This is a genomic window from Paenibacillus sp. 01T431 (assembly GCF_056398625.1).
On record NZ_JBFTPT010000001.1, the window covers coordinates 1 to 57,671 of the forward strand.

A 57,671-nucleotide genomic window follows, 5' to 3' on the forward strand; every position below is an offset into this window, starting at 1 on the left:
GGCACAGCAATGTGTGTAGCTGACGAATACTAATCGGTCGAGGGCTTATCCTAAACACGTTTACTGTGACCCATACATCCAGTAGACAGCAGCTAAAAAGGCTTCAGCAAGCCTAATCTTTCGTATCCAGTTTTCAGGGCGCAACTTGCTAATGCGTGCATTAGCAGATGACCCACAAAAGTGGGTTTTCTTTTTTGTCCAGCACCTGATTTTATTTATGGCGGTCGTGGCGAAGTGGTTAACGCATCGGTTTGTGGATCCGACACTCGGGGGTTCAATTCCCCTCGATCGCCCCATTTTTTAATAAGTAGTATGGCATTTTTTGTTGGGGATTAGCCAAGCGGTAAGGCAACGGACTTTGACTCCGTCATTCTCAGGTTCGATCCCTGAATCCCCAGCCATTTAGTTGCGGAAGTGGCTCAGCGGTAGAGCATCGCCTTGCCAAGGCGAGGGTCGCGGGTTCGATTCCCGTCTTCCGCTCCATTTAAGTTGGCGCCATAGCCAAGTGGTAAGGCAGAGCTCTGCAAAAGCTCTACCCCTAGTTCGAGTCTAGGTGGCGCCTCCATTACAATTTTATAAAATGTGCCCTTAGCTCAGCTGGATAGAGCGTTTGACTACGAATCAAAAGGCCAGGAGTTCGAATCTCTTAGGGCACGCCATCTTTACTCAAATGCCGATGTGGCGGAATGGCAGACGCGCGCGACTCAAAATCGTGAGGGAAACCGTGGAGGTTCGAGTCCTCTCATCGGCACCATATTGCATAAACGATAGTTCATTAGATATTTTATCTAATGAGCTTTTTTTGTATTGCTTTAAAACCTCCTTCATAGCATTAGCCGATGCTAGCTTCGAAATGTACTCCAAATGAGAATTAACGTTGGTCGGAGATCATGATATCCGCTGGAGTGCACATCTCACTGAACGGAAACGTATATGAAAAAGTTGTTTTGGGTGAAAAGTAGGTTGCGGTATCGGCAGTAAAAGTAAACATCGCTTAAACGTCAGCAGGATGGATCAGCGATAGTGGTATTAAAACGTCAGTGATGGTAAAATTTGAGGAAAAGCATACAAACATTCATATCGACTTGAAGGAATACAAAGTATCGCAGGAAACGGGAGAAGGCGGCATGAGCATGGAATCCATCTCGCTGGCAGACGTGGAGAAGTACGTTCAGTCGGTAGACGGATTTTCGAAGATTTAGCGATATGAAGGTGCTAATGATCGCCATGGAGGAGTTCAATTGCTTCATGAGCGGGCAGAAATCTGCGGAAGAAGTGAGCAAGCTGATCCAGAACCGGGTGACGACGTATTTGAATGAGTAGATTGATGGGTTTAAAAAATGCTAAAGGTTCAGAATATGCATTAATCTGATAGTGAGTCATACTAAAATCCCTCTATTGAAGAAATGTCCAGGCACCTACTTCGATAAGAGAATTTTAGCTGTGGCTCTTTTTTTTGCTCAGAAGAATGCTTGCCCTTGACGCAATATCATAGTCGTAGGTAAAAATGATCGTAGGGATGATTGCATTTTACAGTTAATATCTGTAAGTTAATACATAACTGAACTTTTCTGTTCTTTAAAATAAATACATAAGGGGGATATGAGGTAATGGACGGTATGTCATCAGGTATTATTTTCGGAATATTTCCAATAGTATTGTTTATTGTGTATGGTGTCGTTGCGCTTATGGGTATTTATTGTCTATATTTACTCATTAAAGTTTTAATAAGAACGATCAAAGCTTTAGATATTCATTTAGATGAAAAAGGCAGACGATTATAATATTCGGCTGAAAGGAAGCCATTCTTGGAGGTGCGTTAGGATGAGCCATTATAATAACAACCCGTTGCTGTTATCCATTCCAGAGAGTTTTGAAAGCAGCCGTCTTCTTATCCGCGCGCCCCAATGGGGGGACGGAGCGAAGCTGAATGAGGCCGTTATAGAAAGTGAAAATGAGCTCAAACCTTGGATGCCATGGGCTCAAGCGATGCCTACGATCGAAGAATCTGAAGTTGTCATCAGGAAGTCTCGGTCCAAGTATATGGATCGTTCAGACCTCATGCTGCTGCTTTTTTTAAAGGATACAGGTCAGTTGATAGGAAGCAGCGGTCTTCATCGCATAAATTGGCAAGCGCGAAAATTTGAAATCGGGTATTGGGCTCGTACAGCTTACAGCGGCCATGGGTATATAACGGAAGCGACGAATGCAATTTCAACATTTGCAATAAATGAGCTAGAAGCCAATCGTATTGAAATACGTTGTGATGCTAGGAATTATCGAAGCGCGCGAGTTGCAGAGCGACTGAGCTTCACCTTAGAAGGCATACTCCGAAATGAAAAATGTGATGTCAACGGTATTCTGCGGGATACGATGGTGTTTGCGAAAGTAAGAGGAAAAGAATTTTGAAGAAAAAGAACAGTACTATATAGGCTTATTTTTCAACCATGAATAGGTATCTGTGATCGTTCGAGGGAAGACAGGACCTTGCTCTTTCGTCAAAAGAGGAGCAGATTCCAACTCTTCTCTAGAACCCATTCCTTTACGGAGCTTGAAAGAGAGTGTAGGATACTTATTATGGAATGTAATAAATGATTATCATCAGATAGGGAGTGTTTACGGGATGGGGAACAAAACCTTCACGCTGAGCGAAGCGAACGAGATGCTGCCGCAGTTGCAAGAGGATTTACGGAAGCTTCAACACATTACGGCGCAATTTGAAGATTTATATATAAGTTATCAGAAAGAGAAGGCTGCTTATGAACAAGTTTTTGCTGCTATTGAAGGCAGTGAGGACCCTTTCTTTGAGAGGGAAAGCCAGCTGGAATTTATGAAGATGGAGGTAGACCTGCTAATTGAAAACTTCTCGCGAAAAGGCGTGCAGTTGAAAATGATTACTCCTGGTTTAATTGACTTTCCAGCGGTGCTCGATAATGAGGATATTCTGATTTGCTGGAAGGAAGGCGAAGCTGAGGTTAGCCATTATCATGGTTTACATGATGGGTTTATGGGCAGAAAACCGTTTCCGCAGGATGAATAGTATTCATATTTAATGACCAGCAGGGATTTATCCTTGACTGGTCTTTTTAGTGTGAAGACAACACGGATTGATTAGAAACATTTTACAATTATTATACGTTATGTAAGTTGGGTGATGAAAATTGGAGATAAGAAGGTGTGAAATGAGAAACTGGAAAACAGCTTTTTCGCGAGGCGTTATGATGGCATGCTGTTCTCTACTATTAATGAGTTCTGTTGTATCTGCATCATTTGATTCACGCACTTCCTATGTGGGAGATAACAAGGAAACGGAGATAGCTGCTCCTATTATTAAACCGCAATGGTCATTGAACTACGAAGGTATAGCAGCAACAGGTGAAGGTAAAGCCTTTTATTTGCTAAAGGGAAAAGTGATAGCTGTTAATATTCAGAATGGGAAAAAACTTTGGGAGTATGGCAGTCAGCTCAAAGCTCCTGTCGTATATAAGGAAGGCCAACTGTACGTCAATTCGAGCGGAGGCCGTGTTCACGCTATTAAGGCGTCCTCAGGCAAGAAAGTATGGGTGGCTTCCGTGAGCGCTAATAACATTCATGATATTATTCCGGATGGCGATCAGCTATTTACCTTTAATGGAGACATTCAAGCTTACAGCATAAAGGATGGGAAATTTCAGTGGCGTGACAATTACAAAGAGCCGCTGCGCAAAAAGATACTGTTTCATGGCGATTTTATAATAGGAGAAAATGAGTTATCGGGTGCTTACACATACTCGCTCCTTCATGCTTTTAATCGCAAGACAGGAAAAAGGGTTTGGGAAGCTGCACATTACAACTTTCCTATTGGTGCAAAGGATGGAACTATAACTGCGCAGAAGCTCGTTAACCTGTTCGAGCCTGCTCCATTAACTACACTTGATAYCCTAGATATCAAGACGGGCAAAGTACTTAACAGCGTACAATATAATCCTTTAAAGATTGACTTAAATAAAGGAGAATCCGGAAATGAAGGAGACGCTTGGATTAACGGGGACAACGTTTTAGTCAATTTCAATTCTGAGGTGTATAGTTACCCTCTAAATGCTGATCCGAGCAAAATAGAGCCCAAGGTGTATAAGCCTGTTGTTTACGCGCCAGGATTCAAATATGCGGCTGGGCCATATGAGGGAAAATTGATTTATACGAATGGCCGCGGGATATATGGGGTTAAATTAATTAATAAGACAACCGTGGATTATAATGCTGGTGTAACAGGCCTCATCGCACGTTTTGATTTAATTGGTAAAGGGATATATGTGGCGCAAACGGATGGAACGATATCAGCTATCCATTTAGATACAGCAGCGCCAATTGTACAATTAAAAACAAATGAAAGAGAGTTTGGAGAGACGCTGCTTGAGAGCGGAATGATTGTGGTTCAGGCAAAAGGCAAGCTGCTCGCATTTAAACAACCTGCCAGCTTGAAATCTAGCGTCAAATAAATAATATGCATTGAAGCAACAACAGCTCAATGTGCGTTAATTACAAAAGAGCCCCGATTACGAAAAATCGGGGCTCTTTGCTTTATCGTAAAATAAACTCAGCAGTTACCGGATTATGGTCGCTGTGTTCAAATGCTGAATCTGTACTTTGCAGCCGAATTTTATCTACGTTTGAAGAAACGAGAAAACCATCAATTATGGCTCTGAAATTAACGCCTTCCGTGTATGCAATATCTAATGTACGTACAGTAGCGATGCTGTCGTCGACCATCCACTTGAAGCCGCTTGGTTTGAAATCCTCAGGAAACTGCTGAAGCCATTCTGGCCATGCCTGTGTCGTTTCGAATCGATCAGGGGCAGTGCCGGGCAGGGCATGGTTCCAATCTCCGCCTACAATAATATAATTGCCCTTGCCATTCTCCTTCTCTAAAAAAGCGGCTAAATAATCCAATTGCTGCTTGCGGATTTTGCCGCCCTCATCAAAGGCAGATAAATGAAGATTGATAACAATAAGCTCTTTGCCGTTATTGACCTCAAATCTGCTTTCTATAAAGGCACGATCCAATTCAAGCTGCTGTATCGGCCAGCTCTCTTTGCCTGGAAGATCGTATCGCTGATTGCTTTTGTTTTTGAATGTTGAGAAGGTTAGAAGGCCGCTCTGAACGGAGCCCATTGGATTAAAAATCGGAACGGGAACCCATGCCACTTTATAGTTATAAGCAAATGCATAGCTGTAATCTTCCAAAGGTTTTGCCAAATAGTCTATTTCATTAATATGGTAGCTTCTTGATGAGCGGGCATCGACTTCCTGAAGCAAATAAAAGTTGGATTGGTTTGTTTTCATAAAGGACGAAATGGAGTCTAGATTGGAAATCGTTTGATTTTTGCTGCTGGAACGTGATTTTTTACCTCCATCCATAAAAAAATCTTGTTTTTTGTCCAAGCCAGCATAGCCGATATTGAAGGTCGTAACTGTAAATGGAACGCCTTGCTCGATGAGTTGTTCTTTATTATTTTCTGACGTAATCTCGATAACTTCTGCGGGTTTATAATCGGATAAAGTAATATACAGTAAAAACCCTCCTGCAATCGCAACTGCGAGTAGGATAAGCGTACCAATTGTTTTTAATATCTTTTTCCCCATATGATCCATCCTTTCATTACGTATTGCGTTACTCACATTTAAGATTATAAGTATGCTATTGGAAATGTACCATGATATGGGTTAGGGAACTAGTTGTTTTTTATTGATGTCTTCTCACTATTCAGGAAAGTGATATTAACGATACTAAATAATGAGACTATAATTAAGCTCATTACAGGTCATATGCGAGCAAGGATGGGGAATGAATGATGAATATCATAGCTTTTAAACACTTCGCTTTTGATGATGATTATGCATTTCGTTCATGGGCCAGCTTTGGAGGACATCGCTTGGATGTTAAGAATCCTGCTCTTGAGATTGATGTCAAATGGCTTGACGATATGGATTTGCTTGTTATATGCGGCGGGCCAATGAGCGTCTATGAAGAGGAGAAATATCCTTGGCTTACGGCAGAGAAGCAGTTCGTACGGCAAGCCATTCAGCTTGGCAAAAAAGTGCTGGGCATCTGCTTTGGTGCTCAAATGATAGCTGAACTGCTGGGAAGCCGAGTATACCGAAATACGCATAAAGAAATAGGCTGGCATTCGATTAACCGTACGCAGGAGCAGCATCCTTGGCTCTGCGGCATGCCTGAGCAATTTGTTTCGTTTCAGTGGCATGGCGATACCTTCGACTTGCCGCAGGACACGCGGCTCCTCGCTTCTTCAGAGGCGTGCAAGGTGCAGGCATTCGCTTATCGCGAGCATGTCATGGGACTGCAATTTCATTTGGAGACGACAGCTGCATGCATGGAATCCATGTTTGCACACTGGTCTTCAGAGCTAGTTCAGGCGCCATACATTCAAACAGCTGAACAGATTCGCAGTCAATTCGCGCGCACTGAGCAGTCTCTAACGCTACTACATGGCATATTGGATCAGATTTCCTTAAAGTGTTAATAGTGGAACCATTTTTGTTGCTCCCTTAGTCCAAAAGTAATATCATAAATGAATAATGAAGCGGCTAGATTATCGGTTAAGGAAAAGGAGATTTCAAGCATGAAGCACAATCGTCTCGGGAAATCAGAGCTCTACATAAGTGAGATCGGCCTTGGCTGCATGTCACTAGGGACAGATAAAGTAAAAGCGACAGCCTTAGTACATGAAGCGATCGAGAAGGGCATTAATTTTCTAGATACGGCTGATCTTTATGATGAGGGTCTTAATGAGGAAATAATCGGCGAGGCAATAAAGGGAAAACGGGCAGATATTGTACTTGCGACGAAGGTCGGCAATCGTTGGGAGAAGGGAAAAGCGGGCTGGTCGTGGGACCCGTCCAAAGCTTATATTAAGTCGGCTGTAAAAGACAGCTTGCGAAGGCTCCAAACGGACTATATCGATTTGTATCAGCTGCATGGAGGTACACTGGATGATCCCATATCGGAGACGATTGAAGCATTTGAGGAGCTTAAGCAAGAGGGACTCATTCGCTATTACGGCATTTCTTCCATTCGTCCAAATGTTATTCGAGAATATGTGGAGCGTTCAAATATCGTCAGTGTGATGAGCCAATATAGTATTTTGGACAGAAGGCCTGAAGAGCAAATATTGCCTTTATTAGAAGAGAAGGGCATTAGTTTAATCGCTCGAGGTCCGGTGGCAAAAGGGATTTTAACCGATAATGGAGCTGCCAAGGCGGATAAGGGTTATTTGGATTATGACAAAGAGGAGCTGTCATCTTTGCGAGACGTTTTGCTAGAGATGCGAGAAGGCTCTCGTGATTTGGCGCATACAGCAATCCGGTATGCTTTGGCCAATCCAGCTGTAGCTGCTGTCATTCCTGGCGCGAGCTCGTTAGAACAGCTGCAGCACAATATCGCGGCAAGTGAAGTTCTTCAGCTATCTCCCGCTGAGCTGGAGACCATCAAGAGGTTAAGTAAAGAAAACCGTTTTGAACAGCACCGTTAGAGAGTAGGAGAGGCTGCCTGATAGGCAGCTTCTTTTTGATTATAAAATAAAAAAGTTTTGATCCATTGATAGATATTTGGCGTAAGTGGCATCTGTCTAGTAAGGGGGATGAATGATGGAGGTTTGGGCGCCCGATTTGCCATCTCTGTTAAGCAGTGGAGCAGGGGCAGAAGCACAAGAGCAGTCGTTAGTTGAACGAACAAGGTCCGGCGATGAGGAAGCTTTCGGGGAGCTGGTGCGTCGTCATCGAGCTAAGGCGCTTGGACTCGCTGGCAGCTTGACGAAGGATGCGTTTATGGTAGAGGACATTGTGCAGGAAGCGCTGATTCGTGCATTTATGCACCTCGGTACGCTTACAGACGCAAGCAGGTTTATTCCTTGGCTGCACCGGATCGTGCGAAATCAAGCCTATATGAAGCTGAGGAGAGGCGGACCCTATAGCAAGGAACGGCCATTCGTTAGCTTCATGAGCCAATCAGGGCTGCCAGCAGAGGCAGGTAAAAGCGGGCAGTTGGTTGATTGGAGCGATATCGATAGCATCCTGTTTCATTTAACAGATCAAGCCATGAATGAGCCGAGTGAAGGACAAAATCCGGAGCATGCTGTCATCCGCCAAGAAACGCTCCAGAGCATTCATACGCTGATCCGATGCTTGAACAAGCGGGAGCGGGACATTTTTGAAGCACGATTTTTTGGCGAGCTGCCGCCGGCTGAGATTGCTGAGCTGTTCGATACGACGACTTCAAACGTATACAATATGCTGTCGAGATCAAGGGTTAAGCTTCAGAAGGAGCGTATTCGCATATCGATTAGTTTATATGTGGAGCAACGGGCGTTGCTCGGTTTGCCCAGAAGGAAAATTCTCACTCCGCCCCCTATGTAGGTTCAGAACGTTTATGACAAATCTTGAATGGAGCTGAAAATAATGACGCTGGATAGGGATTGGTCCAAAACATGGACCTCGGCCGCTGCTGCTATACATGGCGCGGTGAGCTACACGGATAAAAAACATTTTACGCTAACAGATGTGATGGGATTTACCGGTCATGCCTTTCGCATGAATATTGATCCCGTCAGTATTAACGCGGCAGGGCCAACCTCATTCCCAGGTGGATATATATTGAGGAGGAATATAGGAAATCTCGGCTTTACGAGCTGTTTGGCTGATCCTATGCTCCCGTTAACGCCGGATAAAGTAGAGCGAACTATCGCTCTCGTTCAGCAGTCAATCGACCGTGGCATCCCTGCCATTTCATTTGATTTGTTTATACCTGAATTCGGTTTGATCTATGGTTATGATGATGATAAGCAGCTCTTTCATGCAAAAGATGTATCGAAGGACGGCACGATAAGTTATGCCGATTTTGCCGATTCCAAGATTGATTTGTTGTTCGTGACGACGATTAGCGAAAGCCTGCCTCACTCGAAATACGAAATATTGCGCATGGCGTTATCGATGATCGTGGATCATGGGCGAGGCAAGGAATGGACGCATGTGTTCGAGGATAAATTTGTACAGGGCTTAGCGGGTTATGAGGCATGGATTGGTGTGATGGAGCGGCGAAATGCGGATGAGCATGGTCATGCCTATAACATTGCTGTCATTTCTGATGCGCGTGAGTTCGCTGCTCGTTTTTTACGCGAATTGGCATTCCGCTGGGATGGGACAAATGTTGTGGAGAGAACGGTTCGCAAGCATGCGGGTGAAGCAGCGCTGCATTACGAGGTAGTTGCTGAGGCGCTGGGCAAGCTGAGAGAGCTATTCCCCTTCCCAGAAGGCGGCAAGTCGAAGGACCCTGAAACCGCGGATCGTGCAATCGTACTGCTTCGGCAAGCACAGGCGGCGGAGTCGAAGGGATTGGAGCAGTTGGAGCAGCTGTTTCATTTTATGAAGGAATATTATTCGGAGATCTGGGTGAACTGAGTCATCATTGTGTAACGGTTGGGCAAGTGTATGATGAAGGACAATGGGGAAAGTTTTTAAAGATATAAGCAGCGATAGCCTCAAATAAAGCTGCTCAAAAAAGTTTGACAGGGAGAAAGCCTATACCAAGGCTTTCTCTCTGTGCTATTCTTAGGGTGGAAGGTTTGACATTATCAACTGTATGAAATAACATTACAGTATCCTTCTTGAGAGGGAGTTGTGAAAATGAATAGTGAATTTACGGTTGCGGTTCACAGCTTAGTGCTGTTAGCTTATTTGCCTGATCATATGGCGAGCAGCGAGACCATTGCTCGCAACGTTTCGACGAATCCGACACGTATTCGCAAAATTATGAGTTCCTTACGGAAGCATGGCTTTGTGAAGACAAAGGAAGGAATCGGCGGGGGATATATTTTGAATTGTGAGCCGAATGAGGTTACGCTGGCCCAAATATATCGAGCACTATCAGGCGGTACGCTAAAGCCGCATTGGTGTTCAGGAAATCCAGAGGAGGACTGTCTGGTATCCGCGAATATTCAAGTGGTGATGGATCATTTTTTTTACGAGGCAGAGCTTCATTACGTGGCCTATTTGGAGCAAAATACGCTTCAAACTGCTTTGGACAAGATTCGAAAATGTCAGCAGCAGCTTAAAGAAAAGCAGGTTTGATGCTTTTCAATGCTTGCCAGTTTATGCAGGCATCATGTCTGTTTCACGATAGAGCGGTAAATATGGTTGAATACTGTATATTACCGCTCCTGTCATGAAGCTGATGCATTTGCAGCGGCTCTTTTTTACGTGTAAAATGTATCTAATAATAGTACAGTTGATTTGCCAATAATAATATTGATAGAAGCTGCAGCTTCTATTCGTAAAGAAAAGAGTGAATGTCATGTCAGAACAAACGATAAACAATTCAGCTTTTAATATTCCGTTATCCGTTCTTGATGTATCTCCCATTGTAGAAGGCGGCACTGTTGCCGAATCACTTAGCAATACATTAGATCTTGCACAGCATGCGGAAAAATGGGGCTATAACCGTTACTGGCTTGCGGAGCACCACAATGCGCCAAGCATCGCCAGCTCAGCGACATCCATCGTTATTGGCCATGTTGCGGCAGGTACATCCACGATTCGTGTAGGCGCTGGGGGGATTATGCTGCCGAACCATGCACCGCTCGTTATTGCTGAGCAATTCGGTACATTGGAATCGTTGTTTCCAGGCCGTATTGATTTAGGACTTGGCCGCGCTCCTGGAACGGATGGTCTTACAGCAGCTGCCCTTCGTGGAAACAGAAGAAGCAATGGGCATGATTTCCCCGAGCAGCTGGCTGAGCTGCGCGCGTTTCTAGATCCGTCGAGTGCTGAGGTGGGCATGCCAGTGCGAGCGATTCCGGGCGAAGGTCTAGAAATTCCGATTTGGCTGCTGGGCTCGAGCGATTTTAGCGCCTTGCTCGCTGCACAGCTGGGCCTGCCATTTGCTTTTGCAGGACATTTCTCGCCCAATTTCACAGTTCCAGCAATGAATCTTTATCGAAGCAGCTTTAAGCCATCAGCGATTCTCGATAAGCCAAAAGGAATGGTAGCGGTCAATGTCATTGCGGCAGATACGGATGAAGAGGCTGAATATTTAGCGACATCGATGCAGCAGCTGTTCCTATCCTTTATTCGCAACACGCGTGGAGCTTTGCCTGCACCTGTTCGCAATATGGATGACGTCTGGACAGCGCAGGAGAAGATTGCTTTGATGCAGCAACTAGGCTCTTCCATTGTTGGCGGGCCAGAGACGGTACGCACGAAGCTGAAGCAATATATTGAGGCGACGAAGGCGGATGAGATTATGGTCGCCGCACATATTTATGATCACCAAGCTAGATTGCGCTCATATGAAATTATAGCGGGTCTGTAATATACCGAATTAGCTAATAAAATTGAAGCAGAATAGAAAAGAGTGAAGACTTAATAACCAAGTCTTCACTCTCTTTTTTTGCTTTAAATGGGCTGATTTACTCGATAGGCGGATAGTGCCCTTTGCGCAGCTTATTAATGGAATAACCAAAGTCCATTTGAAGATGAGGATAGTCAGGGAAGTTTTTCCAATCCCCTCCCCAAGAGAAGCCAAGGCGCTTGGCGATTTCAACAACTTCCATCCAGTCGGACCGCCCATTTTTATTGCCGTCATACTCCATGTCCCATATGACCTCGCCCTTCTTCGTTCGCAGGGCAAAATCGACAGCGAGGCCGTAATTGTGATAGGAGTGTCCGCCTTGAACTTGCGTAACGACTTTACCCTCCGTTGTGCGTCCTTTTGCATAAATCGCATTTTGCTCCTCGCTTGAACGGAAGCCGTCTGTGACGAGAATGGTGATGCCGGCCTTGCTCGTTTCGGCAATCAGCTCGGTCTGCTTAATGAATACGATCGGATGCAGTGCCGTTACGGGTGGAGCTTCAATAGGATCATTGTTCGGCAAGTATGGATCAAAGGAAAGAATAACTTTCCATAAAAGAGCAGCGGTTAGCGCTAAAATAATAAACAGCAGTATTCGGTTTCGCTTGCGCTTACTTCTTGCTGCCAGGCTCAGCTGAGCCGGTAATGTAGGATGAGAAACTTGATTTCGCTCCAGCATGCTGAATCTCCTTACGTTTTATATCCGCTTATTTTATCATATTGTTTATTTTGACACCCTAGTCTGTGGTAGGGGATTAGGCTTAATTACTATTGATTATGCTTTCTACCAATATTTTAGTAATGAGTTATAGAGTAGATTTTGGTATGCTTCGAGGATTGATCGCATGAGGAGGGTCTTTCGTGAAGCATACTTATACTAGATTTGCTCTAGCAGCATTTACTTTACTATATATCATAACACTTGTTGCTCATCCCATTGCGGCTCAAAGCACGCTGCCTTTTGATGATATATCAAGCAGCTATGCCAAACAGGAAATAATCGATTTGTATAATAAAAAGATTATAACGGGCACATCGGAGCGAAGCTTCTCACCGAAGCAATCGATCTCGAGAGCGGAGTTTGTCACTGTGCTGGATCGGCTGCTCGGGCTTGAGCCTGTACCGACGCCAGTATCGCCATATACTGATGTACCTATGAAGGCTTGGTATTACGGATGGATTCAGGCTGCTGTGCAGCTTGGCTTAGCAGACGGCGTCAGCGCCTCTTTGTTTGCACCTGCGAAGGCAGTTACAAGGCAGGAAGCAGCCGTATTATTAACGAGAGCATTGAAGAAGCTGGATCATAAATCGGCAGTAAAGCTAAGCTTTGGCGATGACAGCCGCATTGCTGCTTGGGCAAGTTCTTCTGTAGCGGCGATGAACGCTCTTGGCCTTATGAAAGGTGACGATAAGGGGAATTTCCGTCCAGGCAATCCGATAAGCAGACAAGAAACCGCAGTAATGATTCATCGGGTGCTGCAAAATGTGAACTGGGCAGCTGAGCTTGCAGCTAAGCCCAAGGAAACGATAAAGCTAGGCTGGCAGTATGGCCAGACGACGCAGCAGTATGAACAAACGGTTTTGAATGCTAATGTAAACACCTTGTCTCCGCGTTGGTATTTTACAGGGGAAGCGGGAGAAATATCGGATAACACGGATCCTTCTCTTGTGACATGGGCGAAGCAGCATAATAAAAAAATATGGGCAATGGTCGGCAATCGCTCGGATCAAGCGGCTACACATAAGCTGCTATCTAGTTCCGCAGCACGCACCAAAGCAATCACGCAGCTGACAGGGTTTGTTACAAAATACAAGCTGGATGGTCTTAATATCGATTTTGAAAATGTAGCCCCGCAGGACCGAGCAGCTCTGACTGCATTCATAACGGAGCTATCTAAAAAAATGAAGCTCTTGAACGTTACGCTCTCGCTAGATGTATCTCCTGACCGTGATACGGACTGGACCGACGCCTTCGATTTTGCTGCACTTGGAAAGCTTGCAGATTATATCGTATTGATGGGCTATGATGAACACTGGGGAGACGGCTCGGAAGCGGGCTCCAACGCTTCTATAGGTTTTGATGAAGCCGCTGTAAATAAGCTTCTTAAATTGGTGCCAAGCCAAAAGGTAATATTGGGCGTGCCCTTTTATAACCGTGATTGGGATTTAAAGAAGGACGGCAGTGTTGAGTCCTCTGCATTTATATCATTTGGTGAGCAGAATGCGCTCATTAGTAAATATGGAATCAGGCCTTTATGGGACGCCAAAATCGGGCAGTACACAGCTGTATATATGAAGAATGGTATACAGCATAAAATATGGGTCGAGGACGGGCGCTCGTTAACCGAAAAATATAAGCTGGCTGTAAAAAGCAAGCTTGCTGGACTAGCTTACTGGTACGTAGGCGGCGAAAGTCCGGATATATGGATAAGTCTAAAAAATGCGGATCGATTTTTGGGTTATTCCTTCTCCTAATAGTTATTTACCAAAACCGCTGAATTGATTCGCAAAAGCAAATGACATGGGCACCCCTCTAATCAAGAGGGGTGCCTTTTTTTAAGGCTGCTGCTAACCTATGAGATGAGGCATTATATGTTATGAATATGCTGTAAAGCAACGAAAACTAGATTCGTATTTTCCGAACTAGCTATTGCGTGGTGGAAATGTGTAAAATATGTTAGGCAGAGCGGTAATTATTGGTTATATGTAGATGAAATGAAGCCGCTAAGATGAGAGGGAGAGGGTCTATTCGTGAAAAAGTTTGCAGCATTATTTCTATCATTAGCTCTACTATTTTCTTTCGTAACGAACATCCAAGCAGAGGCTAAGCCTATTTCAGTTTGGATTGACGGCGAGCAGGTACAGCTTGGCAAGAATCAACCTACGATGGAAAAGGGAACGATTCTTGTTCCTGCGAAGACGGTTCTTCAAAAGCTTGATTTCCAAGTAACTTGGGATCAGAAAAATAAAGTCATTTCAGGCAAGAAGCAAGGACTAACCCTTTTATTCCAAATCGACAACTTAGGGGCAATGGCTAACGAGACGGAAATTGGATTGCTTGCTGCGCCTAAGATCGTTAAAGGAACTGTTTATATTCCTTTGCGTACGGTAAGTGAAGCAGCAGGTTATGAAATTACTTGGAATAAAGAGCAGCGCTCTGTTTCTCTTAAGGAGAATGAGCCAAGTAAAGGTTTCCTTTGGAAAGTAGAAAAGGACGGCAGCACCGTATATTTGCTGGGGTCGATACATATTGCGAACAAAGCGATGTACCCTTTGCGCTCTGAAATTCAAAAAGCTTATGATGCATCCGACTATTTGGTTGTAGAGGCTGATATTTCGAAGATGAATGATGAGAAGGTGCAAAAGCAAGTGCTTGATTTAAGCGTATTGAAGGATAATACAACGCTTAAAGATCATATCTCAGCTGATTCTTACAAGAAGCTTGGCGAGATTTTGAAGGAGAACGGCTTACCGGAAAATACGCTGGATACCTATAAGCCTTGGAGCGTTTCGTCTACTGTGGATTATCTTAGCTCAGCAAAAGAAGGTTATGATTCAGGCATAGGGATTGATGCCCATTTCTTGCAGCAGTCGCTGGAGAACAAGAAGCCAATTCTAGAGCTGGAATCGATCGAATACCAGCTTAATATGTTCAATAATTTTTCAGACAAACTGCAAGAAGAAATGCTGAAAGGTTCTATTGAGAACTATTTTGCAGAAGTATCAGGGATTGAAGATCTTACGAAAATGTGGGTTACCGGAAATGAGGAGCAGCTGCTCGAGCTGACGAAATCAGCTTCGTCGAATGCGGAGCTTAATAAAGCGCTGCTTACTGACCGCAATGCTCCAATGGTTGAGAAAATAACGGGTTACTTGAATGACACGACAAAAAAATCATATTTCGTAGTCGTAGGAGCTGCACATATGCTCGGCGAGAACGGACTCGTTCCACTGCTGGAGAAGAAAGGTTTTACTGTAGTTCGTCAATAACCGCATGTAAGAGAGAAGGCAATCACGCAGTGAGCGTGCTTGCCTTCTTTTTGTTCTTTGTATGATCAGCCGATATGCTGCTGCTGTTTGAGCTTAAGCTCAACAAGCAGCGCGTGCAGCTGCTCTGTCGCTAGGCCATGCAGTACGAGTCGAAAGCCTGCTTTAAGCGTCGTGAGCGGCACCATGGGATGTTTGTTGTTTATAAGCGCCAGTCGGTCGTTGCTGCCGATAATTTTGGAAGCAAGGATGCCAATCGTTTCATCCAGCTGAAGGGAGTTCGTCGCACGCCAGAAGTCATTATCGGTTAGAAACATTTGATAGACAGGGGTGAAGCATTCAATGGCGGTCGTCAAATCCATAAAATTGGTCCAGCGATTAGGCATTTGCTCAATAGGCAGAGGTTCCGATGTGATGGCGTTAAAGTTAAGCCGGTCCTGCTTTGTAACCTCAATTCCTTTGTGACGCATCTCGCGATTAAGATTGATGACGAAGTTGTATAAATTGAGATCGTGAATGAGAAAAAGATCATCTTTTACCGGCTCCAGATTGGTTGGTTTGAGCGGGTTCATCTCGATCTGAACGTCAGGCACATTATCACGAATGAAGCCAAGCACCTCAGAGCCAAGATAGAAGTGGCGCAAAATCATATAATTAGCATCTGGGCTTACGAAGGTTTTCATTCCGAAATGCAGGACGCGGTGCAGCAGCCGGGATGAGGTGAGTGCTTTAGGTACGATTATTTTGTAAACCTGAAGAACAATAATCATTAATCTCGCAAAAGGACGCAGTACGGGCAGCAGAAACTGCCGTGATCTGCTAGAGCAATCCTTGAGGTAAGCAGCCTTGGCCTCCTCATTGAAGGGAATGCTCTGATCCATAAAGATGGCTAAAAACGGATTGGGATCGTTTTTGTCATGCGGCATTTGATGAAAATAATCAGTTTTGCTCATACATTGCCCAGCTCCTCTAATTGCAGCAAGTATAAGCGCGCCGTCGTTTTAGCTGTTTTCACTATTCGTCCTGCAATCTCCGCAGTGAGCATCGGATGCTGGACGACTGCCTCGAGCCTCTCAAAGTGCTTCTCATCAGAGTCGCTATGATAAAGCAGGAACGACACTTCTTCATCGCTAAGCCCAAGCTGATCGCGAATCATTTCGCCCCAGTAGCGCGCCATACGGCATCCAAGTCCCTCTATAATCCACATAGCGCCAATGAGATCAACGGGATTCTCGCGGCTAGCACGCTGGAACAAATAAGCCGACAATGCTTCACTGCCAATATTTTTTTCGCCTGATTGTATGTGTGCTAGGTCCCCGCCGATGGCGACGTAGTTGCGTTCTAGAATTTGAAAGTCACGATGCTCGTCACGCGCATGGGCAATGAACGTCGAACGAAGATCGATATGCTCAATCGCGATATACGAGGCGGCACGAGCAATCCACTGCGAACCGTCAATGACCTGTTGGCGGATGTTTTCCATTAGCAGCTTGTAGTCATGAAGGGTAAATTTGTTGTTGTACAGCTTATGAATAACCGGGACATGAGCCAGCTTTTGCTCAAAATCAATCCAAACCTGTACGAGCTGCCTAACGAGCTGCGCTTGAACGTGGTCTGCTTCGTTATATTCGAGATGAGGTGCCTCAGGCTGCCTCTCTTCAAACAACGGATCTGCGATATGTCGCACATCAGCTGTGTCGCCAACAACCGTCAACAGCATATAGGAGGTTTGGAATCGGCCGCTTTCCGGCACCATGCATAACACCTGCTCACCTGGCTTCAAATGGCCTTCGTTAAGCAGCTCCTCCAGCATGATGTAGATTGAAGCAGCACCGGTGTTGCCCTTCGTATATAAATTCGTAAACCATTTCTCCTCAGGAATGGTGAGTCCGCCAAGCTGCAGCAGCTTAAATATTTCGTCGCGGAAAAAATGAGATGAATAGTGGCATACCATCCAATCGATAGCGCTCGGTTCGATTTTGCCCTCATCTACCAGCTCGAAAAATCGATTAACCCCGACCTTAGGCATTTCATTAACGAGCCGAATATCTTGTTTGAGATTAAGAGCCCCGTCGTCAGCAGCTTCATGAATGGTGGCATAGTCAAGCCAGCTTTGCTGCTCGGCATTATCCTTGTTGGTTCCTGCATACATGCAGACATCGTATAGAGTAGCGTAGGATTTGTTGTCGATCCATTCGATGCGCAGGGATAAACCGCTGGCGGCAGGTTGATGCTGAAGAACCGCTGCACCTGCTCCATCGGACAGCATAAACCGAAGAAAGTCAGTGTCGAAAGGAATGGGATGATCGGCGACACCCTTTTGCGCTTCGAACCTCGTATTTTTGAACACGCGGCTCGGAAATTCACTGGCGCAGGAAATGGCGGTTTGCTGCTCTCCTGACTGCACATGCAGGAATGCGTTTTTCATCGCCTGCATACCGCTGGCGCAAACGCCGTGATGTGTCGCAACCTCCATGACAGGCAGCTTCGTTTCGGCATGCACCATACTTGCGAAGCCGGGAACAAGCAAATCACCTTGGGTCGTACCGACAGCGAGAAATGCGATTTGATCGCTCAGTGCCGCATGGTTGCGGGAGAGCGCATCTTGTATCGCAAGTCCTGCCATTTCTGCATTTGAATATAGGCTCTCTTGTTCTTTGTTTATCGCATAATGCCGAAAGCGTATTTTGTTTTGATCAAGAATGCGCCGCATCGACTTGGAGCTTTTACCGTTTATTTTGCCGAGATAATCCTCGATTTCATCATTACCGATAGGGGAGCCGGGAAGAAATTTACCAATGCTGGTTATATAGACGGGATTCATCAAGCACCTCCAAATAAGAAATATTTATAAGTCTTATGATCGGTTATGCAGCGTTTCAAGCCTAGTACTAACTTTATTTGGTACCGCAATTAAAGTAGGGCTTGAATATATGCATGATCGTCTTATATAATAAACGCATATCAAAACTGATGACTGACGGAGGTAACCCAGCCGATGAAGTAAGTACACGATTCCTGTAAACAACTTGTTTAAGTACAAGCGGCGTTCTCATAGCGAGAACCGGTCAGGGATACGTGCGTCGATTTGGGGACTTATGGATAGTCAATCAGCAGCGATAGATACGAGATGTTTACCCGCTAACTAGCGGTGTGACTCATCGTTATTTTCGTTTACCTGATATTCCCCTGCGTATTCGACCGTGTGCCGCTGGCCACGGTTTTTTATTATGTTTTTTTGAAATGGGGAATGTTCAATGATGCTATTAAAAGTTAAACATGTGAACAAGGAATGGGACGGCAATATCCTGTTCGAGAATATAAATTTTGAAGTCAGAGAAGGCGAAAGGCTGGCTCTGTTTGGACGAAATGGCGTGGGCAAAACGACGCTGCTGCAAGGACTGACTGGCAGAATCTCATTCGATGACGGTGAGGTGCAGCGGCTGCTTCCTCTTGCAGAGTGGGGCTGGCTCGACCAGCAGGCACAGATGAATTCCTCACTCACGCTGCTTGAATTCGTGCATGCAGGCACAGAAGAATTGTTCCGATTAAAACGGTCGATGGTGGAGTTAACAAGGCGAATGCAAGAGGATGCAAATGAGTCGCTGTTAAGCGAGTACAGTGAACTGTACGAACGTTATGCGCAGCTTGATGGCTATAGCTGGGAGATGAAGGTGGAGAGATGCTTAACGCAGTTAAGCTTTGATCCCTCGCTGTGGCACTTATCATTTTCGCAGCTAAGCGGAGGTCAAAAGACGAAAGCACAATTAGCCGCGCTGATGGTAAGAGAGCCGAAGCTAGTTGTGCTGGATGAGCCGACGAATCACTTGGATTCTTCGGCTCTGGATTGGCTGGAAAAATGGGTGCAGGATTACCCGGGAACGGTTATTTATGTGTCGCATGATCGTACGTTTATCGACCGGACAGCAACGACTGTTCTTGAGTTTGAGCGAGATGGGTGCCGGCGCTATTCGGGCGGATATACGCAGTATAAGACGCAGAAAGAGCTGGAGCTAAGGACGCAGGAGGCGCTGCATAAGAAGCAGGAGCTGGAGCGTGAGAAGCTGCTTGAGAGCATACGCATGTATGCCGAATGGTTTCAGCAGGCGCATAAGGCGGCGGGTCAAAATGATTTTCTTAGATCAAAATCTAAGAAAAACGTGTCGCGTCTGCATGCGAAGGAGTCTGCGCTTGAGCGGTTGCACAAGGATAAGGTGCAGAAGCCGCGCGAGGACTCACAGCTGAAGATGCAGCTGGAGTCCGACGGTTTTGCAGCGGCTACGCTGCTTCGGATGGAGGACGTTAGTTTTGCCTATGAGGGGCATAGGAGTGTTATAAGCAGGTTAAACCTCACCTTAGGTAGAGGTGATCGATTAGCTGTGCTTGGTCCGAATGGTGTAGGCAAGTCGACATTGTTAAAGCTTGCGACAGGGAGCTTGCTGCCTAGCTTGGGCAAGGTTAGCATTCATCCGCAGGTGAAAATCGGATATTTTGAGCAGGAGCTTGATAAGCTCGACAATGAGATGACCATCCTTGACAGCTTATTGCTGCTGCCAGAGATGACGCAGTCGCATGCAAGGACGATTTTGGGCTGCTTCCTGTTTACGAAGGAGGACGTATTTAAGCGAATCGGGGACTTAAGCATGGGTGAGCGATGCCGAGTAGCATTCTTGAAGCTTTATTTTGGCAAAGCGAATCTGCTCGTGCTTGATGAACCGACGAACTATTTGGATATTAGCACGCGAGAGCAGGTCGAACAGGCGCTTCAGCATTATCCGGGTGCCGTTCTGCTTGTCACGCATGATCGCTATTTAATTCGCCAAGCCGCTAATCGACTGCTCGTACTCGATGGAAAAAGTGAACCGAGCTTGTTCCACGGATCGTATGAGGAGTATGTATCTAAGGATCGAAGCCGGCTGCTTTCAGCGGATGAACAGGTAAGCCAAAACGAGCGGGAGATGCTGCAGCTGCGTTTAACGCAGCTTATGAGCTGCGCTGAGCCGGAAGATCCAGCGGAGCAGAAGCAATTGATGAATGAAATTCGCCAGCTGCGCGCGCAAATAAATAGCTGATGGGTAAGCTGGAGGAAGGTGGATTTACAACATGGTTAGGAGAAACATGGCGTTTATAGTCTTAGCGATGCTCATGCTGGCTGGATGTGCTGGTCAGGAGCAGGATAAAGTGCCGAAGCAAACTTCAGCTTCAGATGAACCCTATGACTATACGATTAATGAGACGGAGGATGTTATTGCAAAGTCCGGTGAAGTAACGAATAGCGAGAGATTAGATGCTTTTGTGAGCGGAGCTATAGATCAGGTGCGAGTTGTACGTTTTATAACGGAAGGAAACCCGATTTTTTATAATCTTGCGTGGGCGGAGGATCAGATCGAGGTGCGTTACGATACATCACAGGATCAGTATGGATCATCAAGCGTAAAAACCTATTCATGTGACGGTTTGAAAAAAGAAGAAACGGGACGCGCTTACGCCTATAAGCTAAGTGGCTGTGGCGCAGCCAATAAGCCGATAGATTTGTTGGACGTTCCGATTTAGGCAGTAGATATAAGGGAGGGGCTCTCCTTAAAGCAATCTCCGAATATACAGCCCCCACTTTTCATTTAATAATCTGAAAAAAAGAACCTTCAAATTCACTTTCATAGTGGTTTTGAAGGTTCTTTTGCAAATACTATGGCATTCTCTTACTCAGATTTACCCTTTTAGCATATCCCCTCTTTTTGTTGCTATGAAATTGTGAAGAGTAGTATGACTGGAATTTGAAAGTTTGAAATACAATATATGGTTTACATCTACATGGATATAAATTACAGTATTTACAATATGAATGATAGCAGATGTTGTGAATACGAATGTGTGAACATGAAAATGTGAAATTAAAGCTGGTAAGAGTGGAGAACGATATGTCATAGGAGCAGCTGGCTGACGCGTTTGGAGCTACTAGGTAGACGGTCGGACTCATTGAAGCTGGCAATTACAATCCGAGTATTCGTCTGTTTATCGCTATTTACAAGACATTCGGCAAAACGTTAAACGATTAATTTTGGGAGGCATCTTGATGAAGGTTTAGAAGCTCGTAGATGAACGGATCACGTCAGAGGTGCAAAAGTAGGGGCATCACGCGTTCGGCATTTTAGCTAACGAACTACAGTGGCCTTATTTGCTTCATAGCGTTCTGTTTTTGAATCTAACGAACACAGCGAGCCTTATTTCTTGTAATTTCGATCGTTTGGTCTCCATTAAGGGCAGATAACGACTCCTGAGTTCGTTAGATATTAATATAGCCCTGAAATTCAAGAATAACGACACCTGAGTTCGTTAGGATAAAGCATGAAACACAGATGGTTGAGGTAAGCCACTATACTAGAATGCTTTTGGACTAAAGTATTGAAAGATTTTAGTAGAGATTGATAATTGAGTGTTGAGTGAATAAAAAAATTCACAATTAACGGAAGTATCTATAACGTTAATGATTCAACCATTACTCGGAGGTGAGTACCATCTTAAAGAAGAAAAAGGCAATATTTATCGTTGTAGCTATTGTAGTTGTTTTTACATGGATTCTTACCTTTCTATCTCCCGAGTGGACGATCCGCAGACATATACTAATGAGCTTGCAGCCTATCAATAGCTTGGAAGCGGATATTTCCACAACGGGCAGAGTAGATGAAAAGTACGGTCATTTATACAATGTGAACGGGTATATGCATTACCCTACGGGAGATGAGCTGGGAGCCGTTTATTTGAAGAAGCTGGGGCCGTTATGGTATGTAGCGAGTGTAGGGACGGGTCCGTGATGAAGAGGAAAGGGGTTGTCCTATAAGCAATGACATCTGCTTATGGGACAACCCCTATTTTTAAAAGCACTGCATCCAACGTACGAGGCAATTGAAGCGTGGGATTATCGATTCACATCGACTTGAAGATTATGTTTTTTGAAAATGTGAATCATGGCGGTTTTGGCTTCCTCTTCATCTGGACCATGTATTTCAAGGTGGTAGGCATGGGTTTGGTACAAGATGATGCTAAGTCCAAGGATGCTTTTGACATCGATAAATTTGGAATCACTGGTGCGGAGAACGATGCTTGATTTAAAATCGGCCGCCATTTGATTAATATCAACGATAGCTCTGATACCAGCTGTCATTGGATAACCTCCGTTCCACTTTTCTTGTTTATCTGTACTCCCGCGGTATTCTGCGTGCTACTCCTGTCTTGATAGCTGCTCTAATGACGAGATCGCGAATGGCTTTCACAACGGCCTGATTGAAAACGCTCGGAATAATGTAGTGCTTGCTTCGTTCTTCATCCGAGATTGCGGATGCGATCGCCTCTGATGCCGCCAGCTTCATTTCCTCGTTAATCGTAGTTGCTCTGCAGTCCAGTGCCCCGCGGAAAATACCAGGGAAACATAGCACATTGTTAATTTGGTTCGGATAATCCGAACGTCCGGTGGCGATTACCCCTACAATATCCTCAACTTCCTCAGGCTTGATCTCAGGTGTTGGATTCGCCATTGCAAAGACGATAGGGTTTTCGGCCATCGCCATAACATCTTCGCGTCGCAGCAGTCCTCCAGCAGAAAGTCCAATGAATACATCAGCGCCTTGGATCACGTCTCGTAAAGAGCCTTCAACGCGGTTCGGATTGGTATGCTCGGCATACCAGTTCCACATGCGGTTATCATAGTCAGTTCCAGCGGTTATCGCGCCGTTCCGATCTACACCAATGATGTTTGTAACGCCGGCGGATAAAAGAATTTTTGTGCAAGCGACGCCTGCTGCACCGATTCCGCAAACAACGACCTTAATGTCATGAATGGGCTTATTCACAATTTTTAAAGCATTGATTAGTGCCGCATACAATACAACTGCTGTACCATGCTGGTCATCATGAAATACTGGAATATCGAGTTCTTCACGCAATCTTTCTTCAATCTCAAAGCACCTCGGCGATGAAATATCCTCAAGGTTAATTCCGCCGAAGCCGGGAGCAATCGCCTTAATAGTTGCGATAATTTGCTCGGTATCTTGCGTATCAAGGCAGATAGGGAAGGAGTCTACGTCTGCCAGCTGCTTGAATAGCATGGATTTTCCTTCCATAACAGGCATAGCTGCATAGGGGCCAATATTGCCAAGCCCTAAGACAGCGCTGCCGTCCGAAATGACAGCAACCGTATTTCTCTTAATCGTTAACGTAAATGCTTTTCTTTGTTCTTCATGAATGGCTAAGCAGACGCGAGCAACATCGGGCGTATAAACACGAGAGAGATCGTCGCGGTTCTGAATAGGCGATTTCAGTTTAGTTTCGATTTTACCGCCAAGATGCAGCAGAAATGTTCTATCCGAAATATTCACTAGCTTGACTCCGTGCAAGTTCTTAATCATTTCGGTAATAATGTTAATATCGACTGTATCCGTGACGGTAATGGTAATATCTCTTATCGTCATATGCTGACTGGTCTGAATGACGTCAATGGCCACGATATCTCCACCGGCTTCGAAAATAGAGGATGCAACCTGTCCGAAATGTACCTCTTTCGTATTCATTTCGAGACGCAGTATTACACTTTTCCCACCTAGTTTGTTGTTATCCATGGCTACCCCCATCAAATCTGTATTTTTTATCGTTCGTAATTAACCTTCTTCGTTAATGACAACCTCTTTCCCTCTCTTCTTTAGCAAAATAGGTATAATTAACCAGAGTGCTGCGATAATTAAGAAAACAAGCGACATCGGTTTTTGCAAGAAAATCATAAAATCTCCATTAGATGTCGTTAATGCTCTCCGCATATTGTTTTCAATCATTGGCCCGAGTACTAAACCAAGCACGAGTGGAGCTAGCGGATAATCATTTCGTACAAGAAAGAACCCTGCAATTCCACAGCCGAGCAGCAGCATTAAATCAAAGACTTGTGCCTGAACCGCATAAACACCAAATATAGAAATGGCAATAATGATTGGAATCAAATATTTCGGAGGCGTCTGAATGATTTTTGCAAATACCTTAACTAACGGCATATTGAGTACGAGCAAAATGAGATTTCCGATTAACATACTGGCAATTAATCCCCAAGCTACTTGAGGATGTTCCTCAAATAACAAAGGACCTGGCTGAATGTTATACATAATCAAAGCGCCCATTAATATAGCGGTTGTACCTGAGCCTGGAATACCAAGTGTAAGTAAAGGGATCATAGCCCCGCCTGATGCTGCATTATTAGCGGATTCAGGGGCAGCTACACCGGCAATGTTGCCTTTGCCAAAAGTTTCTGGATTTTTGCTTATTTTTTTCTCCAAAATATAACTGAAAAAAGAAGCTAAAGTCGCACCGGCACCAGGCAAAATACCAATAAAAAAGCCTAAAACCGAACCTCGGGCAATCGGTCCTGCACTATCCTTCAAGTCCTTTTTTGTCGGCAGGATACGTTCAATTTTTGCTGCTTTACCGGCGGTGTAGTCTCTCTCCAAAATGGTTTTGAATACTTCTCCCAATGCAAATAGACCAACTGCTACTGTTAAAAACTCAAGGCCGGAATAAAGCAACGGCATGCCGAAAGTAAACCTTGCAACACCCGATACGGTGTCCATTCCTATGGTTGCGAGCAGCAGTCCGAATACGGTCATAATGAGAGCTTTCGTAATGGACTTTCCAGCCAAGCCGCTTACGGCGCATAGACCAAGAAGCATTAAGGAAAAATAATCTGCAGGACCAAACTTTATCGCAACCTCTGATAGTGGTTCTGCTAATACGATGAGCGCGATGACAGCAAATACTCCTGCAACGAAAGAACCGATTGCAGAGATGGATAAGGCAGCACCAGCTCTACCCTGTCTAGCCATTTGATAGCCGTCTAATGTTGTCACGACAGAGGAGGATTCCCCAGGTGTATTAAGCAGAATAGAGGTCGTTGATCCTCCGTACATCGCACCGTAATAAACGCCGGCCAAAAGTATGATAGAGCTTGTGGCCGCTGCTTCAGGAGCTAATCCGCCCGTCATTGATGCAGTTACAGGTATAAGCAAGGCGACACCGCTCATGGGTCCTATACCAGGCAATACCCCTACAGCCGTACCTATCAACACGCCGATGAAAGCAAAGAGCAAGTTATGCCATTGAAAGGCGGTCGCAAAGCCGTCTGCGAGAAATTGTAGTGTATCCATTCATATGCCTCCTTTAGTTACGATAGCCATGACGGAAAACCAGGCATTGAACCTTCCAGAATGACAACAAAGATGACGTAAACGCCGACTGCAAACAATCCGGAGATCAAGATCGATTTTAGCCATTTTCCTCTTTCCAAAACTTGAAAGCTAATGAGAAGGAAGAGGAATGTCCCGATGATATAGCCGATCGTTTCTAAGAAGAAGGCGTATAAAAAAGCAGAAGCGAAAATAATGAGAAACTTCTTGTAATCAAGCTTTCCCGCTTTGCTGCTAGAGCCTTTAAACTTTAACACTTCGTAAAATAGGCGTAAGCTTAAAATGACAAGCAGCGCCCCCAGACCAAAGGGAACGATATTAGGACCAACCTTGCTGCCGTAGGATGAAGCGCTAATTAATGTGCTCTGCCACATGAATCCAACACCGAGAAGGAAAAATATAATGCTGGCGTATCGATCAAATGTTTTGTTCAAGGCCTTCACCTCCGATGAATGATGAAAGGAGAGGAGAGAGACTAGCTCTCTCCCATCCAATCACTCATGCTTATGCTTTTATCAAGCGTTTGCTCTTCGTTCAGTCATTTACTTCTGCATACCGAGCGCTGTCAACAGCTCTTGTACCGCAACTTCTTGCTCAGCAAGGAAGGCAGTGAAATCTTCGGAGTTTTTGTATTCGCTGACCCAATCGTTTGCTTTCAATTCTTTCGCCCATGCTTCGTGTTCAGAGAGAGATTTTAACGTTTTATCCCAGTAAGCGATTTGCTCTTTTGTCATGCCTTTTGGACCTAATACGCCGCGCCAGATCGTGAACTCTGCATCTATGCCCAGCTCTTTTAACGTTGGCACATCCTTGAAGTCACCTTCAATCCGTTCATCAGAAGTTACGGCCAAAATTTTGATTTTTCCTGCTTTTAAATAGCTGCCAAGAGAAGAGATGTCTGTTCCAATCGCATCAGCATTGTTGCCGAGCAGCGCAGCAATGGCTTCGCCTCCGCCATCATAGGACAAGTACTTGACTGTTTTAGGGTCAACGCCTGCTCTAAATGCGGGCAGTACGCTAATTAAATGATCCATAGAACCTGGCGCTGATCCTCCGGCAAGCGTAACTTTAGAAGGGTCTGCCTTAATGTCGTTAATTAGAGAATGAAGATCGTTGTATTTGGAATTTGCAGCAACCGCGATTGCACCGTAGTCCTTCGTTATTTGTGCGAGCGGGGTAACATCCTTGTAGCCGTAAGGGCTGTTTCCTTCTTTTTTGAGATTGTTAATAAGAATAGGCGGGGAGCTGACAAACAGCTTGTATGGGTCATTCTTGTCTTTGGTTACATATTCGGCTAAAAATACAGTGCCGCCGCCGCCGGGCTTGTTCTCAACAGTCATCGTTTGATCAACGAGCTTTGTTTCACCTAGCACTTTGGCCAAGGACCTTGCTGTTTTATCCCATCCGCCGCCAGCTCCCGATGGGGCTGTCACAATGAAAGGTTTCTCAGGATAATTAGCCGATCCGCCTTTTGATGCTGTTCCGCCGCAGGCCGTCAAACTAACAGCAACAAAAGCAGCAGCTACTATAGTTTTCCAATTTTTTGTTTGGTATCCCATACGAATAATCCCCCTTTAGTTTCATTCAAGTAAATGTATGAATGATTGCTGTAAGCGCTTACCTGTTTGATATGCTTCATACTACCATCGCGAATTGGGGTTGAATACAATAACCACATAAGTTGAAAAGTAGTCATACTGTTTATTTTGTTCATAAAATTTACGGCCATTATCGACTCAAGGGACTATGTTCAGGGAAGCATGTAGAATACAATAAAATCAGCGTCCCGCGGATGAGAAGTTTTTGCATGGAGGTAATTGAATGCGATTACAAACGAGATTGATTTTGTTAATTGGAACTTTGCTATTTATTATTATCATTGCACTTACTTTCAGCTTTGAGAGAATACTAGTGACGACGCTGCAGAAAAATGTAGGTGCATCAGCTCTGAAAATTGCGAAGACAGTAGCGTTGATGGACGTCATTAGGCATGCCTTTGAAGAGGAGAATCCTTCAGCCATCATTCAACCCATCGTTGAGAAAATTAGAATGGAAACGGACGCTGAGTACATCGTCATTGGGAATAAAGCGGGAATTCGTTATGCGCATCCGCTGCCGGACCGAATCGGGAAAGAAATGGTCGGCGGTGACAATGGGCCTGTGCTCAATGGAGAATCGATCATTTCAGAGGCCGTTGGTTCGATGGGCCCCTCCTTGCGGGGAAAAACTCCCATTTATAATGATCAGAATGAAGTTATAGGCATTGTATCGGTGGGTATTTTATTAAAAGACATTGAACAATCGGCAGTGACATACCGTAATGCGATGATTATTTTTGCAGCCATTGCGCTGATGGTTGGATCTGGCGGAGCCATTGTTATTGCCAATAGCGTAAAACGATCGATCCATGGTCTAGAGCCTGAGGAAATCGGCTTGTTGTATCAGGAGAAGAGAGCTATTTTGGAAACGATCCATGAAGGCATTATTGCCGTTGATACAGAGGGAACGATTACCCTTGTCAATCAAACGGCTTTGAAGCTGATCGATCCGCTCGAGCAAATGGAGATTACCGGGCAGCATGTGCGGGATGTCATTCCAGAATCGCGGCTAATGGAGGTTATTAAATCAGGGCAATCGGAAATCGATCAAGAAATGACCATTAACGAAAGCAGTGTCGTCGTCAATCGCTTGCCGATATTTGATCATCAGCACCGGGTCGTAGGGGCGGTTTCCAGCTTTCGCAACAAATCCGAGCTGCTTCGATTAACAGAGGAGCTGACGCAGGTGAAGCGATATACCGAAGCGCTGCGTTCACAAACGCATGAATACTCCAATAAGCTGTATACGATTTATGGGTTAATCCAGCTGGAGTCGTATCAAGAAGCGATGGATATTATTACACATGAAACCGATGTTCATCAAAATCTGATCCATTTCCTCCTGCAGGAAATTCCCGATCCTATTATTGGCGGCATACTAATTGGCAAGTTCAATCGTGCGAATGAGCTTAAGGTGAAGCTTGAGATTGATTCCAAGAGCACCTTCAAAACGATACCTGATGATCTAAACCGCAATCACCTGGTAACGATTATCGGCAATTTAATTGACAATGCGCTGGATGCTGTTCTCGAGAAAAATGATGAGAATCGAACCGTTAAGGTGTTTCTGTCTGACGTAGGCAAAAGTTTTACGATCATTATCGAAGATAATGGGAGCGGCATTAAGGAGGATGTCGCAGAGCGGCTGTTTGAGCTCGGTTTCTCCACGAAAAATGAGGATCATCGGGGTTATGGGCTAGTGATTGTTACGCAGGCGATACAACAGTTAAGGGGTCATATCCGTTTTGAATCGCGTCCGCAGGAAGGGACGATCTTTACCGTTGTGATTCCAAAAGAAAAGGGGAAAGATATATGATACGAGTGGTCATAATCGAGGACGACCTTCGAATTGCACAAATCAATCGACGCTTTCTAGAGAAGATAGAAGGTTTCGAAGTCGTTGGAATTGCAACAGATAAGCAGCTGGCGCATGAGCATTTAGATATTTTGGCCCCGGATTTAGTGCTGCTTGATTTATATTTTCCCGATATGAGCGGACTTGACCTGCTTCACTACATACAGAAAAACAACCCGTTAACAGATGTCATTATTATTACGGCCGCCAAGGAATTTGAAACGGTTCGTGAAGCCATTCGCGGCGGGGTATATGATTTTATGATCAAGCCGGTTGTATTTGAACGTTTTCAAGAGAAGCTGAAGTCTTATCAAAAATATCATAACCAAATGGCACTGCTCGGCGGCTCAAATAAACAAGTGGATCAAGAGGGGATTGATCAGCTGCTGTGGGGGGTAAATGATCGTACGGATAAGGATTCTTATTTGCCAAAAGGCATCGATAAGATAACGAATGAGAAAATACTCTCCTTCATTCAGGCAGGTCCTGAAGTATTAACGGCGGAGGAGCTTGGGAAAAAGGCTGGTTTCAGCCGTACGACCGCTCGGCGTTACTTGGAGTATTATGTGGCCAAGGGTGAATTAATAGCTGATATTTCTTATGGAACCGTTGGAAGGCCGGAGCGGGTTTACAAAAGAAAAGAGCAAATATGAGGCTGCCATACTTAGTTTTTCGAGAGGACAATGGATAATAAAAATAGCCCGTTAATGAGGAGCAGCGCACCAAAGATAAGGCCGGTTTTATTCTTTTTTATAAATTCCATTCGAACACCTCGCCACTTTTTTTTACTACATATAATTATCTCGTTTTTGGGCTTATTTTTCCACCTTTTTTTTGGTAAAAATGAAGTGAATATTAAGTTTGTGACGGAAAAAATGCACGCTTTTGTGCCTAAGCCTATGTTTATTCCGCTTTAAGGTTCATTATTTGTAGAAATTTGTATTTGGAGCAGCAATTGTTATAAAATTGATTGGGAGAGGCGATAAGGAACTGCCTGCTGCCAATGCACTTTTTTCTATGTAAAATTGCCGTAAAGAAGAGGTAATATTCAGGTTTTGTAGAATAATGTATGGATCATACATTTTTTTTGGAACTTGCATGTCGAATAGGCGTATTGTTGGTTAGTAGGTTCAGAATCGCTGTATTTGGATATTTTTTTAGTAGTGAACCTTATGGAAAGGGGGTGCAAATACAATGGCTATCTCTCTCGTAAAAGGTCAAAAGGTAGATTTAACGAAAGGCAATGCTGGTCTCAGCAAAGTTATCGTTGGTTTAGGCTGGGACCCGGCTCAAACCAAAGGCGGTTTTTTCGGAATGAAAAAAGCGGCTAACGTTGACTGTGACGCATCGGCATTATTGCTTGATGAAAACGGCAAGCTAAGTGGCGAGAAAAATCTCGTTTGTTTCTACAACAAGCAAAGCGGATGCAGCTCGGTCGTTCATACGGGTGATAATATTACAGGTGAGGGCGATGGCGATGATGAGCAAATCATCGTGCAGCTTGATCGTGTTCCTGCTAATATTCACAAAATCCTTTGCGTAGTTAACATTTACGAATGTGAATCCAGACGACAAGATTTTGGCATGATCAAATCTGCCTTTATTCGTATCGTCAACCCTGCGAACAATCAAGAACTGATTCGCTTCAACTTGACGGATGATTATTCAGGCAAAACCGCTCTAGTCGTAGGTGAGCTTTACAGACACAATGGTGAATGGAAGTTTAATGCAATTGGGGAAGGCACTCATGCTGCCCATGTTGATATCCTTGCACGTCAATACCAATAAATTCATGTGAGAAAAGAGGGCTTTTAAAATGGCAATCAGCTTATCCAAAGGACAAAAAATCGATCTCACGAAAACAAACCCAGGTCTTACAAAAATTACAGTAGGTCTAGGCTGGGATACTAATAAATATGACGGCGGAAAAGATTTTGACCTTGATGCTTCTGTATTTTGCTTGAATGCACAAGGCAAAGCGGGTTCTGAATCTGATTTTATTTTCTACAACAACCCAAAAAACACTAACAGCTCCGTTGTTCACACAGGTGACAACCGCACAGGCGCAGGCGATGGCGATGATGAGCAAGTAAACGTTGATCTTTCTGCCGTTCCAGCTGAAACAGACAAAATCGCATTTTGCATCACGATTCATGATGGCGCAGAGCGCAGCCAAAACTTTGGACAAGTATCCAACGCATTCGTTCGTATCGTGGACGAGCAAAGCGGCACAGAGCTTATCCGTTATGATCTTGGAGAAGATTTCTCTGTAGAAACAGCAGTAATCGTTGGTGAACTATATCGTCATTCCGGAGAGTGGAAATTCAGCGCAATCGGAAGCGGCTTCCAAGACGGCCTAGGCGGTCTTGCTCGCAACTTTGGTCTTTCTGCTAGCTAGTCATACTTATCTACCCGTAAAGGGTCGCCAGTGGCGGCCCTTTTTTAAAATATAAGAATTAATAAGTAAGTGAACAGCGGAAAGTCGCAGCAGGTATCAAAACGGTCTAGTAGGCCTTTGCACTGACTTTGGCGTTCAAACCTAGTCAATTCAAGGAGGAATAGAACGATGTCTATAAATCTTTCCAAAGGTCAACGCATTGATCTTACAAAAACAAACCCAGGCCTTACGAAGGTTGTTCTCGGTCTAGGCTGGGATACGAACAAATATTCAGGCGGCGGAGAAATTGACCTTGATGCAAGCGCGTTTTTGCTTCATCAGGACGGCAAAGCCAAGGACGAGAAGGACTTTGTATTCTACAATGCGCTGATTGCTTATAACGGCGCGGTAGAGCATACGGGCGATAATCGTACCGGTGAGGGTGAAGGTGACGACGAGCAAATCAAAATTGATTTCCAAAAAGTCCCTCCGCACATTCAGCGAATCGGAATTAGCGTTACGATTCATGATGCCGAGTCCAGGCTGCAAAACTTTGGTCAAGTATCCAATGCCTTTGTTCGTCTAGTAGACGAGTCTTCTGGAAGAGAAGTGCTGCGCTATGATCTAGGAGAAGATTTCTCCGTTGAAACAGCGATTGTCTTCTGCGAGTTGTACCGACATGATGCCGATTGGAAGTTCCAAGCGGTAGGTTCAGGTTTCTCGGGCGGACTAGCAGCGCTTTGTCGTAATTACGGGCTTACGGTTTAATTCATCTGGCGTATAGGGTGGCAGTTTGAGGGTTTGTCACCCTATTCTATTATTACCGAAGGGCGGTTTAAGCATGGAGCTGGCATTAATGAAAGGTCAAAAAGCGGATATTACCAAAAATAATCCTTCCATAAAAAACCTTCTAGTTGGCATGGGATGGAACACTGCAGCAGGTGTAGATGTCGATTTTTCGGCTTTTCTATTACGAGCGAATGGAAAAACAGCTGGAGACCAAGATTTGATTTTTTACAGCAATCCTAAGGATGTCAGCGGTTCTATTCAACTGGCAAGCGGCAATAAACGAAGTTTTGCAGGGAAAACGGATACCGAACAAGTATTGATCGCGATTAGCGATGTGCCTCAAACGATTGAACGTATTTCATTTACTTTAACCATTTATGATGGGGAAGCGAAGAGACAAAATTTTTCTAGCGTGAATGATGCCTACATCCGGGTTATTGACGAAGGAACAGGACGCGAAATTTTGCGGTATGATCTTGGAAAAAATTTCTCTATTGAGACTGCGATAGTCGTAGGAGATTTATATAGATATAATGGCGAATGGAAATTCAATGCCATTGGGTCTGGATATTCAGGCGGTCTTGCTGCACTCTGCAATAGCTTTGGTATTGAAGTAAAGGCAGACGCTCCTGCTGAGGCGCCAACTCCAGCACCAGCACCAGTGAAAGCTCCACTTATTCCACCTAAACCTCCCGCACCAATCGTACCAGAACCAAGCAGTCCGCCAATAAGCCTCAGCAAAATCTCGCTTACCAAACGCGGTGATGTCATCAATTTACAAAAAGGTGCCGGATCACTTGGTGAGATTGTCGTTAATTTGAACTGGAATCAGAAAAAAGCCTCCACTGGTTTTTTTGGCCGTTCAAGCAGCGGTGTAGATCTAGATGTCGGATGTTTGTATGAATTGAAAAATGGTATGAAAGGTTCTGTTCAAGCGCTAGGCAACAGCTTCGGAGATTTTTCGCGAGCGCCGTACGTTTCGCTTGACGGGGATGACCGAACCGGCTCTATTACAACGGGTGAAAATCTTAGAATCAACGGTAATAAAGTTTCTGAGATTAAGAGAATCGTCATATACGCATACATCTATGAAGGAGCTACGAACTGGGCGGAGGCTGCTGGTATTGTAACCATCACACAAACAGGCGGGCCTGATATAGAGGTGCGGATGGACGAGCATAATAATCGCAAGGGTATGTGTGCGATTGCGATGATCGAGAATGTAAATGATCAAACCTTCAGCATTCAGCGGCTCGTGCAATATTTCTCAGGCCATAAAGAGCTTGACGAGGCTTATCGCTGGGGTCTCAGATGGGTACAAGGAAGCAAATAAAGAAAAATGCGGAGGTTTAAGAGATGGTCGACTTTTTTCAAAATGTAATAGCCAACTTCGGGAGCTTCTTTCACTGGGACAACTTGTCACAAGTTCTCACCAACCCGACAAACTGGGGAATAATTGCAACACTCGTTCTTTTGGAAGGCTTGTTATCGGCAGATAATGCGCTAGTACTAGCGGTTATGGTAAAGCATTTGCCGAAAGACCAGCAGAAAAAAGCGTTGTTCTACGGTATTATTGGTGCCTATATCTTCCGATTTATCGCCATCGGAGTAGGTGTCTATCTCGTACAAATTACATGGATTAAAGTAGCGGGCGGATTGTATCTGTTATGGATTGCGTTAAGCAATCTATTCCATCTGGAATTCAAGCTTGCTCGTGTTGGCAACATTCCATTAATTCCTTACATCGGCAAGAAGGGTAACGACGATGATGCTGAAGTTCAAAATAAAGGCTACGGCTTCTGGCGTACGGTACTTGCTGTTGAAATTATGGATATCGCGTTCAGTATCGACAGCGTTCTAGCTGCATTCGGCGTGAGTGAAGAGGTATGGGTTCTGTTCCTCGGCGGTATTCTCGGCGTTCTAATGATGCGTGGCGTTGCTCAAGTATTCCTCAAGTTGATTGACAAGTTCCCTGAGCTTGAGAAAGCGGCATTTATTCTAATCATCGTTATCGCAGCAAAAATGATTGGCGGAGCGTATGGCTTGCATGTGCCGCACGCTTTGTTCTTCGGTTTAATTATAGCTGTATTCGGTGGTACCCTTCTTTACAGCGCAGCACGTAAGAAAAGAGAATCAAAAGCGGTTTAGATTCGATAATACTCTGTTTATGAAAAATATCCCTCAATGGATCGCGAGGGATATTTTTTCACTCTCAGATTGCTTTACACAACTTTTAGGAGGGATCACTTTGAGGTATTTTAACTATCTTACCAATGAAGAAGAGCAAAATTTCTTTTACTCCCTTCCAACTCAGTTCAATAATTATGCTGACAAAGAAGTTATTGCTCACGCGATTGGTGCGGCGCTCTATATGCCTGCCACCAAGGATAACATAGCAGATGATTTGGTAACCGGAAAACACGAAGGACTCGTGTCTATGGTGATAGACCTTGAAGATGCAGTAGGTGATAATCAAATCGAATTTGCCGAAGAGACGTTGAAGGCAACGTTGATTAAGATTGGCCGTTACATTTCGATTGGTTTGCTCCATGCCGACGATATTCCGCTTATGTTTATAAGAGTGCGCTCTGTTGAACAGCTTAAACGACTGCTCTCGTTTTTCGGTGAAGAGATTGAATATATTACAGGAATCGTGTTTCCGAAGTTCAACGTGGAGACTGGCGGTGAGTATTTAAAGCTGCTGCATGAATACAACAAGAACAAACGCTCAACAAGCTCCACGTTATACGGCATGCCTATTTTGGAAAGCTCTGACGTCATTTATCGCGAGAAAAGAATGGAAACGCTAATGGGCATTTCCCAGCTGCTGAATGAATACAAGGCCTATGTGCTGAATGTTCGTATTGGAGCAACAGATTTTTCGAGTTTATTTGGGCTTCGAAGAAGTCCGGATCATACGATCTACGACATCGGCGTCATTCGTGATTGTATTGCGGATATCGTAAATGTTTTTGGACGGATGGATAATCATTATGTGATCTCCGGTCCCGTATGGGAGTACTTTAAGAGTGATCGCGTGTTTAAGCCCCAGCTCAGGCAAACGCCTTTTGAGGAAAGCATGGGAAGACATGGACGGATTTTGCGTATGGATTATATTAACAAGTATGTGGACGGGCTTATTCGCGAGGTCGCAATGGACAAGGAAAATGGGATAATTGGCAAAACCATTATCCATCCTACCCACATTAAGCCGGTACAGTCGATGCTTGTGGTGACGCATGAGGAGTATATGGATGCCCTGCACATTATGGAAAATGAACAAGGCGATTTGGGTGTGATGAAGAGCCGTTATTCGAACAAAATGAATGAGTTTAAGCCGCATATGACATGGGCCAAACGAATATTGTTCAGATCAGACATTTATGGGGTGCTAAATGAAAACCAAAACTTCACCTGCTTGCTCGCAGAAGAACGAGAATCAGCAATCGTTTAATATTATTGGAGATTTAGAGATTACCATTGAGGTTACGAGTAATTCGTTTCATATACCGCTTGAGCAGCTTTTTCAAATGGCAGCCCGAATTAATAAAAAACGCAGTTTTTTATTCGTAAGCAAGGTGCTTGGCAAGCATATTCCTGTTCGCCCGCATGTGTCCTTATTATCGGGTGCGGCACTTGGGCTTTTGTATCAGCAGTTTAAAGGTGAGAAGCTTCCTATCCAGATGGAGCAGCTGCTGCATGCCTTTGAATCTCCTGAGGCAGCAGGTAAAATCTATGGACAGATGAAGCAAAATAAAATGGTCATAGATGAGAAAACGCTGTTTATCGGTTTTGCGGAAACGGCAACAGCGCTTGGACACAGCATGTTCGATATGTTCGAGGGTAATGCGTCTTTCTTGCACACCACGCGGGAAAAAATTGACTATATGACGTCCTGCATCGATTTTGAGGAAGAGCATTCCCATGCGACTACACATCGCTGCTATGCTGACAATCCAGCTGTATTCGAGAATGCAGAAACAATTGTGCTGGTCGATGATGAGATGACGACCGGGAAAACAGCCATCAATATAATACACGATTTGAATGCCAGGTATGGGAAGAAAAAATATATTGTTGCTAGTTTGCTTGATTGGCGTTCAAACGAGGATATGGAACGTTTTGATGAGCTGGAGCAAGAGCTTGGCATATCGGTGAACTGCTTATCGCTTGTAGCGGGGCGGATATCTGTTAAGGGTAGCCCTATTCAAAATGCTGACAAAACAGCAGAGTTGCAAGCAAACGAGTTGGAGCCTGCCATTAATGTTCTCTATGTGGGCAATCGGTTTGCTAGCCTTCCCTCATTGAATCGAGAAGTTTCCTACCTGAATCATACTGGCCGCTTTGGATTGACGGCTGAAGAAAGCTTGGTGCTTGACGCGGAAGTAGGACAGGCGGCTGCATTCCTCCGAGAACATAGAACGGGCAGCAAGGTGCTTTGCATGGGAACCGGCGAATTCATGTTCATTCCTATGCGCATAGCAGCAGAACTAGGCGATGATGTATGGTATCAATCGAGTACAAGAAGCCCCATTCATCCGGATTCCAGTTCACAATATGCGGTGAATACAGCTTATCCCTTTATTTCCCCTGAGCATGCTGACGTCATGAATTTTATGTACAACATACCGAATGGCTATTATGATGAGATGTTTTTGTTTATGGAGCGCGAGGTTGCAGGAGCACAAATGGAGGAGCTTAATAAGGTGCTTCTCTCCTTAGGAATCCAGCATGTTCATATCGTTTATTTCAGTCGGAAAAAGCTTGCTGATCCGGCTCCTATCGGGAGCTATAAGCAGGAGGATGTTACTTTTCTGCTAAAAGACCTTAGCGATATTTCGTTAGAGCAGCGAACGGAGGACCGGGAAGCGGCCATGCAAACAGGCGGCCACTATTCGGAAAGCTTGCCGATTGAATATCAGCCTACTGATGAGTATATACAATTGTTTCAAAATACGCTCAGTGATTCGGCCATTCGAATCGCAAGAGCGGTTGGAACGGTTTCCGAGCGAATCATTCAAAAAAATGGATTTGATGTTGTGCTTGCATCCTTAGCGCGAGGCGGTACGCCAATTGGCGTATTAATTAAGCGATATATCAAGCACATGTATGGTATTGAGGTTCCGCATTATAGCCTTTCAATTATTAGAGGCAAAGGCATTGATGAGAATGCGCTGCTGTATATCAATCAGAACCATCCGCATAAACGCGTGCAATTTGTAGATGGCTGGACGGGCAAAGGTGCAATTGCCAAAGTGCTCATAGCAGCTTGCAGCCAGATGAAGCAAAAATATGGCATTGAGCTGAACGATGAGCTTGCGGTGCTCGCAGACCCCGGCTATTGTGCAAGTACGTTCGGGACAAGAGAGGATTTCCTCATTCCAAGCGCTTGCCTTAATTCAACGGTGTCAGGATTAGTCAGCCGGACTGTATTGCGCAGCGATCTTATTGGCGCCGATGATTTTCATGGTGCAAAGTATTATAAGGAGTGGGAGAGCTCTGATCTGTCTCAATTATTTGTGGACACGATTTCTGCTTATTTTGATCAGACAGCGGATGACTCCAAAGCGGAAGCCCTTCAAATGGAAGAAAATCCTGAGGAAAATGAAATGACTTGGCAAGGGATGCAGGATATTGCTCGTATCCAAACTGATTTTGCAATCACTGATATTAATTTCATCAAGCCTGGCGTAGGTGAAACGACTCGTGTTCTTCTGCGCAGAGTCCCTTGGAAAATCCTCGTTGATCGTCTTGATAATCCTAACTTGAAGCATATACTGCTGCTGGCTAAGGACCGTGGTGTACCTGTGGAGGAATATCCAAACATGACCTATTCCTGCTGCGGAATTATTAAGGCGTTGAAGGGGGAGACGGAATGATTTTTGCGAGCGATTTGGACCAAACTTTAATTTATTCCGTAAGATCCAAAGGCGAGATAGAACTTGAAGAAATGATTCCCGTTGAGCGTTATGAGGAAAGATATATTTCTTATATGACCAAGCCGGCGATTCAGAAGCTGCAAGAGCTTGTCGGCATTATGCGATTTGTTCCTGTGACGACGCGAATTCCGGAGCAATACAACCGCATCTTCGCGATAAGAGAACAGTTCCGTCCGGAATATGTGATCGTCAGCAACGGCGGTACCGTTCTCCGTAACGGAGAAATTGATCAGGAGTGGCATAGCTTCGTTCGTGAAGCTGTGAGGGAGCATTGTGCTGAGCATACGGAAATTGCGAGCCTGTTTGCGGAAATTGCTTCTACCCACTGGGTGAAGTCGACGGATCTTTGTGATGAGCTATTTTATTCCATTAAGGTAGAGAGAGATCAGCTGCCGCATGAAACGTTGGAGGAGCTAAAGCCGAAGCTTGCTTCGCTTGGCTGGAGCTACTCACTTCAAGGCCGTAAAATATATTTGGTTCCAGAGAAGGTAAGCAAGGGAGCGGCCATCCAGTATGTGAAAGAGAAGCTCGCTTCAAATTTCGTATATGCAGCCGGCGACAGCCTGCTCGATGAGAGTCTGCTGCTGGCAGCTGATTATGCCATATCGCCTGTACATGGTGAATTAGGACGATCCTATTCGGCACATCCACATATTCAATTTACACAAGCAAGAGGCGCGCTTGCCTCGGAAGAACTGCTAGACTCCATCTTAGAGCATGCACGAAGATTATAAATGCAATCGCAAAAATATATCTAATCAGATGGAAGAAGGTTTTTATACATGACACGAGTTTATATGAATCGTTGGTTTTCGGTAGCTTACCATTACATTAATATGATTCGGAACAATCCAGACGGCGAGTCGTTTGAGTTTTTTGGCACGCACCCGGATATTAATCATATGTCCTTGCTTGCATCCGATCATATCGGAACAGAGCCTGCTGTTTTTGGACGCGAATACGTAGATTTTTGTGTGGATTTCTGCAAAAGAAACCAAATTGATATTTTCATTCCTCGTTTGCATATGGAGGAAATATCAAGATATGTTCATTTATTTGATGAGATCGGCACGAAGGTTATGGTATGCCGTGATATCGAATTGCTGGACTCCATGATTGAGAAGGATAAATTTTATGAAGCGCTGCAAGGAAAAGATCTCGTGACGATTCCAGACTATCGTGTCGTAAATACAGCAGAACAGTTTAAGCAAGCTTATGAGGAGCTCACAGCTGCTGGTCATAAGGTGTGCTTTAAGCCAACGAAGTCAGAAGGCGGCATGGGTTTCCGGATTATTGATAATGAACGGGACCCGCTGCGTGACCTTTATGGCTATGTAACCCTTTCTACAACATTTGAGCAAGCTTATGAAACGTTGTCATTAACGGAGCATTTTGACACGCTGATGGTGATGGAGCTGCTCGACGGTACGGAGTATAGTATCGATTGTGTGGCATCTGCTGAGGGTGAACTCATTACAGCTATTCCTCGCCGCAAATCAACGGGCAGGACTTATCTATTGGAGGACACGCCGGAGCTGCTGGCGATTGCAGATCGTATTGCGACAAGCCTTCGCATTCCTTATGCCTTTAATATTCAGGTGCGTTACAACCATGGCATACCGAAATTGCTGGAGATCAACCCGCGGATGTCTGGCGGCCTTTATATTACCTGCTTGTCTGGCGTAAATATGCCTTATTTGGCCGTTCAAGCGCTGCAAGGAAAAACGATTGATCCGCCTGATCCGAAGTTTGGTATACAAGCGGGTTATGTAGAGCAGCCTTTGATCATGGAAATGAACAGAGTAGAATAACCGAAGAAAGGGGCGAGAGCCCCTTTTTTTTCATATTGTGCTCATTAATTTGGCACAACATCCTTTTTTTATTTTTTAAAATTGACTTCTATGTACCAATAACGAGATAATTGTAGGAAGAAGACGAGCATAAAGATTAGGTTCAGAAAGCTCATATGGAGGTGCAGCAATGAATGCATTGAAAAAAAACGCAGCCATCGCGATTGGCGTTTATGCAGTCGCATTAGTTGTTAATGGGATTACCTCCCCATATATAGCTATGGCGGTTCCCGTGTTCGGTTTGTTAATCGCATTATCATGGAAGCAGCGTCCAAGGAAAGAAATTAATCAGCCAACACGCGAGCCAGAGCTGCAGCAAAATACGCAAAACCCGCCCATACAACAACCCAATGCAGCTTCAACTGCTCAAGCATCATTGGCCTCAAAGCCAGCTCCTGCAGCTGTCATTCCGCCGCAGGTTCTAGATCCTGAGCTTGCTTCTGCATTAGAATACATCGGAATCATTGAAGATATGATTTTACTCGAAGGCGAGAAAAATAATTTAGACGATGAAATTGTTCAAAAGACGCTGGCATTGCTGTCGCGGCTAAACCGACTAATTCCGGATTTAATGGCGTTAGGAGACTCGAGCATTAATCACAATATTTTGCGATTGGTGCGAAAGGATTTGAATTCGACCATTAATCCATTTCTTCGGCTCAGCGGCGAAGCGAAACGCCAGAATAGGCGGCTTTTGCTTGATGGCATTAAGGATGTAGATTCCAAGCTTACTTTTTATACGAAGACGCTTGAGCAAAAGGATCTTATGGAGCTTCATACAAAGGCTGAGTTAATTCAGCAGCGTTATCGACTTACTGACTAATGAAGGGGGAAATGAACAATGGCGCAACAACTCGTACAATTAAAAAATGAAGATATTCAGAAGCTGGAGCAAGAAGTGCAAAGCACGATGCAGAAGGTAGCGACAACCGATGCTATGCATCTGGATACACTAATGGATGAGATTACGAAAAAAGGCCAGAAGACGCTTGAGCGCTCAAGCCAGACGCTTACGATGCTCGAGAGACCGCTGTCGGATCTCATGTCAGGCAAACGGTCTGAGGTAGCAAACAACATGCTTAAGCTTCGCAGCGAGGTTGAGGATTTGAGCAAAAGCAAGCAGCTCTCACTCGTTCAGAAGCTGCTTCGGAAAGCACCGATGAAGGCTTATATTTATAAATATCAATCTGCCAAGTCTAACGTGCAGGTGATCGTCAAATCGCTCAGAGATGGTCGCGACAACTTGGAAGAGAACGTCATTCACATGAGAAATTTGAAGCGCAGCAGTCTAGACAATGTATATGACCTGCAGCTGCTTGTCGAATATGGCAATCGTCTCAAAAAAATGTTCGAAGAGGAAATTGCTAAGCCCGAGAACGAACACCGGAAAACTTATTTGGAGCGCGGACTTCGCAAGGTTGTAACGAAGCTCCAAACGTATACGGAAATGATCATGCTTTATCAGCAAGCGATTGCCGCAACGGATATTATTAATGATACAAATGATAAGCTGATGGATGCGCTGGACAGCTCAATAGATAAAACCCAGCATCTCATGTCGGTTTCAGTCTTGATTGCGAGTGCGATTGATGACCAGATGAAGGCTATAGAAGCAGTCAATTCAACGAATGAAATGTTAGGCAATCAATTTGCTGAGAACGCGCGTCTTTTGAATGAAACGAGCGAGCGAGCTAATCAAGCATTAACGAAGCCGGCTATGAGCATGGAGCTTGTGGAGCGGGCAATGTCGGATCTCTTCTCCGCGATGGACAAGTACGAGAACTCCAATCGACAAATTATTCAAACGGTATCCCAGCAAACGGAAAAAATGACGCAAATTAATCAAAAGGTTGGACAACGCTTAGGCATTCAAGCGGGTTCTGGAGCTAGTCAAGCGGAGCTTCCTTCTTCAGCAGCCACAGGATTTTTGGAGTAAATCAAAAAAAATAATTAGCAGGACGAGCTCTCCAAGGGCTCGTTTTTTTGCGTTTTTTGAGAAGAAATGACGGATGTCCTACAAGTAATGGCTCATAAAGCATAAAGAAACAGCATAGTCTTAAAGAAAAAACGAGGTGATCATGCTATGATTGGCGAAATTGCCATAGCTGCACTCATTGTCGTCTTAATTGTTGTTGCCAGCTTTGAACGGGCGGAGGATATTTTGAAAGATTTTTAAGCATCGCTGTTTGTGTTCACCTCTGATTTGGTATAATAGGATGAATTATACTGGCTGATCGGAGGTGTTCCAATTGGAGTTTACCTATGAAATTATTTCGGAGTCAAATATTAATGTACGGTTCATCTATGGCGGTGAGTGGTTTACTTTTAATCTGTTCAATCGAGACCAGCAATGGGTCCTTCATCCTTTTGATTCCTCTTTGATTCGCAATAAAGATATGAGCAGGCTTGTCATAGCAGATTTGATCCAGCATAAACCTTTTCAAGTGATGTTGGCGAAAGAAGGCATTCTTCTTTCCGAGCTGAATACGTCCATTCCGCTTGGACAGCAGCAGGAGACAGAGGTGGAGTACGAAGCGCTTCCTCGTATAGGGCGCGGTTCGGACCTGATCTTTGACGAAGAGCGTTCTTCCAAGCCAGAAGAAATCAATATCGAACAGTTAATTGAAGAAAATGACCTGGAGGATCTTATTCGGCTCGAATTACAAATGATTGAATCGCGTCAAAATCTTTATAATCAAATATTGCACCGAATGTTCATGGCTGATCTAGGTCCAACCGACCCGGAATTCCAGAAAATTCAACAAATTGTCAAAACATATGGGGAAGCGAAAACAAGGCTCCAAACGATACAATAACGGAGTCACTTCCTGTATAATAGAAGCACTGAATGGTTCTGGAGGAGATTAGGTTGGCACAGCTTTATTACAAATATGGAACAATGAATAGCGGTAAATCTTTCGAAATCATTAAAGTGGCTCACAATTATGAAGAGCAGGGCAAGCAGGTTCTTATTTATTCACCATCGGTAAGTGCAAGAGGCGGGGTGGATCGTGTAGGTTCTCGTGTAGGGTTCGAGCGGGAGTCCATTCCGGTTCAAGAGGATACGAACCTTTTTGAAAGTGTGAAAAGCTTCGTTGCAGGAGATGCACCATCCAAAATTTATTGCGTACTCGTGGATGAGGCGCAGTTTTTGAAGAAACATCATATTTTGGAGCTTACACAAGTTGTGGATGAGCTTAACATCCCGGTAATGGCGTTTGGACTCAAAAATGATTTTCAAAATCAATTATTTGAGGGCAGCTACAACTTGCTCGTGCAGGCGGATAAAATTGAAGAGATTAAAACCATTTGCTGGTTCTGTGATCGGAAAGCAACGATGGTTATACGCTATAATGACGGACAGCCGATGAATGCAGGTGCGCAAATCCAGATTGGCGGCAACGAGGATTATAAGCCTGTATGCAGACGCTGCTATAATGAAGCTTTTCGCAATGCGTAAGCAGGGGTAATAACAATACAAAAGAACCTCCAGATCCACTGTTGCAGTGGCTTTGGAGGTTCTTTTGTTTGGTTTGCTATTAAAGACTGAATTCACTTGGATTAAGTCCAAGGGTATTGCAGATGTCACGCACAGCAGCTTGTTCCTTCATATCGAAATCGCCGTCTGCTGCTCCGATTGCGCTGCACACACCAACGATTACACGAGCAACGTCTGGTTTGCTGCGGAATTTGGCAATCGCTTTAAGCGCCTCTTGCTTGCCAATCATCGCGTCAAACTCCATATTGCCTACAAAGTGATTGAAACGGTTAATCACATCACTCATATCAAAAACTTTTAATTCTTCGCTGCGGCCTATGTAGCCGGCCATTTTTTGTTTTTCATTGGAGTCGACGGAACCGTCTGCTGCTGCTACAATCGCACAGCCAGCTACTACCGCATCTAGGAATTCTTTATTTTTAAATTTTTTGACCTGATCGGTTAGTCCTTGCTTACTTGTTTGCAGCCATGATTTGAAAGAGCTCATTTAGCTCAGCCTCCTAGAGTGAATTTAAATCTTATTATTCTATTGTAGATTTAATTGGGGTCATTTAGCAAATTTTGCGGTAAATTGTCTGTTTATGCTATTGGGTTAGATCGTTGAATGAAAAGGAAATAGGATGAACTATAGAATGAGAGACGATGTATTTTTGAAATCGATTATATTATACAAAAAACAACGCACATCATCTTAAAAATGACTCATATTATGAAATCGTTTTCAATTTTATACTTGTAAGTAATCTCGTCTACAGCTGTCCATTTCAATAAAGAAGGGATATGCCGTGAGACGACAATTATAGTTATGGGGAGGGTTTGGTTTGAAAAGAAAAATGTCGATGATGACGGCGATGCTGCTGGTCATATCGCTAATGACGAGCTTGCTTTCAGTAGGAGCAGCACCTTTGACGCAGTCAAATGGGGGATTGCCGACGTACTTGGACCCATCAAAAAGCGTGGATGCAAGGGCGGCGGATTTGCTTGCCCAGATGACACTAGAAGAGCGGGCAGGACAAATGATACAGCCAGAGAAATCGAATATTACGCCTGAGGAAGTGAAGCAATATTTTATCGGCTCGGTGCTTAGCGGCGGCGGTTCGTTCCCGAACGGCAAGCAGCAGGACAGCACGCGTGAAAATTGGCAGACGCTTATAGACGGCTATCAGGATGGCGCGCTTTCTACGCGTCTTGGGATTCCGCTGCTGTATGGCGTGGACGGAGTACACGGACATAACAATGTGAAGGGAGCAACCTTGTTCCCGCATAATATCGGTTTGGGTGCAGCGAATAATGCTGAGCTGGTGAAACAAATCGGCGCCGCGACAGCAAAGGAAATACGCGCAACCGGAGCAAATTGGGATTTTGCGCCGACGATTGCAGCCCCGCAGGATATTCGATGGGGCCGGACCTATGAAGGATACAGCGGCAATCAAGCGATATCCAAAGTGCTTGGTGCAGCGTACATTCAAGGGCTGCAAGGAGAAACAGCTGCGGAGCGCAGTCAGACGAAACATGTCGTTGGCGCTGCGAAGCATTTTTTAGGTGAAGGCTATACGGATAACGGCGTTAACCAAGGGAATATAACGAAGTACACAGAGGATCAGCTCATTGCAAGTGATTTAGAGATGTACAAAGCTGCCGTTGATGCAGGTGTACAAACGGTAATGGCATCTTACCACAGCATTCAAGGCCTCAAGATGCATGCGAATAAGCGGCTTCTTACGGATGTGCTGAAGGGTGAGCTTGGATTTAAAGGTTTTGTTATTTCGGATTATAACGCGATTCAGCAAATCACGCGTGATCAAGACGGCAAAGCAGTCAGCGGCTTGAAAGATCAGCTGAAAGCGTCCGTTAATGCAGGCGTAGATATGTTCATGCTGACGGGTGACTGGAGAGCCAGCCTTGAGCATTTAATTAGTCTTGTTAAGGATGGCAGCATTACGGAAGAGCGTATCAATGATGCAGTCCTCCGTATTTTGAAGGTAAAAATTTCATCTGGTCTATTTGAGAATCCAAAGACAGATACGGACTTGGCAGGCTACTTCGGTGCATCTGAGCATCGTGCGCTTGCGCGTCAAGCTGCGGCGGAGTCGCTCGTTCTTCTGAAGAACGATGAGGTGAACGGTTCACCGATTATGTCTCAGCTGAAGGATATGGACAAAATCTTCGTAGCAGGTAAAAATGCGAACGATATCGGCAACCAATCTGGCGGCTGGTCGATTACTTGGCAGGGAGCATCCGGGGCGATTACGACCGGAACGACAATCTATGAAGGACTTAAAGAGGTTGCAGGAGCCGCGAAGACGGTAACGTACAACAAGCATGGCCGCGGCGCTGCTGGTTATGACGTAGCTATTGCTGTTGTAGGCGAAACGCCTTATGCAGAAACGAATGGAGATCGTACGAGCCTGAATCTCGACGAAGAGGATCTCGCAACGATTGCAAATATTCGTGCAGCTGATCCGAACATTCCACTCGTTGTTGTTCTTGTATCCGGACGCCCGCTTACGATAGCGGATCAACTGGGTGACTGGGATGCGCTTGTCGCAGCATGGCTTCCAGGTACGGAAGGTCAAGGCGTGGCTGATGTACTGATTGGGGGCAAACCGTTTAAAGGGAAAAACCCGATTAAATGGCCATTTTATGTAACGAATAATTATCCAATTATGACCGATGTCAGTCCGAATTTGCTGTTTCCTATCGGTTACGGCTTGATGAGCGGGCAGGCTACGCCTGATCTGCCGAGCAAACCTGTAGAACCAGAGAAGCCTTCACTGCCTATCCCGGGCAAGGTCGAGGCGGAAGCGTTCGATGCGAAGAGCAGCGGATTGAATACAGAGGACACGCAGGACATTGGCGGCGGCAAAAATATTGGTTGGACGTCCGGCGGCGCATGGCTGGATTATAGGGTGAAAGTGAGCGAACCCGGTACCTATAAAGCCGATTTCCGCTATGCTGGCAACGGCGGTGCAACGGGGATTAAGATTAAGAGCGAAGCGGGAGCGACGCTTGGTACGTTGAGCGTAGGCTCCACAGGAGGCTGGCAAAGCTGGCAAACGGCCACCGTCGAGAATATCGTGCTAAGCCAAGCAGGCATTCAAAAGCTGAGGCTTGAGTTTATTGCCGGAGACATTAATTTTAACTGGGTAGAGTTTACGCGTACAGGCGATGTTCCAGCTGGCGGCGGTGGCGGCACTGATCCAGGTAATGGAGGCGGCGAACAGCCAGCCCTTATTAGCGGAGCTGTTGAGGCATGGATCTCCAGTGAACGTGATGCGGGTGACCGCAAATGGTATTATGCGGATCGTTATCAAGCTGGCGATAAGAAGCTGGAGCAGCAGACGAATTTAGATATTACCCTTCCAGATAACAGCAAAGCGACAACGATTACGATAAATCCGGATAAAAAATATCAAACGATGCTAGGAATCGGTTCGTCCATGGAAGAAGCGACGATTCATAATCTTGTGAAAATGTCTCCGGAGAAGCAGACAGAGCTGCTTCGCCAATTGATCGACAAGGATAACGGCATCGGCATGAGCTTGATTCGCCTAACAATCGGAACCTCCGATTTTACAGCGCAAAAGTTTTATTCGTACGATGATTTGCCTGCCGGTGAAACGGACGTTGAGCTTAAGAAATTTTCCATTCAGAAGGATATTGATTTTGGCATTATTCCAACCGTCAAAAAGATACAAGCGATTAATCCCGATGTACAGTTTTTTGCATCGCCTTGGAGCCCTCCAGGCTGGATGAAAACAACGGGCAGCATGGTAAGAGGTCAAGTGAAGGAAGAATATCTTCCTGTGCTTGCAGATTATTATGTGAAATTTTTAGAGGCATACGCTGAGCATGGCATCTACTTTGAAGGCATGACGCTGCAAAATGAGCCGCTGCTCGAAATTGATTATCCAAGTACAGCGATGTCATGGCAGCAAGCGTCACGTCTAGCCAAGCTGCTGCGGGCAAAGCTAGATCAGAATAGCAATGCAAAAATCAAAAGTGTAAAGCTATGGATGTTCGACCACAATCCTGGCGATACGATGGCTTATCCAGCACAAATTCTGGGTAATTCCGTAGAAGGGGCTTACGATGCCATAGAAGGGACGGCGTTCCACGATTATGGCGGCGAGCTGTCCATGATGACGGAGCTTCAAAAGCTGTTCCCGCAGAAAAGCGTGTATTTAACGGAGCGTGCGGTATGGGGGACAACGGGCGCTGACCGAATCGCACAATATTTCCGCAACTATGCTAAAAGCTATAACAGCTGGGTTACGATGCTGGACAGCGATATTTCATCCCATCAATGGGTAGGTATTCCTGATCCGACCCCAGTCGTTCAGGATTCCTCGAATCCAGATCACTACTGGCTTCTGCCGGAGTATTATTTGATGGGGCAGTTTACGAAATTCGTGAAGCCTGGTTATGTGCGAATCGATAGCAATTACGGCTCGGCTGCGACAGTAACCAACGTTGCATTTGCAAGCCCAGACGGCAAAGAAATTGTAACGGTTGTCATCAACCAAACGAGTGACCCGCAGCCATTTAAAATTATAGTTGATGGACTTCAAATTGAACCGGTCATTCCAGCCAAATCAGCAGCAACCTATCGCTGGAATCGTACGCAAATAACAAACGTTCCAGCAACGATTGACGCTACGCGCTTCGCTTCAGCAGAAGGCGAGTTCCAGGTTAATCCGAACGGATACTTAGGTTCTTTTGCACCAAATGGAACAGCTTCGTTCGATTATGTTGTAAATGTAGCAGAAGCAGGCGAGTATGAACTCGATCTGGCGATTGCAGGTTTCCAAACGGATGGTCTGGTTAGCTTTGAACTGGATGGCCAGCCGCTTGTGTCACTGCCGATCAATCAGACGACGTACCAGTGGGAGTACTTCGCTAATCGCCGCGAGCGCGTTATGCTTCCAGAGGGTGCGCATAAATTAACGATGAAAGTGAGTAAAAACGACTTCAATGTTAGAAGTATTGCGTTCACGAAGGCGGATAAGGCAGCTATTTCACTTCCCGCATCTATAGAGGCGAGTAAATTCACATCTGCCTTTAATGTACTCGTAAACGGCTCAGCGGTCAGCTATGCCGATCCGAATGATTGGATGGAATATGAGGTGCAGGTTCCAGCGGATGGAAACTACGGTATAACGTATCAATATTCCACGACCTATGACGGAGCGAAAGCAGAGCTTTCACTAGGAGGAAATGTACTGAAAATGACTGAGCTACCAAACAGCGAGAGCTGGGATGCTTGGGCAATGGCTTCAGATACAGTTGCTCTGACTGAAGGTGTTCATACGCTAAGAGTTCGAATCGTTGATCAAGGCTTCAACTTGAATGCCATTGCGGTTGGGCCTGCTATTATCGCAGATGCCTCAGCCGTAACAGAAGGTGCAGAGGCTGGAAGCCATATTTTTGTCCAGCTGCTTAACGACACGTATAAAGAGGAGCTGACTTCCTCCAATTGGTCCATCGACGGGTATGTCGGAACGGTTGTAGATAGCGTTTATCGTGTTGATGACCATATGGCTAAGCTTACCTTAGGAGGAGGGGCGACTAGAGACTATGACTCTGATCGTACCGTCACAGTAACAGCCAGCACATATGAAGCTGCTTCTGGAAGCACCGGTAAGACGATGAGCTCTAAAGTTATCATTAAGGCTATTGATGATGCGGAGTCGTTATCCTTGTCAGAGAGTCAGATTGCTTATGACGTAAATGGCAAGGAGTTAATCGTTACCCTTGCTGGCGGTACTTTCGTGCAGAGTCAGCTTGGAGCGATAACCGTATCGGGAGCGGCGACCTCGCAAGGAGGCGTAACACTGCGCTCGGCGGAGCTTCTCAGCCCTAATCGAGTGAAGCTTACGCTGAACTGGAGCGGAACCGTTTACTATAATGAATTGGAATTGCAGGTTAACGTTCCACTGCAAGCCTACGATGATTCAACAGGAGGTACGGCGTTAAACGCTAAGGCAGTGCTGCTTGGAACCGAAAATGTGAAGGAGCCAGTAAATCTTTTGTCCCTTGATTCATTGGATCAGTTCAATCGATTAAAAGGATTCGCAGTGTCTGGAACAGGAAGCGCGAGCAGGCTAACCCAAATTGATGCGGGCGATTATGCCGATTATTTGGTACATGTTCCAGCTACTGGTTCCTATGTTGCAACCTTTAAGGCTACATCTGGCGGCCAAGCTGTGAATGGCATCGTGCTGGAGGCGCAAGATGGCGCTGTTCGGAAAACGATTAACGTACCAAACCTTTACAACCAGGTCGTTGAAATGCGGATTGTCATTGATCTCATTGAAGGTGATCAAAAGCTTCGTATTCTGGCTGGAGCATCCGGCTACGAGCTTAGAGGCATTAAATTTGAGCCGTATGTTGTACAGGTAATGGATCAGAGCGGTGTTATGAAAATTGAAGCGGAAAGCTACACCCATGCGGATGCGGCTGCTGTTCAAAGCAATATGGACGGACAAACGCTATTCTTCAAAAACGTAGGTTTTATCGCGGCAGCAGGCTCGCTTTATTTTGACGTAAGTATCGCAAAATCGAGCTTCTACAAAGTGACCTACCGTTATGCAACGCCGCAAGCAGGCGTGAGTGGAACGTTGTCCGTGAATGGGCAAAAGTTGTCTACTACGCCGCTAGGAGCAAGTGGTGGATGGGATAAATATGTGGAGGCTTCTGGCATTGTAGAGCTTGCAGAAGGCGTGCAAACGATTCAGTTTACTAGCAATAATGATGGGGCAAACCTTGATTGGATCACGCTTGAGCAGACTGAAGCGGTTACGCAAATTACAGGTACCACAGCGCTTCCGACTGCTTCGCTGAAAGCTGGAGCCTACAAAGAAACCAAAACGGTTGCTTTAACGACTGCTACAGAAGGGGCTGCCATTTACTATACAACAGATGGATCGCTGCCTAGCAGTACAAACGGGCAATTGTACAAAGGAGAGCTTAAGCTCTCGGAGCTGACAGTGCTCCGCACGATCGCGATTAAAGCAGGAATGAAGGACAGCTTTGTTGCACCATTTACGTATATCATTACGCCAGGGGGAGAGCCAACACCAACACCAACGCCAACACCGACGCCAACGGAGCCAACACCAACACCGACGTCACCGACGGGGCCAGCTGTAACGCCAGCTCCTACGACGCCTCCGAGTGGAAAGGGCACAATACCTGCACCAACTCCGGTCATGGACACGGCTAGCGGACTTGGTAAAACTGCGATAAGCCAAACGCTTATCGACGAAGCTTTGAAATCAGTAGAAGGAAATAATAGTACCGTTCAAACCATTACAATTAAAGTACCGAGTGTAAATGGAGCTAATGGCTACGAGGTGCAATTGCCTAAAGGGACTATTAGCGAGGCTAAGCTGTCGGTACAGTATGAAATTCAGACAGGTACGGGTACGATTGTTGTACCAAGCCATATGTTGAAATCACTGCCTTCGGATGCGAAAAACGTATCCATTGTGATTGCGAACATCGATAAAACAAAGCTTAGCGAAGAAACGAGAGCAGCAATCGGCAGCCGTCCTGCGGTTGAGCTGAATCTCTACGTTGATGGCGTTAAAGTGGAATGGAGCAATCCAGAAGCTGCTGTAAACGTATCGCTTAGTTATACTCCAACAGCTGATGAGCTGGCGAGCAGTGAGCAAATTACAGTGTGGTATTTCGATGCAGCAGGTAAAGTGATTGCAGTGCCAAGCGGCAAGTATGATAAATCGCAAGGTGCTGTGCTTTTCACAGTAAATCATTTCAGTACGTATGGCGTAGTATTCGTAAGCAAAACGTTTGACGATCTTGGCAAATATCCTTGGGCGCAACAAGCGATTAAGGTTATGACGGCAAAAGGCGTCATCAACGGCATATCGGATAAAGCATACGCTCCAGCTCAAAATGTGAAGCGGGCAGATTTTATTACCTTGCTCGTGAAAACTTTAGGTCTTAATGCTGCGTATGATAGTCAGTTTACCGATGTGGCAAAAGGTTCTTATTATTATGATGCGGTTGCCATTGCGAAGAAGCTTGGCGTAGTAACTGGCCGTGCGGACGGTACGTTTGATCCGAATGCCTCCATTACAAGGCAAGAAATGATCGCGATGACAGCAAGAGCGTTAAATATTTCTGGCAAGAAGCTGCAAGCAGGAAGCTCGGAGCAATTGAAATCGTTCACCGATTTGAAGCAGTTAGCAGCTTATGCAACGGACAGTGCTGCTCTTCTCGTAGCGAACGGCATTGTGAAGGGCGACGGCGCTAAGCTTAACCCGCTTGGTTATACAACCCGTGCGGAAGCAGCAGTTATTATGTATGCCATTTACAACAAGTAATAAGATTGGAATGAGCGATGCGGCTCATTGAATGACAAGGAAGAAGCCTTCGAACTCACTGTTAAAGTGGGAAAGAGGGCTTCTCTTTTTTTTTGCCTATTCTATGAAAATTTTTTCAAAATAGTCGTATGCCGTTCTCACTATTAATCTAGCGAATAGGATGAGGGTATCAAACGGTAGGAGTTGATTATGTGTCATTTTATTTTAAGCTGCGCACGTACCTAGGGAGAGATGTAGAAGTTATTCTCTCTAATGGGGATGTGGTTGCGGGTGTGCTGCTGACGGTAGGCTTCTCATACATTGTGGTTCGAACCTTGAGTGTACCTGGATACGGTGGGACGGAAGATGTGTTGATACGTTTGCGGGTCATCGAATATGTCCGGATTTTATAGGAATGGCTGTACGGATGATGGAAGAAGGCGTGACTATGTCGAGCGATTGATCGCAGATAAGGATGTGCTGCCTCCTTTACGAAAAGGAAGAGATTTCTCCCAAGCAGGCAATCGGCGCGGGGTTCACCAGCGCTTGTCAGTGATTATACCCGTTCAAAACGAGGAACGGACAATAGGGCGTGTCATTCAAGAGGCTATATTGCTGTCGCCAGCTGAAATTATCGTAGTTGTTAATGGCTGCAATGATCGTACAGAGAGTATTGCTAGAGAGCTTGATGCGTCGATCATTGTTTTCGAGGAGCCGCTCGGAACGGATGTAGGCAGAGCTATTGGCGCATATGCAGCCACTGGCGATGCGCTGCTGTTTGTGGATAGTGATTTTCATATCCCTTGGAAGGAGCTTGCTCCTTTTCCTAATGCGCTGCTAAGCGAATGTGATCTGGCTGTTAATAAGCTGGATCACCACCTCAGCATGCGCATGCCTTGGAGTGCCGTGACAACGCTGAAAATAGCACTGAATATGGCAGTTGGGCGCGAGGATTTGGCGAATGCTTCACTCGTACATGTTCCATTTGCGCTGAATAGGCGGGGGCTTAATGTTATTCAGTGGTCCAATTTATTATGTCCGCCGAAAGCTTATGCGCTGGGACTACTCGGAGGCTTATCCGTCAAACCGGTTCACTGCGTAGAGGTTGACCGCTTGAATCGTTATCGTCCGAGCAAACACAACAATGCCGGAGGAGACCATTCCATTGCAACGATGCAAATAATAGGGGATCATTTTGAAGCTCTGCATGCCATTCATAGGAGAGAGGGCAAGAAAGGAGAGATAGGGTGCAGCGGGAATTTGGAAAAGTAAGTATCGTTATTGCAAATTATAATCGTGCAGCATATCTCATTGAATGTTTGGACAGCTTGATGAGCCAAACGTATTTGAATAAAGAAATCATCATTGTAGATGACGCATCGACCGATAGGTCGCTGGATGTTATCGAGGCTTGGTGCGAAGCGAACGGAGTAGCGGGTACAGAATCTATCGTACTCGTTAGACTTCCTAGAAATATTGGGTTTTCTGGAGCTGTTACGGCGGGTTTCTTCCACGCTCGCGGACAATATATCGCGGTACAGGATGCGGATGATTTCTCCCATCCGCAGCGTTTAGAGAAACAAGTAGCTTATCTTCAAAGCCATGCAGAGGTTGCACTGGTAGGAACGAGCTACGCTAGCTTTGATGAAGCCGAGAAGAGGCAGTATGTTCAGGAAAAATGGCTGCGTTTCGGTGATGATATTCATGATGTTTATCGTAACGGCGGTCACTGTGTTTGCCATGGGACGATCATGTTTCGCGGCGATGCTTTTGACCAGATTGGCGGATTGAGCCGCCGAATTGTCGGGGCGGAGGATTATGAGTTCATCGTTAAATTTTTGAATAATAAAGCTCGTATTGCAAATATTCCTGAAATTCTTTATTACTATCGTCTGCATGCGAGCCAACGATCATTGGCTTTTTATGCAAAAAAGGAGTGAGGTGAAATGGCAGGCTCGCCGTTATCCGTCTTAATGGCTCTGGACAGTATGGATGCCGGTGGTACGGAAACACATGTATTAAGTCTAGCAAAAGCACTAATAAAAATAGGTCAAAGAGTGAGTATCATTGCCGCGGACGGCCCTATGCGGTTTCGGTTTGAGGATGCCGGGTGCCATGTATATTTGTTTGAATTCCAGCCAGCTGGAGCGTCAGTTCAAACGGAGCGAATCGTTAGGCTGCAGGAAATTATGCGAAGCGAGAAAGTGGATTGCGTTCATGTGCATCAGACTCCATCAGGTTTATTTACGGCAAAGGCAGCTAATCTATTAGGAATTCCGTCTATATTTACCGTTCATGGCACCTATTATCCGCAGACTGCTCTAAAATCGCTGCTTGTTTACTCGGAATCGGTCATATGTGTAAGTGCTCCTCTTCAAAGCTATATCACGCGGCTTGGCTTTCCGTCTATCGTTGTCCCGAATGGCATTGATCTAGCGGAGTTTTATCCATCCAGCGGCGCAAAGCTTCGCTCAGACTTAGGTATTTCTGAAGATGCAATTGTACTTATGTATGCTAGCCGCTTGGCTTGGGGAAAGGCAACAGCATGTGATGTCCTGCTGCGGGCGATGAAGGATCTTTATCGTTATGGGTGGGATAAGCTTGAGCTTGTTGTTGTCGGGGATGGCCCTAAATATAATGCAATTTCAGAACTTGCGGAATTTATTCAGGCAGAAAGCGGAAGACGCTTCATTCATATGGTTGGGAAACAATCTCAAATGCGAGAGTATTACAATGCTTCAGATATCGTTGTCGGTACAGGACGCGTTGCGCTGGAGGCAATGGCTTGCGAGAAGCCAGTGCTTGCCATTGGCAACCATGGCTATTTTGGCTGGGTGGAGCGGGGTAATTATGAGCAGGCTTGGCTTAACTATTTTGGAGACCACGGTTCGTCTGCTGCTTATTCCCGTTATTTGTTTGCAAGCGAGATTGCAGATGGATGCCGCAGGCTGGAGGGGCTGCGCGCTAATGGAATAGAGGGAAGACGGTGGGTGGAACGTGAGTTTCATATCGATCAATCCATTGATCAAATGATGAGCGTGTATCGTTCAGCAATTGGGGAGATTTAATGAAGGGCGGTACGGAATGAAAAGAATTTTGTATGTAGGCTGGTTAGGGTTTAACAATGTTGGTGATGAGTTAATGTGGCTATTGTTTCGCGACTTGTGTAGAGCTTATCTGCCTGAGAAAAAATATGATGTCATTCCGTCAATACCGGGCGTAGATATTCGGAATTCGGGTCCGTATGATGTTGTCGTGCTCGGCGGCGGCTCGCTGCTCATTCCAGGTTATATCGATGTTGCTTACCAAGCGGCTCGGAACCATAAAAAAGTAATGATTTGGGGCAGCGGTCATGATAGACAGGAGTTTCCTGTAATTGATGCCTCGGGAAAGGTCGCAGCCCATTTGGCCTACACCGGTGAGAACCTAGCAACGAATGAGAAATTAGCTGAGCTAGTGAAGATGTCAAAATATTGCGGTGTCCGAGGTCCGTTGTCCTATCAGTTTCTCGAGGATTCTGGCGTCCGAATGGAGCAGGCGATCATAAGCGGTGACCCGGCATTTCTGCTGCCTGCACCGTCGCCACGCAAGAATGGGCAGGCTAGCAGAACGATTGGTGTGAACTGGGGAACAGCTTATAATCGAATATTCGGTGGCAACGAGGAAAAGGTAGAGCAGCAATTGGTAGAGGCGCTGCGTATATTAATATCGCAGGGTTATCGCGTTAATATTTTCTCCGTTTGGGGTCCTGATAGAGAAGCTTGCAAGCGTCTATATTCGAAGCTGGGAAACCAGACGAATGTGGATCTTGATTTGGAGCTGTACCATCATGAGGATTTGATGGAGAAGCTTAAGTCCTATGCGCTGACGATCAATTTCAAATTGCATGCTAGCTACCTGTCAGCAGCGGCAGGGGTGCCGTTCGTAAGCCTTGGATATCGATTCAAATGCATAGACTTTGGCTGTTCGGTGGATCTTCAGGATTATGTGCTCTCCACCGGCGATACGGCACTTGGAGAAAGCATTCTGGACAGAGTAGCCAAAATTGAAAAAGAAACGGATATGATTCGCGAAAAGTTTTATTCGCATCAGAGCCGTTATCGTGAGCTGCTGAAAAAGCCATTTCAAGAAGAACTGTTTTAAGGAAATAGCTGCAACAGTGATATAGGAGCTGCCCGGAGGTTTATTAACCTTTGGGCAGCTCTTTTTTTAATAGACAAAGGATGGATATTATAGGAAGAAGGTTGACATCGAAAAATAGTTTATGATATATAAAAAGAAGGATTGGCACTCAAAGAGTTTGAGTGCTAAAATATAAGGTAGCGGTTTAATAAACGTTGAACAAGCCTTCCTGTTGCGTTACCTTTAGGCTTACTAATTATTGATGAATGGAAAGGGGATCTATCCATGTCCAAAAAACAGTTCAAAGCAGAATCGAAACGATTGCTGGAAATGATGATTAATTCCATTTATACGCAGCGCGAGATTTTTTTGAGAGAACTTATCTCGAATGCCAGCGATGCGATCGACAAGCTATATTACAGAGCGCTAACTGATGAGCAAATGGTATTCAACAAAGAGGATTATTATGTTAAAGTCGTTGCCGACAAGGCAAACCGAACATTAACGATCACCGATACAGGGATTGGCATGACGAAGGAAGAGCTGGAGAATAACCTTGGCGTTATTGCGAAGAGCGGCTCTTTTGCCTTTAAGAAGGAAAATGAGCTTAAGGATGGACATAACATTATCGGCCAATTCGGCGTAGGCTTCTACTCTGCATTTATGGTGGCGGATGTGGTTACCGTTGTGACCAAAGCTCTTGGCAGCGATGAGGCGTTCAAATGGGAATCAACTGGCGCCGACGGCTACACGGTTGAGTCATGCGAGAAGGACTCCGTTGGTACGGAAATTGTACTTAATATTAAGGAAAATACCGAAGATGATCAATATGATGAGTACTTGGAAGAGTACCGTTTGAAGTCGATCATCAAAAAATATTCTGATTTCATTCGCTACCCAATTAAGATGGATGTGAAAGGCCAACGTCCTAAAGCAGATGCAGAAAACGAGTTTGAGGAATATGAAGAAGAGCAAACCGTTAACAGCATGGTGCCGATCTGGCGTAAAAATAAAAATGAGCTGACATCGGAAGATTATGATCAGTTTTATTTTGAAAAACGTTATGGCTTTGACAAACCGATCAAGCATCTTCATATTAGTGCGGATGGCGCTGTTGTGTACAATGCGATTTTGTATATTCCAGAGAGCACACCTTTCGATTATTATACGAAGGAATATGAGAAGGGGTTGGAGCTTTATTCAAATGGCGTTCTAATTATGGATAAATGCTCAGACCTGCTGCCTGATTATTTCAGCTTCGTTAAAGGTATGGTTGATTCGGAGGATCTATCGCTCAACATTTCTCGTGAAATGCTGCAGCATGACCGTCAGCTGAAGCTGATTGCGAAGAACATCAACAGCAAGATCAAGAGCGCGCTGCTTGGCATATTGAAGGATGACAGAGAGAAGTATGAGTCGTTCTATAAAGCATTCGGCAGACAGCTGAAATTCGGCGTATATAATGATTACGGCGTGAACAAAGAAGTGCTGCAAGACCTGCTTATGTTCCACTCCTCGAAGGAGAAGAAGCTAGTTACACTGGACGAGTATGTTTCAAGAATGAGCGAGGATCAAAAGTACATTTATTATGCTTCCGGTGAATCGATTGAGCGGATTGATAGACTTCCGCAAACCGAGCTGGTAACGGATAAAGGCTTTGAAATCTTGTACTTCACGGACGATATTGATGAATTTGCCATTAAGATGGTT

48 protein-coding genes, 6 tRNA genes and 1 pseudogene (1 of these 55 running past the window's edge) are annotated in these 57,671 nt (G+C 45.1%); 45 read left to right on the plus strand and 10 right to left on the minus strand.

The genetic code is table 11. From position 1 onward, the window contains the following. Window positions 1-220 precede the first annotated feature (220 nt). From AC1DM9_RS00005 to AC1DM9_RS00055, 11 genes are all read left to right on the plus strand, one after another. A tRNA-His gene (locus AC1DM9_RS00005) sits at window positions 221-296 on the plus strand. Between the two features lie 30 nt (window positions 297-326). Then, window positions 327-401: transfer RNA gene (locus AC1DM9_RS00010), tRNA-Gln, on the plus strand. A gap of 7 nt (window positions 402-408) precedes the next feature. Continuing rightward, window positions 409-483 (plus strand) — tRNA-Gly (locus AC1DM9_RS00015). A gap of 8 nt (window positions 484-491) precedes the next feature. After that, window positions 492-565 (plus strand) — tRNA-Cys (locus tag AC1DM9_RS00020). Between the two features lie 17 nt (window positions 566-582). Next, window positions 583-659: transfer RNA gene (locus AC1DM9_RS00025), tRNA-Arg, on the plus strand. A gap of 13 nt (window positions 660-672) precedes the next feature. Then, window positions 673-754 (plus strand) — tRNA-Leu (locus tag AC1DM9_RS00030). Window positions 755-1,043: 289 nt separating this feature from the next. Then, a complete protein-coding gene (locus AC1DM9_RS00035) occupies window positions 1,044-1,202 on the plus strand; it encodes a hypothetical protein (protein ID WP_477577964.1) in 159 nt (52 codons plus the stop codon). Between the two features lie 408 nt (window positions 1,203-1,610). Beyond that, window positions 1,611-1,784, plus strand: a complete 174-nt coding sequence (locus AC1DM9_RS00040) for a hypothetical protein (protein WP_441913726.1) — start codon at window positions 1,611-1,613, stop codon at window positions 1,782-1,784. A gap of 40 nt (window positions 1,785-1,824) precedes the next feature. Beyond that, window positions 1,825-2,409 carry a GNAT family N-acetyltransferase gene (locus tag AC1DM9_RS00045; protein WP_477577965.1) on the plus strand — a complete coding sequence of 195 codons (585 nt, stop codon included), beginning with the start codon at window positions 1,825-1,827 and terminating at the stop codon, window positions 2,407-2,409. Window positions 2,410-2,623: 214 nt separating this feature from the next. After that, the gene (locus tag AC1DM9_RS00050) at window positions 2,624-3,040 is read left to right on the plus strand and encodes a DUF2203 domain-containing protein (RefSeq protein ID WP_339205123.1); all 417 of its coding nucleotides are present in this window, start codon (window positions 2,624-2,626) and stop codon (window positions 3,038-3,040) included. A gap of 142 nt (window positions 3,041-3,182) precedes the next feature. After that, entirely contained in the window at window positions 3,183-4,478 is a 1,296-nt protein-coding gene (locus tag AC1DM9_RS00055; protein WP_477577966.1) for an outer membrane protein assembly factor BamB family protein, read from the plus strand. 82 nt (window positions 4,479-4,560) lie between these two features. Here the strand turns inward: AC1DM9_RS00055 and AC1DM9_RS00060 are convergent, their stop codons facing one another. Continuing rightward, a complete protein-coding gene (locus tag AC1DM9_RS00060) occupies window positions 4,561-5,622 on the minus strand; it encodes an endonuclease/exonuclease/phosphatase family protein (protein ID WP_477577967.1) in 1,062 nt (353 codons plus the stop codon). Between the two features lie 206 nt (window positions 5,623-5,828). Between AC1DM9_RS00060 and AC1DM9_RS00065 the strand changes: the two genes are divergently transcribed. From AC1DM9_RS00065 to AC1DM9_RS00090, 6 genes are all read left to right on the plus strand, one after another. Then, window positions 5,829-6,521, plus strand: a complete 693-nt coding sequence (locus AC1DM9_RS00065) for a type 1 glutamine amidotransferase (RefSeq protein WP_441885008.1) — start codon at window positions 5,829-5,831, stop codon at window positions 6,519-6,521. A gap of 99 nt (window positions 6,522-6,620) precedes the next feature. Then, entirely contained in the window at window positions 6,621-7,529 is a 909-nt protein-coding gene (locus tag AC1DM9_RS00070) for an aldo/keto reductase (RefSeq protein ID WP_441885010.1), read from the plus strand. Window positions 7,530-7,641: 112 nt separating this feature from the next. Then, on the plus strand, window positions 7,642-8,412 hold the full coding sequence (locus AC1DM9_RS00075) for an RNA polymerase sigma factor (RefSeq protein ID WP_477577968.1): 771 nt from the start codon (window positions 7,642-7,644) through the stop codon (window positions 8,410-8,412). 42 nt (window positions 8,413-8,454) lie between these two features. Then, a complete protein-coding gene (locus tag AC1DM9_RS00080; RefSeq protein ID WP_477509950.1) occupies window positions 8,455-9,453 on the plus strand; it encodes a hypothetical protein in 999 nt (332 codons plus the stop codon). A gap of 225 nt (window positions 9,454-9,678) precedes the next feature. After that, a complete protein-coding gene (locus AC1DM9_RS00085) occupies window positions 9,679-10,122 on the plus strand; it encodes an RrF2 family transcriptional regulator (RefSeq protein ID WP_076271867.1) in 444 nt (147 codons plus the stop codon). Window positions 10,123-10,345: 223 nt separating this feature from the next. Next, entirely contained in the window at window positions 10,346-11,362 is a 1,017-nt protein-coding gene (locus tag AC1DM9_RS00090; protein ID WP_441885016.1) for an LLM class flavin-dependent oxidoreductase, read from the plus strand. Window positions 11,363-11,459: 97 nt separating this feature from the next. On the opposite strand, the gene AC1DM9_RS00095 is transcribed toward AC1DM9_RS00090, so the two are convergent. Further along, the gene (locus tag AC1DM9_RS00095) at window positions 11,460-12,080 is read right to left on the minus strand and encodes a M15 family metallopeptidase (protein WP_441885018.1); all 621 of its coding nucleotides are present in this window, start codon (window positions 12,078-12,080) and stop codon (window positions 11,460-11,462) included. Between the two features lie 182 nt (window positions 12,081-12,262). On the opposite strand from AC1DM9_RS00095, the gene AC1DM9_RS00100 reads away from it, so the two are divergent. Both AC1DM9_RS00100 and AC1DM9_RS00105 read left to right on the plus strand, forming a co-directional pair. Next, complete coding sequence (locus AC1DM9_RS00100) at window positions 12,263-13,876, plus strand: S-layer homology domain-containing protein (RefSeq protein ID WP_477577969.1); 1,614 nt, start codon at window positions 12,263-12,265, stop codon at window positions 13,874-13,876. A gap of 276 nt (window positions 13,877-14,152) precedes the next feature. Continuing rightward, complete coding sequence (locus AC1DM9_RS00105) at window positions 14,153-15,391, plus strand: TraB/GumN family protein (protein ID WP_477551272.1); 1,239 nt, start codon at window positions 14,153-14,155, stop codon at window positions 15,389-15,391. Between the two features lie 65 nt (window positions 15,392-15,456). Here the strand turns inward: AC1DM9_RS00105 and AC1DM9_RS00110 are convergent, their stop codons facing one another. Next, complete coding sequence (locus AC1DM9_RS00110) at window positions 15,457-16,341, minus strand: DUF6999 family protein (protein WP_477509945.1); 885 nt, start codon at window positions 16,339-16,341, stop codon at window positions 15,457-15,459. Then, on the minus strand, window positions 16,338-18,212 hold the full coding sequence (locus tag AC1DM9_RS00115; protein ID WP_441885026.1) for a 3-oxoacyl-[acyl-carrier-protein] synthase III C-terminal domain-containing protein: 1,875 nt from the start codon (window positions 18,210-18,212) through the stop codon (window positions 16,338-16,340). The genes AC1DM9_RS00110 and AC1DM9_RS00115 overlap by 4 nt, the downstream gene beginning before the upstream one ends. A gap of 433 nt (window positions 18,213-18,645) precedes the next feature. On the opposite strand from AC1DM9_RS00115, the gene abc-f reads away from it, so the two are divergent. From abc-f to AC1DM9_RS00130, 3 genes are all read left to right on the plus strand, one after another. Beyond that, window positions 18,646-20,460, plus strand: coding sequence for a ribosomal protection-like ABC-F family protein (abc-f, locus tag AC1DM9_RS00120; protein ID WP_477577970.1), 1,815 nt, complete (start codon window positions 18,646-18,648; stop codon window positions 20,458-20,460). Window positions 20,461-20,491: 31 nt separating this feature from the next. After that, on the plus strand, window positions 20,492-20,941 hold the full coding sequence (locus tag AC1DM9_RS00125; RefSeq protein ID WP_477509943.1) for a DUF4362 domain-containing protein: 450 nt from the start codon (window positions 20,492-20,494) through the stop codon (window positions 20,939-20,941). A gap of 953 nt (window positions 20,942-21,894) precedes the next feature. Beyond that, the gene (locus tag AC1DM9_RS00130) at window positions 21,895-22,200 is read left to right on the plus strand and encodes a hypothetical protein (protein ID WP_477577971.1); all 306 of its coding nucleotides are present in this window, start codon (window positions 21,895-21,897) and stop codon (window positions 22,198-22,200) included. A 104-nt stretch (window positions 22,201-22,304) separates the two neighbouring features. Here the strand turns inward: AC1DM9_RS00130 and AC1DM9_RS00135 are convergent, their stop codons facing one another. The 5 genes from AC1DM9_RS00135 to AC1DM9_RS00155 form a co-directional block, all read right to left on the minus strand. Beyond that, window positions 22,305-22,550: an HPr family phosphocarrier protein gene (locus AC1DM9_RS00135; RefSeq protein WP_339205101.1), complete on the minus strand. Its 246-nt coding sequence runs from the start codon at window positions 22,548-22,550 to the stop codon at window positions 22,305-22,307. A 28-nt stretch (window positions 22,551-22,578) separates the two neighbouring features. Further along, window positions 22,579-24,000: an NAD-dependent malic enzyme gene (locus tag AC1DM9_RS00140; RefSeq protein WP_339205100.1), complete on the minus strand. Its 1,422-nt coding sequence runs from the start codon at window positions 23,998-24,000 to the stop codon at window positions 22,579-22,581. Window positions 24,001-24,039: 39 nt separating this feature from the next. Continuing rightward, the gene (locus tag AC1DM9_RS00145; RefSeq protein ID WP_339205099.1) at window positions 24,040-25,566 is read right to left on the minus strand and encodes a tripartite tricarboxylate transporter permease; all 1,527 of its coding nucleotides are present in this window, start codon (window positions 25,564-25,566) and stop codon (window positions 24,040-24,042) included. 17 nt (window positions 25,567-25,583) lie between these two features. Continuing rightward, window positions 25,584-26,039 (minus strand): tripartite tricarboxylate transporter TctB family protein, encoded by a 456-nt coding sequence (locus AC1DM9_RS00150; protein ID WP_339205098.1) that lies wholly within the window; start codon window positions 26,037-26,039, stop codon window positions 25,584-25,586. 108 nt (window positions 26,040-26,147) lie between these two features. Beyond that, on the minus strand, window positions 26,148-27,164 hold the full coding sequence (locus AC1DM9_RS00155) for a Bug family tripartite tricarboxylate transporter substrate binding protein (RefSeq protein WP_076267383.1): 1,017 nt from the start codon (window positions 27,162-27,164) through the stop codon (window positions 26,148-26,150). Window positions 27,165-27,426: 262 nt separating this feature from the next. On the opposite strand from AC1DM9_RS00155, the gene AC1DM9_RS00160 reads away from it, so the two are divergent. The 16 genes and pseudogenes from AC1DM9_RS00160 to AC1DM9_RS00235 all read left to right on the plus strand — a co-directional run bounded on the left by AC1DM9_RS00160 (window position 27,427) and on the right by AC1DM9_RS00235 (window position 43,473). Beyond that, the gene (locus AC1DM9_RS00160; RefSeq protein WP_477577972.1) at window positions 27,427-29,019 is read left to right on the plus strand and encodes an ATP-binding protein; all 1,593 of its coding nucleotides are present in this window, start codon (window positions 27,427-27,429) and stop codon (window positions 29,017-29,019) included. Continuing rightward, complete coding sequence (locus AC1DM9_RS00165; RefSeq protein ID WP_441912023.1) at window positions 29,016-29,711, plus strand: response regulator; 696 nt, start codon at window positions 29,016-29,018, stop codon at window positions 29,709-29,711. The genes AC1DM9_RS00160 and AC1DM9_RS00165 overlap by 4 nt, the downstream gene beginning before the upstream one ends. A 541-nt stretch (window positions 29,712-30,252) precedes the next feature. Beyond that, window positions 30,253-30,846, plus strand: a complete 594-nt coding sequence (locus AC1DM9_RS00170) for a TerD family protein (protein ID WP_076267380.1) — start codon at window positions 30,253-30,255, stop codon at window positions 30,844-30,846. Window positions 30,847-30,874: 28 nt separating this feature from the next. Continuing rightward, a complete protein-coding gene (locus tag AC1DM9_RS00175; RefSeq protein WP_339205093.1) occupies window positions 30,875-31,456 on the plus strand; it encodes a TerD family protein in 582 nt (193 codons plus the stop codon). A 168-nt stretch (window positions 31,457-31,624) separates the two neighbouring features. Then, window positions 31,625-32,203, plus strand: a complete 579-nt coding sequence (locus AC1DM9_RS00180; protein WP_076267378.1) for a TerD family protein — start codon at window positions 31,625-31,627, stop codon at window positions 32,201-32,203. A 73-nt stretch (window positions 32,204-32,276) separates the two neighbouring features. Further along, entirely contained in the window at window positions 32,277-33,557 is a 1,281-nt protein-coding gene (locus tag AC1DM9_RS00185; protein ID WP_339205092.1) for a TerD family protein, read from the plus strand. A gap of 23 nt (window positions 33,558-33,580) precedes the next feature. After that, the gene (locus AC1DM9_RS00190) at window positions 33,581-34,372 is read left to right on the plus strand and encodes a TerC family protein (RefSeq protein WP_076267376.1); all 792 of its coding nucleotides are present in this window, start codon (window positions 33,581-33,583) and stop codon (window positions 34,370-34,372) included. Window positions 34,373-34,472: 100 nt separating this feature from the next. After that, window positions 34,473-35,678, plus strand: a complete 1,206-nt coding sequence (locus tag AC1DM9_RS00195) for an HpcH/HpaI aldolase/citrate lyase family protein (protein WP_256710842.1) — start codon at window positions 34,473-34,475, stop codon at window positions 35,676-35,678. A 76-nt stretch (window positions 35,679-35,754) separates the two neighbouring features. Next, window positions 35,755-36,921: pseudogene (locus tag AC1DM9_RS00200) on the plus strand (phosphoribosyltransferase family protein); the annotation flags it as partial. A 27-nt stretch (window positions 36,922-36,948) separates the two neighbouring features. Further along, window positions 36,949-38,103 (plus strand): cysteine protease StiP family protein, encoded by a 1,155-nt coding sequence (locus AC1DM9_RS00205; protein WP_477578371.1) that lies wholly within the window; start codon window positions 36,949-36,951, stop codon window positions 38,101-38,103. Continuing rightward, entirely contained in the window at window positions 38,100-38,897 is a 798-nt protein-coding gene (locus tag AC1DM9_RS00210; RefSeq protein WP_477577973.1) for an HAD family hydrolase, read from the plus strand. The genes AC1DM9_RS00205 and AC1DM9_RS00210 overlap by 4 nt, the downstream gene beginning before the upstream one ends. A 48-nt stretch (window positions 38,898-38,945) precedes the next feature. Further along, window positions 38,946-39,974 carry an ATP-grasp domain-containing protein gene (locus AC1DM9_RS00215; protein WP_477551264.1) on the plus strand — a complete coding sequence of 343 codons (1,029 nt, stop codon included), beginning with the start codon at window positions 38,946-38,948 and terminating at the stop codon, window positions 39,972-39,974. A gap of 169 nt (window positions 39,975-40,143) precedes the next feature. Further along, a complete protein-coding gene (locus AC1DM9_RS00220; RefSeq protein WP_477577974.1) occupies window positions 40,144-40,836 on the plus strand; it encodes a hypothetical protein in 693 nt (230 codons plus the stop codon). Window positions 40,837-40,854: 18 nt separating this feature from the next. After that, on the plus strand, window positions 40,855-41,949 hold the full coding sequence (locus AC1DM9_RS00225) for a toxic anion resistance protein (RefSeq protein ID WP_477551262.1): 1,095 nt from the start codon (window positions 40,855-40,857) through the stop codon (window positions 41,947-41,949). 313 nt (window positions 41,950-42,262) lie between these two features. Beyond that, the gene (locus AC1DM9_RS00230; protein WP_477551261.1) at window positions 42,263-42,829 is read left to right on the plus strand and encodes a hypothetical protein; all 567 of its coding nucleotides are present in this window, start codon (window positions 42,263-42,265) and stop codon (window positions 42,827-42,829) included. Between the two features lie 53 nt (window positions 42,830-42,882). After that, the gene (locus AC1DM9_RS00235) at window positions 42,883-43,473 is read left to right on the plus strand and encodes a thymidine kinase (protein WP_477577975.1); all 591 of its coding nucleotides are present in this window, start codon (window positions 42,883-42,885) and stop codon (window positions 43,471-43,473) included. Window positions 43,474-43,552: 79 nt separating this feature from the next. Here the strand turns inward: AC1DM9_RS00235 and AC1DM9_RS00240 are convergent, their stop codons facing one another. Beyond that, window positions 43,553-43,999, minus strand: a complete 447-nt coding sequence (locus AC1DM9_RS00240) for a tellurite resistance TerB family protein (protein ID WP_076267368.1) — start codon at window positions 43,997-43,999, stop codon at window positions 43,553-43,555. Window positions 44,000-44,333: 334 nt separating this feature from the next. Here AC1DM9_RS00240 and AC1DM9_RS00245 point away from each other — a divergent pair, with 334 nt between their 5' ends. The 7 genes from AC1DM9_RS00245 to htpG form a co-directional block, all read left to right on the plus strand. Beyond that, window positions 44,334-51,860: a glycoside hydrolase family 3 N-terminal domain-containing protein gene (locus tag AC1DM9_RS00245; protein ID WP_477577976.1), complete on the plus strand. Its 7,527-nt coding sequence runs from the start codon at window positions 44,334-44,336 to the stop codon at window positions 51,858-51,860. A gap of 191 nt (window positions 51,861-52,051) precedes the next feature. After that, on the plus strand, window positions 52,052-52,252 hold the full coding sequence (locus tag AC1DM9_RS00250) for a hypothetical protein (RefSeq protein ID WP_076267366.1): 201 nt from the start codon (window positions 52,052-52,054) through the stop codon (window positions 52,250-52,252). Next, window positions 52,236-53,111 (plus strand): glycosyltransferase family 2 protein, encoded by an 876-nt coding sequence (locus AC1DM9_RS00255; RefSeq protein WP_477577977.1) that lies wholly within the window; start codon window positions 52,236-52,238, stop codon window positions 53,109-53,111. Before AC1DM9_RS00250 ends, AC1DM9_RS00255 begins: the two co-directional genes overlap by 17 nt. Continuing rightward, on the plus strand, window positions 53,087-53,779 hold the full coding sequence (locus tag AC1DM9_RS00260; RefSeq protein WP_477577978.1) for a glycosyltransferase family 2 protein: 693 nt from the start codon (window positions 53,087-53,089) through the stop codon (window positions 53,777-53,779). The genes AC1DM9_RS00255 and AC1DM9_RS00260 overlap by 25 nt, the downstream gene beginning before the upstream one ends. Window positions 53,780-53,785: 6 nt before the next feature. Next, complete coding sequence (locus AC1DM9_RS00265) at window positions 53,786-54,907, plus strand: glycosyltransferase (protein WP_477577979.1); 1,122 nt, start codon at window positions 53,786-53,788, stop codon at window positions 54,905-54,907. A gap of 16 nt (window positions 54,908-54,923) precedes the next feature. Next, entirely contained in the window at window positions 54,924-55,982 is a 1,059-nt protein-coding gene (locus AC1DM9_RS00270; protein WP_477577980.1) for a polysaccharide pyruvyl transferase family protein, read from the plus strand. 264 nt (window positions 55,983-56,246) lie between these two features. Next, on the plus strand, window positions 56,247-57,671 hold the 5' portion of the coding sequence (gene htpG, locus AC1DM9_RS00275) for a molecular chaperone HtpG (protein ID WP_477577981.1). It continues 456 nt past the right edge of the window; 1,425 of the gene's 1,881 nt are visible here — the first part of the coding sequence; it begins with the start codon at window positions 56,247-56,249; the stop codon falls past the right edge of the window.

Bases quoted from the DNA above. Each gene is read 5' to 3' on its own strand.
- AC1DM9_RS00145 (WP_339205099.1), bottom strand. From the start codon at position 25,566: ATGGATACACTACAATTTCTCGCAGACGGCTTTGCGACCGCCTTTCAA.
- AC1DM9_RS00210 (WP_477577973.1), top strand. From the start codon at position 38,100: ATGATTTTTGCGAGCGATTTGGACCAAACTTTAATTTATTCCGTAAGA.
- AC1DM9_RS00070 (WP_441885010.1), top strand. From the start codon at position 6,621: ATGAAGCACAATCGTCTCGGGAAATCAGAGCTCTACATAAGTGAGATC.
- AC1DM9_RS00110 (WP_477509945.1), bottom strand. From the start codon at position 16,341: ATGAGCAAAACTGATTATTTTCATCAAATGCCGCATGACAAAAACGAT.
- AC1DM9_RS00155 (WP_076267383.1), bottom strand. From the start codon at position 27,164: ATGGGATACCAAACAAAAAATTGGAAAACTATAGTAGCTGCTGCTTTT.
- AC1DM9_RS00165 (WP_441912023.1), top strand. From the start codon at position 29,016: ATGATACGAGTGGTCATAATCGAGGACGACCTTCGAATTGCACAAATC.
- AC1DM9_RS00095 (WP_441885018.1), bottom strand. From the start codon at position 12,080: ATGCTGGAGCGAAATCAAGTTTCTCATCCTACATTACCGGCTCAGCTG.
- AC1DM9_RS00040 (WP_441913726.1), top strand. From the start codon at position 1,611: ATGGACGGTATGTCATCAGGTATTATTTTCGGAATATTTCCAATAGTA.
- AC1DM9_RS00080 (WP_477509950.1), top strand. From the start codon at position 8,455: ATGACGCTGGATAGGGATTGGTCCAAAACATGGACCTCGGCCGCTGCT.
- AC1DM9_RS00115 (WP_441885026.1), bottom strand. From the start codon at position 18,212: ATGAATCCCGTCTATATAACCAGCATTGGTAAATTTCTTCCCGGCTCC.
- AC1DM9_RS00215 (WP_477551264.1), top strand. From the start codon at position 38,946: ATGACACGAGTTTATATGAATCGTTGGTTTTCGGTAGCTTACCATTAC.
- AC1DM9_RS00060 (WP_477577967.1), bottom strand. From the start codon at position 5,622: ATGGGGAAAAAGATATTAAAAACAATTGGTACGCTTATCCTACTCGCA.
- AC1DM9_RS00045 (WP_477577965.1), top strand. From the start codon at position 1,825: ATGAGCCATTATAATAACAACCCGTTGCTGTTATCCATTCCAGAGAGT.
- AC1DM9_RS00050 (WP_339205123.1), top strand. From the start codon at position 2,624: ATGGGGAACAAAACCTTCACGCTGAGCGAAGCGAACGAGATGCTGCCG.
- AC1DM9_RS00225 (WP_477551262.1), top strand. From the start codon at position 40,855: ATGGCGCAACAACTCGTACAATTAAAAAATGAAGATATTCAGAAGCTG.
- AC1DM9_RS00065 (WP_441885008.1), top strand. From the start codon at position 5,829: ATGATGAATATCATAGCTTTTAAACACTTCGCTTTTGATGATGATTAT.
- AC1DM9_RS00135 (WP_339205101.1), bottom strand. From the start codon at position 22,550: ATGACAGCTGGTATCAGAGCTATCGTTGATATTAATCAAATGGCGGCC.
- AC1DM9_RS00190 (WP_076267376.1), top strand. From the start codon at position 33,581: ATGGTCGACTTTTTTCAAAATGTAATAGCCAACTTCGGGAGCTTCTTT.
- AC1DM9_RS00090 (WP_441885016.1), top strand. From the start codon at position 10,346: ATGTCAGAACAAACGATAAACAATTCAGCTTTTAATATTCCGTTATCC.
- AC1DM9_RS00265 (WP_477577979.1), top strand. From the start codon at position 53,786: ATGGCAGGCTCGCCGTTATCCGTCTTAATGGCTCTGGACAGTATGGAT.
- AC1DM9_RS00185 (WP_339205092.1), top strand. From the start codon at position 32,277: ATGGAGCTGGCATTAATGAAAGGTCAAAAAGCGGATATTACCAAAAAT.
- AC1DM9_RS00270 (WP_477577980.1), top strand. From the start codon at position 54,924: ATGAAAAGAATTTTGTATGTAGGCTGGTTAGGGTTTAACAATGTTGGT.
- AC1DM9_RS00255 (WP_477577977.1), top strand. From the start codon at position 52,236: ATGTCCGGATTTTATAGGAATGGCTGTACGGATGATGGAAGAAGGCGT.
- AC1DM9_RS00125 (WP_477509943.1), top strand. From the start codon at position 20,492: ATGGTTAGGAGAAACATGGCGTTTATAGTCTTAGCGATGCTCATGCTG.
- AC1DM9_RS00160 (WP_477577972.1), top strand. From the start codon at position 27,427: ATGCGATTACAAACGAGATTGATTTTGTTAATTGGAACTTTGCTATTT.
- abc-f (WP_477577970.1), top strand. From the start codon at position 18,646: ATGATGCTATTAAAAGTTAAACATGTGAACAAGGAATGGGACGGCAAT.
- AC1DM9_RS00180 (WP_076267378.1), top strand. From the start codon at position 31,625: ATGTCTATAAATCTTTCCAAAGGTCAACGCATTGATCTTACAAAAACA.
- AC1DM9_RS00170 (WP_076267380.1), top strand. From the start codon at position 30,253: ATGGCTATCTCTCTCGTAAAAGGTCAAAAGGTAGATTTAACGAAAGGC.
- AC1DM9_RS00240 (WP_076267368.1), bottom strand. From the start codon at position 43,999: ATGAGCTCTTTCAAATCATGGCTGCAAACAAGTAAGCAAGGACTAACC.
- AC1DM9_RS00075 (WP_477577968.1), top strand. From the start codon at position 7,642: ATGATGGAGGTTTGGGCGCCCGATTTGCCATCTCTGTTAAGCAGTGGA.
- AC1DM9_RS00085 (WP_076271867.1), top strand. From the start codon at position 9,679: ATGAATAGTGAATTTACGGTTGCGGTTCACAGCTTAGTGCTGTTAGCT.
- AC1DM9_RS00140 (WP_339205100.1), bottom strand. From the start codon at position 24,000: ATGGATAACAACAAACTAGGTGGGAAAAGTGTAATACTGCGTCTCGAA.
- AC1DM9_RS00220 (WP_477577974.1), top strand. From the start codon at position 40,144: ATGAATGCATTGAAAAAAAACGCAGCCATCGCGATTGGCGTTTATGCA.
- AC1DM9_RS00035 (WP_477577964.1), top strand. From the start codon at position 1,044: ATGGTAAAATTTGAGGAAAAGCATACAAACATTCATATCGACTTGAAG.
- AC1DM9_RS00175 (WP_339205093.1), top strand. From the start codon at position 30,875: ATGGCAATCAGCTTATCCAAAGGACAAAAAATCGATCTCACGAAAACA.